Raw genomic sequence first — 57,671 nt, forward strand, 5'->3', positions numbered from 1 at the left:
CCACTTACCCCAAGAGCCTTAGCTCCCATAGTTGAGATTTTCAATGTCAAGGTTTGGCCAGCATTTGCACCAATGTGAATTTTCTTACCTGTAAACTTACCATCTAGTAGGTTTTGAGTATTAAATTCTGTGTTATTTGAAATACGATCAATTTCTGTAGTAAGAGCTGTAACTTCTTTTTGAAGTTCTGTACGGTCAGCATCAGTATTCGTATCACTCGCAGATTGAACTGCTAATTCACGCATACGTTGTAGGATCGAGTGAGTTTCGTTCAATGCACCCTCTGCCGTTTGGATCAAGGAGATACCATCTTGAGAGTTGCGAGTAGCTTGATCCAAACCACGGATCTGGCCGCGCATTTTCTCGGAGATTGCTAGACCTGCTGCGTCATCACCTGCGCGGTTGATGCGAAGACCAGAAGACAATTTCTCGATGTTCTTGCTAGTTGCTGCGGTGTTAACACCCAACTGACGGTGCGTGTTCATAGCTGCGATATTGTGGTTGATAATCATAATTTTTCTTCCTCCTTGAAGTTCATAACCCCACATCCATGTGGTGGTGTAATGTATTAAGTAAGGTCAATTTAGGTCGGCCGCCCTTATCTTCCTCTCTCTAATCTAGATATCGGAATGAACTTGCATAAAGTTAATAGCATTTTTCAAAGTTATTTTTTTTTAAAAAAGTCCCTCAACTTATTTAGATTAGCAGTTGGATTCGAAGCTTCTAGATTGGATTCCTTGAGTGCAACATAAATTTCTTTACGCAAAATCTGCTGTTCTTTGGGCGCAACAACCCCAAGCTTAACTACATCTCCCTCTGTACTAAGTACAATGAGCTCTATTTGATCCCCAATCATAATGGTTTCCCCAGGCTTCCTTGAAAGAACAAGCATCACTTCACTCCCCTTCGTTCTGGCTCGCTGCCACCATCAGATCCAATAACCGATGTTTCGTTCGGTATTCTGTACTGTGTAAAATAATCTGCTTTGCCTGTTTGGAGTTCTTATTGATAATAATCGGCGCTAATAGATTAATTGTTGTCTCTTGTATATGTTCATGTGTCGTCAGAATTGACCAAACCTCCACGTCGGATTGAGATTTAATCTCAAGTTCAATTTGATCAGCCGTATCTATGTGAAACTCATATTCAGCGTGAATATAGAACGGATTTGTAATTACAAAATGCATTCTGCTCTCATCTATCGATTGTAAATAAGCAACAGGATCTTCCTCGCTTGATTTAATAACAAGGTATCTTTGAAGCTTCTCGAAACCTGGGATCCCTTGAGCAAACGTTATAACTTCTTCTTCTTCATAGTTTATTTCTCCTAACATTATTGTGTCTAACAACATATTACAACACCCCTTCTGTAAGTAATAAAAATGAGCTATAGGTGCCTTAAGCAGCTATAGCTTCATTGTAAATTATGTTTAAGTTTTCATATCAATTTGTGGTGGTATAATTTCCACCTTAGGATACTGAAGCATATAAATGTCCAGCTTACCGCGATGATAATCAATTTGGGGACGATTTATCGTAACATTATGTTCCACACGAGCTGGTTGAAATTGAATAGTAAGTTCCCCAGCTTCATACCGTATGTCTATATTATCCACCGAAGCATCACCCATATACATGTACTCAGAGAAATCTATATCCTCTGTACTTTCCTTTGCCAATGCCGCAACTACATTCTCTCCAGTATGAATAGCTGCCAACCGATTGCCATCCTCAACGATCTTCGCGATACCTTGGAGGGCAATACTTCGAGACTGTGAATAGATTCGATTCATCACCTCGAGAAAAGGGCCATGTCCTAATGCATCATGCCATTTACTATTATCAATGAATAGGTGGCCCGGATTAGAATCAATCTCCATAACGGAAGGAGTCGTAATTAGCTCTTGAGTTGCTCTAGGCTGTTGGATCTCCTGTCGACCTAGATCAGCGTCAATGCCAATTTTGCCATACTGCTGACTTATTTGTATTTGCGGGAAAGATAGATTGTTCACCTAGCCTCCTCCTAGCGAAGGAAATCGACAAGAGTTGTACTAATGATTTTGGATCCTACAGATAAGGATGCTTGGTATACATTTTCATCTGTTTTAAGATTGGTAATTACTCCCGAGATATCTGCATCCTCTGTCTTTGATTGCAAAGATTGCAGATTCACACTAATATCCTGTAACCTTGATTTAGCCAACTCTATTCGGTTTGACTTTGCCCCAACGTCCGCTCTAGCTTCCAAGAATTTATCGTTTTGCGTATCAATTCGCCCAATAATTGCACTGACTTGTTTCGTGTTTCCCGCTCCAAGCGCAGAAATCAAATCTTTGAGCACTCTAAAAACATTGTCCTTCGTTCCAGGACTATTGGGATCGTCTGGCTCTCCAAACACACTATTACCGGGTTTATTCGCAGAAATTTTCACGCCTGTTCCAATTTCGAATTTAATTTCACCTTGATCGACTTTATCAGTATCAGCAGTAGCCTCCGTGTAGGGAGCTTTATCTGTTAACTGCCCATTAAACACATATTTCCCATTAAACTCACTATTTCCAATAGAGACCATTTGAGAATAGAGCTGTTGAACCTCACTAGCAATTGAATCCAACGCCGCTTTCGGGTTTGTGTCAGTAGCACCCTGTACAGCCAACTCTCGGACACGTTGAATCACACTGTTAGCTTGTCCTAGAGAAGTATCTGTATAATCTAGCCATGATATAGCTGCATCTACATTACTCTCATATTGTTCATTTTCAGAAACCTCGCTCCGATAACGAAGGGATGAGCTAATTCCCACCGGATCATCCGATGGTTTATTAATCTTCCGTCCCGTTGATAGTTCATTTTGGTGGGTATTAATACGGGTTAGGTTTGTATTAATATTTCTTAACAGTTGGTTATTGAGCATTCCCTGCGTTACTCTTGTCGCCATGTTATCGTCACCTGCTTCATTGTTATGAAGTTATTTATAGCCTAGCGTCCTACTACGCCCATACTATTAATAACTTTATCCAGCGTTTCATCGAAAGTTGTCATTACACGAGCAGCAGCATTGTATGCATGCTGAAATTTAATCATGCTGGCCATCTCTTCGTCTAACGAGACACCGCTTACCGATTGCCTTCTGGAATCAACCTGATCTACAAGAATTTGCTGATTTTTCGCTTGCCGGGTAGCCTCTTGGCTTTGTACGCCCAGCTCCCCGACAATGGATCTAAAAAACTCATCAAAAGTACCACCTGTCAAAATTGGTTTACCTGTAGCTGAAGGATCAAAATTCACTTTAGTATTTCGGACGCTTGCTAGCAAAAGTGCCATGTCATTGTTTCCCTTTACTACCTTTTCAACCCCATCGGTATCTATAAAGGTTCTAGAAGAAGAGGAGATATTAGAAACATCATTAGCAATATCCGGATTTACCGTAATGCTACTGGCATCGAAATCGGTAGCGCCTTGCTTAAGCGTAAAAAATGGAATACCCACTTTAAGCGGACTTGATGAAGCATAACCTAATTCATGAAGCCCATTAAATCCTTTTACTACTACGTTCGTATTAGGTCCCAGAGTCCTTTGGGCTAATGATCCGTTGAATGCTTGCTGCGTGGTTGTACCATCCGGATTCGCTATAGTTAGCGTTGTTCCTGCCGGTACGACCATGCCTTTCGGAAGAGCAACCTGCATATCCCCTTGAACCAATGTTTTAATCATATTATTCAACTGAAACTGGTAATTGGATACGTAATAATCGCGTGACTGAATCATTCCGTACACTTCGCCGCTGTTCAATTCAGTTCCGGCAGCTGCCTCTAACGACGCTCTGGTAAAAGTAGTATTTTGTTCTTTACCAGTAACGAGTTGGATATTACCCATTTTCACATTATAACCAGATGCATCTTCTGTATAGCTGATATTAATGATTTCAGAAAGATCATCCATTAATAGATCGCGTTGATCCCTGAGATCATTAGCGCTATCTCCAAGTCCTTCAATACGATAGATCTCTTCATTCAAATGAGAGATTTGCGATAGATACTGATTCGTTTGCTTAACCTTTACTTCAACGTTTTCCGTTAAATCGCCAGACAGATCGCTTAATTGACGCGATGTTTGATTGAATGCATCTGTCAGCGCTAGCGCCCGCTCTTTAACCAATACGCGAGCTGTAGTATTCTCCGGTGACTTACTTAATTCTTGCCAGGCATTCCAGAATCCTTCGATCGTCTGGCGGATACCCGTATCCGAAGGCTCATTAATAATAGCCTCCAATTTCTCTAGTGTATCCTTACGAACCGTCCAATCCCCTAAATTCTTATTTTCATTATGAAATTGGTTGTCTAAAAAACTCTCACGAACCCGCGTAATACTTTCGAATTCAACACCTTGACCCATTTGGCCCGGAACATTACTTCGCGATAGCCCCGGATATTCGATTGGAATGGACGCCACCATATTGACAACCTGTCTTGAATACCCTTTCGTATTTGCATTCGCAATATTATGACCTGTCGTCGTCAAGGCTGCTTGCTGCGTAAACAAAGAACGCTTAGAAATCTCTATTCCGCTGAAGGTGGAACGCATATATTCTTATCTCCTTTCATATTGGAAGTACTTAAGCCTTTGTATCGAAAACCCCTAATCTTTTCGTACCGTAAGCCTGCTGATGTGGGTGCTGATACAATACATCATCCTCCGGCGCTCCCAATACTAGATCAATTGAATAATTAATAAAAGAAAGAGATTGCTCTATCAACTGCTGATTGATATTGTTTGATGCCTTTAACTCCTTAATCGTTGCCAGTAACTTTTGCTGTGCTTGGGCAAGGGCTTGCTTTTCTTCTGCTTTAAAAATCACCTTGACGAGATCACTAACTGTGATTTTGGGATTAGGATTATACCCTCTGGAAATCAAGTATGCACTAATCAGCTGTAAGCGTTGCTGATCAGTCTCAGCAATTATTCTAATCCATTTGTTTTCTCTATTCACGATCATATTTAACTGATTGATATCGTTGCTAACGAGGACTTGCGTCTTGTCTCGAGCAAGACCGAGCAATGCCTCGTGTGCTTCCAGGAGTATACCCATCGTTTCCAATAATGGCTGAATCGACACGCTCGTTCACCTGCTTTAATTTGTTATGCCTAACTATCCTACTTCAAATAAGGAAGAAGCTTCTCTGCTATCTTACCCGCATCTACATGATAGGTTCCAGAAGCAACTGATTTTTTCAAATCTTCAAGACGAAGAGTTTGCTCCTCCGTAGGAACGCTTCCCTGAGCACCTAGCAGCTCCTTGGCTTCAGCTGAAATCTCGACCTGGTCTTTTGGTTTAGTCTTCTTGCCAGCCAATTGAACGAAATTGGCTTCACCTGATTTTTTATAAGGATTGACAGCGCCTACCCGCTGATTTTCATTAATTTTCATAACTACAACTCTCCTATGTCTCTGACATATAAAAATAAAATGCCGATAATCTTTAGAACTATTATCGGCATCGTACATATGAAACTTTATATCTCTATGGTCCTAATTCAAAATTAGCGCTTATCATTCAGTCGGTCTTGAATATTAAAGGTAATGCCGCCAGATTGCTTCTTACGTTCATCATTACGCCGCTCATCCTCTGCGTTATTCCTAACATCCTTCACCAGCTTGCTCCGGCAAGGTTCGCAAAGCGTGTTATCACGAATCAAAGTTCCACACACTTCACAGGGATAAGACATATTTGGCGCATTCATAATAGAAATTCGGCCTTCACGAATAAACTTGGTGATTTGTTTCATCGTGACATCCGTGGCTTCGCTTAATTCGTTAATCGAAGTTCCTTTATTATCACGTAAGTACTTCACACATTTCTCATATTGCTGATCTATTTCTTTTACACAATTTGGACAGACTTCATTAAAACCTTTAACAAAAATTTTCCCACAGCGCGGACAATTCGCTACATTCATGCTCATTGCACAGCCCTCCTTCTATTATTCCCATATAACGATTTATTAATTCCAGTTTACCGCAGTTCGACACGATTTGCACATTTATATTATTTCTATAGCGTCTCCCCCTTACCTCGCCCAAGTTATGCCGAAGACCTCAGCTTTCAAGCTCTCCTTGAGTACCTTAGCGCATTGATTCATGGTACTCCCAGTTGTATAGACATCATCAATGATATAGATGATTAAATGAGCATTGTTCAGCTGCTTAACCTGCTCCACATGCACAGGGCTTATCTCAAAAACCTGATGCAAATCAGCTAAACGCTCATTTCTCGTTTTGAAGCTCTGTTTATCCGTATGCTTAGAACGAAGAAGAAGCGGCACAACGGCAATGCCCATCCTGCGGCCGAGCTCAGCAGCCATTTGCTCTGCCTGGTTAAATCCTCTTTCCTTTAACCTGCGCTCGCTTACAGGAACATAAGTAATTAACTCATACGCAATACCCATGCGATTTCGTCCTGCATCTGCGCGAAGCAAGCGATAAGCGTGAACGAGCATATGTCCTAAGACCGATTTTAAACGCTCATCTCCGCGGTACTTGTATCTCGCAAGCAACTCTTTCATCGTATCGTCGTACTTTACAGCACTACGATTCCCAGCGAAATAGGTCTCCTTTCGACGCACACAGTCCTGGCAGTTCTCGCCTCGTCCACAGGAAGGACAAAGTACTTCTACAATCCAAGGAATACGTCTAAAACAAGCGCAGCACAGGCCTAGCTCTGAGCTATGTAAGTGGCTTTGTTGTTTGCACAACATACACGTATCTTTCTGTGGGCTGAGAAGTGAAAAAATTGCTTCCGCAATGCGTTCTTTCCATTTTCCAGATTTCTTTTTGTGCTCTTTCATTCATTTCCCCCTTTTAGATAACCTTGTTTCCGTGCAATACGGTTCATTTGTTTAATTTGTCGGATCGCCTCCTTTTGCGACTTTGTCATTTCTTTGGCTGCAAAATATACCATTCCTGCCGGGTCCTCCTTGGACCTCCCTGCACGTCCCGCCATTTGAACGAGCGCAGACTCATCGAATAGCGCAGAATCGGCATCTAAAATGAATACGTCCGATTGTGGAATCGTGACTCCCCGTTCTAGAATTGTAGTCGTAACGAGTACACGAATATCTCGATTCCGAAACCGCTGCACCTTATCCGTTCGATTAGGATCCTTGGAGGACGTTCCCTCCACACATACTGGAGTACCGCCCCCTTCACGCTGGATTGTAGCTCGTAGCAGCTCAACCATGGGCTCAACCAATTGAATGTTGGGTACGAAAACAAACACCTGGGCCCCTCGCTCTATGGAGATCTTAATTCTACTAAGGAGAGATTGTGGAAGCTTCTTAGCAAGGATTAATTTGCGTACAGAAGTGATAATCATCGACCGCGGAACAGGTAAGGGATGCCTGTGAAACCGTACAGGCACTCGAACGTGTGACAAGCTTCCACGCTTAGCGGCCTTTCTCACAGCATGCGGTGGAGTCGCCGATAAAAGGATATTGTTGCCGTTAGGCTTGCATACTTTGCCAGCCGCATAGGCCAACATAGGATTATTGTGATAAGGGAACGCATCAATTTCGTCAATAATAACCAGATCAAAGGCCTCGTGAAAGCGCAGCAGTTGATGCGTCGTCGCAATCGTAATCTGACCCTGTTCCCATCTGTGCTCGCTGCCTCCATATAGCGTAACTACGCTATAATTAGCAAAAGCCCGTCCAATTCGCGGCTGCAGCTCAAGCACAACATCCTTGCGCGGTGTTGCAATAAGTACACGGCCTCCTCTAGCGACGGTGTAGTGGATGAATGGGAATATCATTTCCGTTTTACCTGCGCCTGTAACAGCCCAGATTAAGAACTTTCCTGGTTCTTGAGGATTGTTAACCTTTCCTCTCCTTACCTTTATATTCTCATGCGTGTCTCCAATATATCGAAGCCCTTCCAATGAAGCTGCCGTTTGGGCCTCGCTCAATCCCCACTGATCGGTGTAAAACCGATATCTAGCATATTTGTCCTCATTGCAATGCTCATCATTGTCTACACGTGAAGCTGTTCGTCCTTGCTTTACTTTGCCTAGCTTTTCAACATCCCCTGGCTCTGGAATTCGGGTTCTTCCCACCACCAAATCATCCTTGTCTCCCTGCTTACTAGTTCTCCCAAGAATGAGCAATGAGCAAAACCGCGTCCGTCCCATTGTTAGGCACTCTTCACAGTAGGCGCAGTCCTGACCACAATTTATACAGTTAGCCCTGTACATACGCTCTGAACCGCTTCCGCATCGTTTACAGGTATAGATGACATTTTTAATGAAACCACGCCGCCACTCTCGTCTTTCCGTAATTTGCAATCCATTAGCTACTTCAACATCCCCGTTCAGATCAGCGAGCTGCACATAAGAAAGCCAAGCCTCTGTATGAAGTGCTAAGCCATGATTCTCTAATAATAATTGAAATTCTTCAATGAGCAGCGCTCTGCCACTGCAAGCTTGTACGATTTTCTTATACACACCGGCTTGCAAATCGCTTAATGGATATAAGTTTTGTTTCCACCTATCGTATTGGATAGGCTTCAAAGAGAAAGTTTCGCTCACACCGCTAACAATGCCACAGCTGGCTGCCAATCGCTTGAGTTGTTCAGTAAGTCTAGAGGTTGGTAGTTGCATATTCAACGAGGTAGTTTCGGAGGTTATCTTCTGAAGCATGCGCATAGCTTGCCCTAAAGAAATAAAAGGCTCCAGCACCACAATGCCGGCGTCGGCAGCGTGTTGTTGGAACCAATAATGAATGTCTGTATGCATATGAATCGTTGAATACCATGTCCACTTCGATCCAAGCTGTACTGCATATAGTTGACCCTTCATTCTTCACCTTGCTCTCTATAGTTTTGAAATCAGTTCCTACATAACCATTGGGATTTCTACGAGATCCTCCCGATTGATAAGATTGACGACGATCAAAGGTTCATCTTCATGAAGCAATAAATAGCGATCAATGGATTGATCATCCGTTTGGCTATAAACCTCTAGCCTGTGCGTACGTGATAATCGCTCAATGATATTCATTGTATCATCTGATGAGCTCTGATCGAAGATGATAGCGGTCACCCCCGTACTTTTAACTCGCGAAAAAAAATACAAAGAGCGAATATACCATTCAATCTGATTTTGATTATTTTTTGTAACTAAAAGAACTCTTGAATGCTTCTTGCTTCCACCTCTGCGGGCTCCGAACAAGATATGAAGCACAGCAATGCTGATTCCGTAGCAGCCTACGATCCAGAGCAATCCGATCCACATAGCGGCTCCCTCCCTTTCTGCATTGTATGCCATCGAAGGAGGGGGGGTTCCTATTCACGATTGTTTAGAAATGCCGCGCTTTTTTAACTTCTACTTATAAGGTTACCCAACCGTTCTTAATCGCTATAATAACTGCTTGAGTACGGTCATCAACTTCCATTTTTTGTAGAATACTGCTGACGTGATTCTTCACCGTTTTCTCGCTAATAAAGAGGAATTCCCCAATCAGCTTATTACTCTTGCCTTCCGCCATCAGGCGAAGCACTTCGGCTTCCCGTTTCGTTAGCGGACTATTTGCATTATGTATGTATTTCAAACCTGAATCTTTCACAGCTTGACCAGAACCAACGATACCAACATCATCAAGGTAGGTCATACGTCTCAATTGATTGATCAACTTGCCTGTAACCTTAGGATGTATGTAGGCATGGCCTGCCACGACGGAACGTATCGCGTTGATAAGCGACTCCGCTTCCATATCCTTAAGTAAATAGCCAGAAGCCCCTTTGCGAAGCGTCTCGAAGACATAGCTTTCATCATCATGAATGGATAAAATAATGACTTTCACATCTGGGAAAATGAGCTTCAGCCGCTCAGTAGCCACAACACCGTTCTCAAGGGGCATATTGATATCCATAAGAACGATATCTGGTGTGATCTGATTGCACAGCTCGATGACTTGAATGCCATCACCGCACTCCCCAATGACCTCCATGTCGTCTTCCATATTGATAATTCGTTTTACACCTTCGCGAAAAAGTTGATGATCATCCGCAATCACAATGCGCACATTGCGTTTATGACTCGCCGTGTTGTCCATTCTGATTTTCCTCCTTGTTCTCTGTGCCGCCGATAGGGATCAGCATCGTAATTTTTGTACCCGAATCTTTTTCAGACTCTAGAACCATCGAGCCTTCCAGCAGCTCGACACGCTCACGCATGCCTAGCAAACCGAAATTATTCCCCTTGGCTATTCGCTGCTCTGTCTGTGCCACATCAAAGCCTACCCCATTATCAACCACATAGATTTGCACTTGATCGGGCTCTAATGTCAGCTCAACAGATACGAAAGTGGCTTTCGCATGTTTAATCACATTCGATAGAGCTTCCTGCACCAGTCGGAAAACGGCAATTTCAAGCCCGGATGGAATACGAGATTCCCTACCTACCAGATTGAATTGCGTGCGAATTTTGTTCTTCTCCTCGAAATCCTGCACATATTTGCGCAGCGTAGGTACAATACCTAAATCATCGAGTGCCATTGGGCGGAGATTGAAGATAATCTTGCGAACTTCTTCAAGTCCCCCTCTGACCTGGCCCTTCAAATCTACTAATTCTTCTTTGACTGCTGGAATATCCTGCTTGACGAGCATACGTTGCGCAATTTCTGTGCGAAGCACGACATTGGCCATCGTTTGAGCCATCCCATCGTGAATCTCGCGTGCGATCCGTTTTCTCTCTTCCTCTTGAGCCAAAATAATTTTCAAACCGAGCAGTTGTCTATTTTTGGCGGATTCCAATATACGGGTAACTTGATTCAGATCCCCTGACAAATACTCCAGCACAACATTCATCTGAGAGACAATGGTCTCTGCCCGTTCTACCTGCTTGTCTACATTTTTAACTCGCTTCTGTAAGTCATTGCGACGGGTCTTGAGATGACTCTCTTTTTCCCTAGCAATAGTGAGCTGCAGTTGGAAACCGATGGCGGCTTCATAGGCAGTTTTGATGTCATCTTCACGATATTTGTTGAAATCTCTGCTAACCTCTGTTAACCGAATACGAGACCGCTTGTAGTCCTTCTCCAGCTTGTCCACCAGCTCTATAGTGACACTTGTTTCATCCTTAATATCCTCTAGATCACGAGCTAGCGTCTCTTTCTCTAGACGGGATGTTTCTGCTATTTCAAAAATTTGATACTTACTGCTCTCCATGACGTTAATGGCGTTTTTAATGACACGATCTATAGCGTCCGGTTGCAATGGGAACAAGCTCCTTTTATGAAAACGAAATTAGTCTACCCCATATTGTATCATAATTCTAGTCATTTGAAGTGAACTAATAGCACTATTTATTCGAGGGTAATCCCTTGGTTTTTGGGTTCCCAGCCTACTTTCCAGCCCAATTTCTCAGAAACTAGTCTTAGAGGCACCATCGTTAGATTATTCATAATACTTGGCGCTACCTCAGCTGTTACTCGATCTCCATTTACCAACAGGTCAGGATTATCAATCCACAAATCGATGAGCTTATCACCGCGAATAATCGTTACCTTGCGCTCTTTGTCATCCCATTTAACATCCCCGCCTAATGCCTCTGTTACAAAACGAATCGGAATCATCGTGTTATCCTTAACAATCGTTGGCGCTTGTTCCAAAGTAAGTGACTTATCGTTCAAAAATACTTGCTTCTTATTCACTGTAAGCTTCACCGAATTTTTAGGTAATGTAGGCATTTGTCCCTTATAAATAAAAGAAATATCGTCGATGTTAATTTTCCCTTTAGCCGCTCTTTCATCCTGTCCAATAGCTGGGTTCGCTACATAGACGCTCTTCAATTTTACAGGAAATTTTAAATCTGACATATCCGCGGTAACCTTTTTCCATCCAGTCCAATCTGTACTATCAGTAAAACTTCTCAGCTGTTGTTTGCCATCGGCATCCTCAAATTCAGCACGTACCCAGTTAAAGCTTCCGTCACCGAGTACTTTAGCCGTAATAAATTGCGGTTGACCCTCAATTTGAACACCGTTTGTTCCATCAAATCTGGCATATGCTGCTTTAGTTCCCGTTCCCTTGGTGAAATCATAGGCAATTTCCAAATTTTTGTTACCCGTATTTTCTTGCACGACATTGACACTTGAAATGACTTCCGCAGGATATTTATCTCCTGTCGTCATGACTGCATTTTTATCAAGATCGTACCAAACCTTCTCCTGCCCAACTGGCAAAGTAACCATCGTACTATAACCATCGTATCTCGCAATTACCTGAGCCGCCTGACTGCCTACAGAGCTATCTACGTGCAGAACGCCATCTTTGATCGTGCCTTTAACACCTTTTAGTTCCCATTGCGCTGACGCTGCTGGTAACTCTCTCGATATCCCACTCTTCGTAGTCACGGACAAAGGCAACCTAAAGTCTCCTCCCTCTGTCAGCGAGAACGAGCCTGCACTAAATTTCAAAGAGGAAATTTGGTCTCTTCCTACTACTTCGACATCCATCGTCGCTGAGCCCTTGCCTGATTTAGCAATAACTTGTGTTTTGCCTATCTGGGTTGGCGTGAAAACATTATTTTTAAACGTCCCATTCGCTGTGGAACTGCTCCACTCGGGGACAATAGCATCTACTGCAACTGGATTATCATAATCATCGTAAGCTTTAAATTGATAAGTACTAGATTCATTCATAAATAAAAGCTTTTGACCTTTTAAGATAAGCCCCTTTAACTCGCCCTTAGGCGCAGTCGTGTAAACGCCAACTCCATTAGCAATTGCACGCTGATTGCCGTACTCCGTTTTATTCGTTAATTTCGGATCAAACTCACCTAGTGGTCTGGTGACCATCTGTGTCGAACCACCACCATCTAGAACCATGCCTCTCCAAACACCTGCTTGAATCATAAACTGCTGAAGCTCCGGAAGCGTCATGCCCTTGCTGCTGCCACTATTGTCCGATGTAATTAGATACGCTGTCTTGAAATCCTTGGAGTAGCCCATTGCCGTTCTTGAGCGCGGAGTATTTCCGTCAAATTCGTTAATATTTCGAGTAAAATAACTTGGTTTGGCGTCATCTACAAGCAGGGTATTGCCACCAATCATCATCTTGAAATTTTTCCAATCATACGTCTTGGAAGCGTCGTGAGGGACCATATCATATTGGGTTGTGATCGGATCTCCAACTTTAAGATGATTCACAATGAAATCACGTGCCAAGCCTGAACCTCTTAGAATATAACCATCTTCAGGCGCAATCATCCTGATATTCGTATCTACTGCAATTTCTTTCACTACGCCATTCTGCACAAGCACCTCAGTGGGAACGTTCGTTCCATCAACTGCACGCTGTGTCATCGCCCAAGCCTTCGTATACAAAAATAGACCATCAGCGATCAGGGCCACGCCGTTATCATCCCAATAAAAGGTCTTATTCACGCCACCCAAGTCAAAAGATGTTCCATCTTTTGCTTTTACTGTTCCTTGGAAATCAAAAATATCAATAATGGGTTGGTTATCCTTCGTTATTGCAAATGAATACAATCCAGAAATTTTTGCAGGGGTAGCCATCACTTGTCCATTCGTGATTTGCGCTCCCTCCGGTACACCTTCTGCTTTTGTATTAAAGAAGTCACCATTCACTCCAGCCACGGCTCCCGTGTCCTTAGCCATACCGAGTACACTCTGGTTCTTCGTAAATTGATTTTTGGTTCCAGCCATTGCGTCTATTTTTACATTCGGATTCGTTAAGTCTACTTCAATGACATTCGCATTCACAGAAACATTCTTAGTGCCTCTCGTTGTTGTCCATACATAGTTTTTGAGAATAGCGCCAGATGTAATCGACTCCTGCGAACTCAATGTTAACGTCGGCCCCGCGGCGTAAACCGCCGTTCCGGCTACCAATTGCCATGCTAATGCGCAAGCCAGCGCACCTATACCTATTTGTTTCTGCACCTTCATGTTGCTTCTCCACACTCCTCTTTCAGTCTAAGTCTAGTATTTATCTTAATAGATACCTATATAGACTCTAAAACTATGGAAAAAGTTACGAAAATCATAGTGTGGAAATATGTTGTATTTATACAGCAAAAAAAGGTAACCTTTCGATTACCCCAAAACTTATAAATTCTTATATGTCAAAAAAGGCCGCTCGTCTTAGTGACGAACTGCCTTTTTCTATTCTATAAAATTAAGAGAGTGCTTGCACTTTTAAAGTCGCAGCCTTATCTGTACGCTCCCAAGGAACATCCAGATCGTTACGGCCAAAGTGACCGTATGCAGCTGTTTGACGATAAATCGGACGACGCAAATCAAGCTCTTTAATGATTCCAGCTGGGCGCAAGTCGAAGTTTTTGCTGATCAATTCAACAAGCTTCTCTTCGCTAACAGTACCTGTTCCAAACGTATCAACAGCAATAGATACTGGTCTAGCAACACCGATTGCATAAGCAAGCTGAACTTCACATTTCTCAGCAAGTCCAGCAGCTACGATGTTTTTCGCAACATAACGAGCCGCGTAAGCACCAGAACGGTCAACTTTCGTTGGATCCTTACCGGAGAACGCACCGCCGCCATGACGAGCATAACCACCGTAAGTATCAACGATGATTTTACGACCTGTCAAACCAGCATCCCCTTGAGGCCCGCCGATAACGAAACGGCCAGTTGGGTTGATGAAGTAGTTCGTATTCCCATCCAAAAGATGTGCAGGAACGATTGGATTGATAACATGTTCTTTAATGTCTTTTTGGATTTGCTCCAAAGTAACATCTTCGCTGTGCTGAGTAGATACGACAATTGCATCAACGCGAACAGGCTTGTCGTCGACGTATTCAACAGTAACTTGCGTTTTACCATCTGGGCGTAGGTAAGGAAGCGTTCCATTCTTACGCACTTCGGTCAAACGGCGAGCCAGTTGGTGAGAAATCGAGATCGGCAAAGGCATAAGCTCAGGCGTCTCGTTTACCGCAAATCCAAACATTAGACCTTGGTCGCCTGCTCCGATTGCTTCAATTTCCTCATCTGACATCGTACCTTCTCTTGCTTCGAGCGCTCTGTTAACGCCTTGTGCAATATCAGCCGATTGTTCGTTCAAGGAAACCAGAACTGCACAAGTTTGGGAGTCAAAACCAAATTTCGCGCGCGTGTATCCAATTTCTTTAATGGTTTGTCTGGCAATCGCTTGAATATCTACATATTCAGAGCTGGAAGAAATCTCACCAATTACCAAAACCAAACCAGTTGCTACAGAGACCTCACATGCTACACGAGCATTTGGGTCATTGGCCAAAAACGCATCCAATACCGAGTCAGAAATTTGGTCACAAATTTTATCAGGATGACCTTCTGTCACGGATTCGGATGTAAATAAACGACGTCCACGTACTTGCGCCATATCATCCATCCTCCTAATCAAATCTTAGTATGTTTGAAAAGCTTTTAATCGATGCCTATATGAGAAAACCTCTAGCGAGGTCATTCAAAGATGAGCGACCGCGTTTATGATAGGTTTTATCGCCAATAAGAAAGAAAATTCCAAAAAAAGAAACTTATACTTTCTCGAAAATGGACCAGGCTTTGCATCAGCTTTTCACGCCAAACGGAATCTTCTTCTTTTGCGCTCATGCGCTACAAAAAATACGACTTGTCCGAAATGGTAAAAATAAGTGCATCTCATAACAAAAAAATGAACCTTTCCCGATTGGAAAAGGTTTGAATAAACATTGACCTTCAATAAATTATCTTACTTTATTTGTCCGCTAGTGTCAATGAAACGTATGTTAAGATTTTAGAAATAATGCCAGCCAAATCAGAGAGTAAACAGAACTTCCTCGGCCTTTTGGATCAGCCGTTTAGTAATCGTTCCGCCTACTGCTCCCGCATCTCTCGAAGAGATATGTCCCCAGTAATCTTCCTTAATTGAACTAGAGGGAATTGCCCCTAATTCCGTCGCGAATTCCGTGTCTGCATCGAAGGCAAAGTGCTTACCAACAGGTAATCCAAGCTCTGCCGCGATTTCATACTTAAGGATATCCAGTGCCTTTTTCGACTCGGGAACCACTTTGATGTTATTGCTTCTAGCCATATCATCGCCTCCTCAAATGTGGGTACATCCTTAGTATGGCTGGTTCCTCGAAGTCGAAACGGATAAGATCTTGTCAACATGGGTAAAATTATGGAGTAGTCGTACTTCCATCTGCATTAAGTAGGACGTAACTGCCACGCACCATGACATAAATGTCAGCCGTATTCTTCGGAACTGGCTTAATTCCTCGTCCATCGCGCGGGAAAATCAAAAGATGATTCGTCGCGATCTCCGTACCTGCGGCAATATCCTTGCCACCGGTCACGTCGGGAATCCCGTTTTCGTCAGTGCTCACGGCAATTACCTTGCCAGAGCGAACAATAAATTCAGCGCCAGCGCTCGCGAATAACGTTTGTCCCGCTTTCAGCTGGACAACGGTAATCGCCGCTGGCGAAGAAGTTGAGCCTCCGTTGCTCCCACTATTAGGCTGGCTTCCGCCAGTATTGGCCGTGATCGCGGAGGCAACGATCTCTTTCACCTTGGCTTCGCTTAAGGTGTTCTGGTCGAAGTAACTTTTCGTAATTACCGGGTCCGTTGAGGAGCCGGGGGTTGGGGCTTCGGCTTTCGTTATAGATAGAATCGGAGAAAATAATAGTACGGATCCTAGCAGAACTACTTTGATTAGTTTATTTCTCATCTGTGCACCCCTTAGCTCAAAGTGAAAATCAAAAAAAAGAAAGAGGCACGAATGCCCCTTTCTATTTTCAACACTACATAGTAGCCAATAATTATTGGTTAGTTACGTAAGTTGTTACTTCTTTACCGTTACCAGTAGTTGCTTTAAGTGTGAAGGAAGTTGCTGTTGTTTTTGTCCAGTCGATTGCACCAGTTTGGCTGTTGATCTCAACTTTTGTACCCTCAGGTGCTTCAACAGTGTATCTTACTTGCAGCAATTTGTCATAGTCGTTTAGTTCTGCTTCATTGTACTCAACACCATATTGATCCACAATTTTAAGATCCATGTATTTCCAAGCAAGATCTAAGTGACCAGCTTTTTCATACTTCTCTTTACCAGTAAATTTATCAGCAGTAGGTGAATCCGCCTTAACCTCTACGTTAAACGAAGTTGTTTTGTAGTTGCCTTTAGCATCTTTGTAAGTAACTGTAATATCGGCTTTACCTGCTTTGTAACCAATTACTTTACCAATACCACCATTAGTATTTGTTTCTTTAGCTACTGCAGCAAGGTAAGTAGAGCTGGATACAGATGTAACACGATCTGATGAAATTGCAACATCATCACCAGAGGAATCTTTTGCAGTTACTTTGATGTCTCTAGCTACAGAAGATGTCAAAGCATCTTTTTGGTTTGCAGCAAGCAAGTCGCTATCAATAGCTGCAAATAAGCTAGTTGGCTTATTAAGCGCATATGTCAAGTCAACAATTTTAGGGTCAATGGAAGTGAAATCTCTAGTAGTCGTTGCAACTTCTTTACCAACATCGGAACCACCAACATATTTCAAAAGAGAAACTTTCAATGTTCCTTTTCCATAAACATTTGCAGACGATTTAAAGGTAAATCCATCATTGAAATTAGAGAAGTCACCTTTAGTATTGTAGTAATATACACTCGATACTTTACTTGTCCCTGGCAATTGAGAACCCAAGAATGATTCATTTGAGTCTTGACCAACCACTGAAATTCCTGACAAAACTCCTGCACTATTTGCCTCATTTGTCAATTCAGCATACACACGGTAAGTTACACTCTGTCCATTTTCAATAACAGCAGTTTTGCCATCATATGCTTTACCGAATTGGTCACGAACTTCAATTTTAAAGTCGGATTTTCCACCAAGAACAGCCTTTGTTTTGTTTTTGTCAACAATGTACAAAGAATCAGCATAACGAGCTTTACCAATTTTGATTTGTTTGCTGATATTGCTGTTTACATTTGCTGTCGCGATGTAAGCATTCAGATATGCAATGCTGTCAGCCGGTCCGCTAAATCTAGCAATTTTGATTCGACCTTTGTGTTGGCCACTTTTAACGATTGAAATTGCTGGAGTAGCAGCATCTAGAGAATCAATGTTAGAACCAGACAAATGAATTCTTGCATCTGTTCCTTTATCATCTTTACCCGCATTTTCGTTACTTGCGATGTCATCTTTGGACAATTTATTGCCGCTTGCATCGTAAGCAATTAGATCAATGTATTTATCTGTATCTCCAGTTGAGAAATCTTCAGTAAGATCACCAAACTCAATTTTTGTAGCAAGTTTAGTGGAACCAACAGTGAATTTACCTGTTGCTGTCGAAGAACCAGAATAAACAGTAACTGTGTAGTCTCCAGCTTTATCTACATTGCCCGTCAGGGACAATTTGATTTCGCCAAAACCATCATTGTCAAAGTCACTATAGCTCTCTGCAGTTTTAACTTTCTCTTCATACGGAGCTACCATAACATTTACATTGCTAGTTGTGGAGTTCTTAGCATCATCATAAGCAACAGGGTTTCCATATTGATCGTACTGATTCATAGGGAAAATAACTGTTTCACCAGTTGATGAGAGAGCTTTCTTATCGTTGCTGTATTTAGGTTCGCCAAGTTCAAGTTTGGATACGAAAGGAACAGTACCAAGTTTGAATGTCTTTTGAACGCTGATACGAGTATCGTTTTCATACACATAAACTGGAATCATTGTCATTCCTGGGCTAGTTGTTGTAGTCGATCCAACTGCGTTCAGCGTATCAACTTTAAGAATCAAGTTACCTTCAGTATCTTTAACCAAGTTAGAATCAAAACCAGAAACTACAGCAGTAAAGCTGCTAGCTGACTTGGAAACTGGCTCATCATATTGGTTTTTAGCAGACAATTTAATTTGAGCTTTCTTTGTTTGTGCAATTGTATCGGATGCAGAAGCAAAATCAATTTTCTTAACTACTTCAGCTTCACCTTTGAAGGATGCAGTTGCTGTTCCTAGGGATGCAGCATCAATTCCAGAAAGAGCTACACTGTAGTCGCCATCTGTGATCTTAACTTCTGTCAAAGTCAGAACTACTGATTTCTTGTCATCAGCAAATTTAGCTTCTGTTTTAACATCAACTGAACCTTTTTTCAGGGCAACTTTAGCTTTTTCAATGTCTACTGGTTTGTTGAAAGAAACTGTAACTTTTTTAACGCCAGTAGCTTTCGCTGCAGTTACGGATACTTTACCAACTGGAACGTATTGTTGTTTAGCTTCATAAGCGCCTGTCAAAAGCAAGTCGCGAGTTGCGTTGGATTGACCACCGAATTTGCCATCAGTGCCAGCTGGAAGAAGTTTCAATTCAAGCGCCAAAGCTACATAACCTTGTGCCCAATCGGAAACTGTTGCATCTGTACCAGTTTTAGCTTTAGCATCAGCGTCTTTACCAAGAACGCGAACCAAGAAAGTAGCTAGTTGTTCTTTAGTTACTTTACCTGCTGGGTTGTAAGTGTTTGCGCCGTAACCATCAGTGATTCCAGCTGTTTTCAAAGCTTCGATGAAAGGAAGTGCATAACCGTTAGCTGCATCGTCGGATTTAACGTCGGAGAAGCTGGAAGTTTTCAGGTCTTTGTTTACATCGATAAGAGTAATCAAAGCTGCAACTTTCGCGAATTGTGCACGGTTCATTTCTTCTTTCAGACCAAACGTTGTTTCGCTTGTTCCGTCGAAGATACCAGCGCTAATTAAAGCGTCAAATTTCGCTTTTGTAGCTGCGTCAAGATCTTTAAGATCTGTGAAATCAGCAGATGTTTTACCAAATGCTACGGAAGAAAACATGGATAATGCCATTGCTGTAGAGAGAACTACGGATAAACTTTTTTTCATAACCTTTTTTTCTCCTCCTTGAATATCTTGGGTTTTATTTTTTAGGTTTCTTGAAGCAATATTTGAGCTCGATTCACTCATTGTCCGGTTCACCCCCTTTCCAGAGTTGAGCACAATATATAACTAAGTTCTCTTGCGACACTTTAGTCACATTTGAAACTAGTAAACTAATCCTTGGAAAAAACAGAGAGTCACACCAAGGTATATTATACATTGGTAGAAATCTGTCGTAAAGACTTTTTTTAGAATCTCAAACCAATAATGTTTTAAACACAAACTTTTTATTGTTTACTTGTTTTCAAAGTATTAAACGCAGCGCACAAAAAAAAGTTGCGTTATTCTAAAAAAAGTTTTCAATAATTTTTCCATCCTTGGATATTTCGCATTTTTCAACGCAAAAAAAGAAGACGCACTAGGCGCCTTCCTTTCATTAAATCGATTATTGGTGAGTTACATACGTTGTTACTACTTTACCATTAGCGGACATTGCTTTCAGCGTAAAGCTTGTGGAATCATTCAACGTAATTTGACCAGTCACACTGTTTATTGTCGCTGCAGTACCACCAGCTGGCGTCACCGCATCTTCAAGTGTGTAACGGATTTGAGTAAGTGCATCATAGGCATTAATTTCTGTTGTTGTATACTCAACGCCGTACTGATCTACTACTTTCAGATCCATGTAATCGTATGCGTACGTTTTATTTGTAGTGCTAGTGTAATCCTCATCAGCTGTAAGCTTGTCAACAGTAGGAAGCTCGTCTTTAACCTCTACTTGGAAGTTAGCTGTTTTAAAAGCATCTTTTGCATCCTTGTACATAACGTTTACTGTTGCTGTGCCTTTTTTGTTACCCATAATTTTACCGTTACCACCATTGGCATTGGTTGGCTCTGCAACTACTGCATCGTAACCTGAGCTTGTAATCGATGTAATTCTGTCTTCTGAAATCGCTACGTCATTACCTGCCGAGTCTTTTGCAGTAATCTTCACGTCTCTTGCAAGGGATGAAGTCTGAATGTTAGCCGCTGATTCATCAACGACTGAGCTATCAATCGCTGCATACAAGGTAGCAGGTTTATCAAGACCATAGGTCAGATCTACATTTGCTGGATCAAGTGCTGTAATATCTCTGGACAGGGTTTGAACTTCTTTCCAGTTCGCGCCACCATCTGTGGATTTTTGCAGAACTACTTTCACTGTTCCTTTTCCGTATGAACCTGCTTCTGTTTGGAATTTGAGCCCTTTATTGAAGAGATCAAATTTATCACTAGTAAACGTGTAGTGTTGACCGTTTGTAAGTGTACCCAGAACCGCTGTTGTCTCAGCTTCTTTACCGGTTAAAGTAACTGCTGAGTTAGCGTCAGCTGTGAAGTCAACGTATACAGAGTACGTTACATTGCTGGAACCTTCTGTAATTGTTCCTACAGAATCAATCTTCTTGCCATATTGGTCGCGAGCTTCGATTTTGAACTCAGAATCAGCTCCCAATATTGCTTTTGTTTTGTTCTCATCAACCATTTTCAAGGAATCAGCAAAGCGTGCTTTACCGATTTTGATTTGTTTGCTGATGTTGCTATTTACATTTGAAGTTGCGATATAGGCATTCAAGTATGCAATGCTATCTGCAGGGCCTGTAACTTTAGAAATTTTAATTTGACCTTTGTGTTGGCCATCTTTAGCAATGACTGGTTGTTCTACATTAGAACCAGAAAGTTTGATTCTATCGATGTTTTCCGCGCTCACCATATCATCTTTGGAAAGCTTCACTCCGTTTGCATCATAAGCAATCAGATCGATATATTTATCTGTATCTTGTGTAGCAAAATCTTCTGTCACTTCACCAAACTCAATTTTTGTAGCCAATTTGCTCGAACCGATTGCAAATTTACCAGTAGCGCTTGCTGAGCCAGCGTACACAGTTACGTTGAAATCTCCGCCTTTGTCCACATTGCCTTTCAAAGACACTTTCACTTCTCCGAAGCCACTGTTATCAAAGTCGCCGTATTCAGTCGTAATGTGCTCATCGTACGGGCTTACAATCGTATTGATATTGCTTGCCACATTATTAGCATCATCATAGGAAACAGGGTTTCCGTATTGATCAAACTGATTCAAAGCAAATGTTGCTGTTTCGCCAGTTGTCGTAATCGATTTCTTGTCACCGCTGTATACAGCTTGACCAAGTTCGATTTTCGAAACAAACGGCTGGGAACCTAGTTTAAATGTTTTTTGTGCACTGATACGCGTATCGTTGTTGTACACATAGACAGGAACCATCGTCATACCTGGGCTTGTATCGGATGTAGCGCCAACCATTGTCTTGGTGTTGATTTTAACTACCAGATTACCTTCGCTATCTTTTACAAGGCTGCTGTCAAAACCGGAAACAACGGCTGTGAAGTTGCTTGCAGACATATCAACTAATTCATTGTATTGGTTTTTAGCAGCAAGCTTCACTTGCGCTTTTGTTGTTTGTGCAACTGTATCGGAAGCAGAAACGAAGTCGATTGACTTAACGGACTCAGCTTCACCTTTGAAAGTCGCTGTTGTTTTATCTACAGCAGCTGTATCCAGGCCTGAAAGAGTTACTGTGTAATCTCCTTCCCCTACCTTTACATCAGTCAACGTTAGTACAGCAGACTTCTTATCGTCAGCAAACTTAACCGTCGTTGCTACATCAACTGTACCTTTTTTCAAAGTCATTTTCGCTTTATCAGTTTCTACTGGCTTGTTAAACGTGACTTCTACTTTTTGTACGCCCGTTGCTTTTGCACCTGTTACAGATACTTTACCAGCCGGTACGTACTGTTGTTTAGCCTCATAAGCGCCTGTCAGAAGCAAATCGCGAGTTGCGTTAGCCATGCCGCCAAATGTGCCATCAGTGCCATTGGAGAGCACTTTCAGTTCAAGTGCAAGCGCTACATAACCTTGTGCCCAGCCGGAAACCGTTACGTCTGTGCCTGTTTTCGCTTTTGCATCTGCGTCTTTACCTAGCACACGAACCAAGAATGTAGCTAGTTGTTCTTTAGTTACTTTACCAGCAGGGTTATATGTGTTTTCGCCGTAACCATCCGTTACGCCAACTGTTTTCAAAGCTTCGATGTAAGGAAGTGCATAACCATTTGCTTCGTCGGTTACACTAACGTCAGTGAAGCTCGATGTTTTCAAGTCTTTGTTGATATCCAATCCCATGATCAAAGCCGCTACTTTCGCGAATTGCGCACGGTTCATTTCTTCTTTCAGACCGAACGACGTGTCGCTTACGCCGTCGAAGATACCAGCACTGATCATCGCATCGAATTTCGCTTTCGTTGCTGTATCAAGATCTTTCAGATCGTTGAAATCTGCGGATGTTTTACCGAATGCTACGGATGAGAACATCGAAAGAGCCATTGCGGACGTTAATACGACGGATAAAGTTTTCTTCATAAGGGTTTGTTTCCTCCTAATATTTTTAAAGTTTTTTGTTATAAAAACTTATAACCAACGGGACGACTTTCCTTTTCAAACACTTTAGCTCAGAACAGTCTATCAAATAAGTATGGATTATCGTGTAGACATTCGTATATGAATCGTTCATCACCTCGGCTACAAACTTAGTATACTATCTTCTATACCTGATTTCATTGATAACAATTTTCCAATTGTTTCACACCCAACAAGCACTAACTGAAGCCCTAATAACATTCAAGGGACGTAGTCGCCAGCGATTTATTACACTAGCACCTCTTACTTCTCCCATAGAGCAAGCTTACTACCTATTTATGAACAAACTGAGAATAGAAACTGAGCAGTAACTAAAAGTTAGCTTAAAATAACCTGAAAAAACCGGATTCAAAACTGACGAAATTCGGCTTAGGTCGTGTAAATAGCTATATAACTCATTACAACCGCCTCTATAATGAGTTCATTGTTTTTTTACAATTTCTTCACAAATTACTGATCGCAGTTTGAATGCCCCTTCATTCAACACCACAATATTCAAATATATCTATTAATAAAATAGAGATTCTTTCGGATCTTGAATTATGATTAGCGCTACTTTAGGGGATAGCTGAGATACCCCTCGCTACCCTTTTGCAGGATATAGTTTCATATTTTCAACGCAAAAAAAGGAAGACGCACTAGGCGCCTTCCTTTCATTAAATCGATTATTGATGAGTTACATACGTTGTTACTACTTTACCATTAGCGGACATTGCTTTCAGCGTAAAGCTTGTGGAATCATTCAACGTAATTTGACCAGTCACATTGTTTATTGTCGCTGCAGTACCACCAGCTGGTGTCACCGCATCTTCAAGTGTGTAGCGGATTTGAGTAAGTGTATCATAGGCATTGATTTCTGTTGTTGTATACTCAACGCCGTACTGATCTACTACATTCAGATCCATGTAATCGTATGCGTACGTTTTATTTGTAGCGCTAGTGTAATCCTCATCAGCTGTAAGCTTGTCAACAGTAGGAAGCTCGTCTTTAACCTCTACTTGGAAGTTAGCTGTTTTAAAAGCATCTTTTGCATCCTTGTACATAACGTTTACTGTTGCTGTGCCTTTTTTGTTACCCATGATTTTACCGTTACCACCATTGGCATTCGTAGCCGCTGCAACCACTGCATCGTAACCCGAGCTTGTAATCGAAGTAATTCTGTCTTCTGAAATCGCTACGTCATTACCTGCCGAGTCTTTTGCAGTAATCTTCACGTCTCTTGCAAGGGATGAAGTCTGAATGTTAGCCGCTGATTCATCAACGACTGAGCTATCAATCGCTGCATACAAGGTAGCAGGTTTATCAAGACCATATGTCAGATCTACATTTGCTGGATCAAGTGCTGTAATATCTCTGGACAGGGTTTGAACTTCTTTCCAGTTCGCGCCACCATCTGTGGATTTTTGCAGAACTACTTTCACTGTTCCTTTTCCGTATGAACCTGCTTCTGTTTGGAATTTGAGCCCTTTATTGAAGAGATCAAATTTATCACTAGTAAACGTGTAGTGTTGACCGTTTGTAAGTGTGCCCAGAGCCGCTGTCGTTTCAGCTTCTTTACCTGTTAAAGTAACTGCTGAGTTAGCGTCAGCTGTGAAGTCAACGTATACAGAGTACGTTACATTGCTGGAACCTTCTGTAATTGTTCCTACAGAATCAATCTTTTTGCCATATTGGTCACGAGCTTCGATTTTGAACTCGGAATCAGCTCCCAATATTGCTTTTGTTTTGTTCTCATCAACCATTTTCAAGGAATCAGCAAAGCGTGCTTTACCGATTTTAATTTGTTTGCTAATGTTGCTATTTACATTTGAAGTTGCGATATAGGCATTCAAGTATGCAATGCTATCTGCAGGGCCTGTAACTTTAGAAATTTTAATTTGACCTTTGTGTTGGCCATCTTTAGCAATGACCGGTTGTTCTACATTAGAACCAGAAAGTTTAATTCTATCGATGTTTTCCGCGCTCACCATATCATCTTTGGAAAGCTTCACTCCGTTTGCATCATAAGCAATCAAATCGATATATTTATCTGTATCTTGTGTAGCAAAATCTTCTGTTACTTCACCAAACTCAATTTTTGTAGCCAATTTGCTCGAACCAATTGCAAATTTACCAGTAGCGCTTGCTGAGCCGGCGTATACAGTTACGTTGAAATCTCCGCCTTTGTCCACATTGCCTTTCAAAGACACTTTCACTTCTCCGAAGCCACTGTTATCAAAGTCACCGTATTCAGTCGTAATGTGCTCATCGTACGGGCTTACAATCATATTGATATTGCTTGCTACATTATTAGCATCATCATAGGAAACAGGGTTTCCGTATTGATCAAACTGATTCAAAGCAAATGTTGCTGTTTCGCCAGTTGTCGTAATCGATTTCTTGTCACCGCTGTATACAGCTTGACCAAGTTCGATTTTCGAAACAAACGGCTGGGAGCCTAGTTTGAATGTTTTTTGTGCACTGATACGCGTATCGTTGTTGTACACATAGACAGGAACCATCGTCATACCTGGGCTTGTATCGGATGTAGCGCCAACCATTGTCTTGGTGTTGATTTTAACTACCAAGTTGCCTTCGCTATCTTTTACAAGGCTGCTGTCAAAACCGGAAACAACGGCTGTAAAGTTGCTTGCAGACATATCAACTAATTCATTGTATTGGTTTTTAGCAGCAAGTTTCACTTGCGCTTTTGTTGTTTGTGCAACTGTATCGGAAGCAGAAACGAAGTCGATTGACTTAACGGATTCAGCCTCGCCTTTGAAAGTCGCTGTTGTTTTATCTACAGCCGCTGTATCCAGGCCTGAAAGAGTTACTGTGTAATCTCCTTCCCCTACCTTTACATCAGTCAACGTTAGTACAGCAGACTTCTTATCGTCAGCAAACTTAACCGTCGTTGCTACATCAACTGTAGCTTTTTTCAAAGTCATTTTCGCTTTATCAGTTTCTACTGGCTTGTTAAACGTGACTTCTACTTTTTGTACGCCCGTTGCTTTTGCACCTGTTACAGATACTTTACCAGCCGGTACGTACTGTTGTTTAGCCTCATAAGCGCCTGTCAGAAGCAAATCGCGAGTTGCGTTAGCCATGCCGCCAAATGTGCCGTCAGTGCCATTGGAGAGCACTTTCAGTTCAAGTGCAAGCGCTACATAACCTTGTGCCCAGCCGGAAACCGTTACGTCTGTACCTGTTTTCGCTTTTGCATCTGCGTCTTTACCTAGCACACGAACCAAGAATGTAGCTAGTTGCTCTTTAGTTACTTTACCAGCAGGGTTGTATGTGTTTTCGCCGTAACCATCCGTTACACCAACTGTTTTCAAAGCTTCGATGTAAGGAAGTGCATAACCATTTGCTTCGTCGGTTACACTAACGTCAGTGAAGCTCGATGTTTTCAAGTCTTTGTTGATATCCAATCCCATGATCAAAGCCGCTACTTTCGCGAATTGCGCACGGTTCATTTCTTCTTTCAGACCAAACGACGTGTCGCTTACGCCGTCGAAGATACCAGCACTGATCATCGCATCGAATTTCGCTTTCGTTGCTGTATCAAGATCTTTTAGATCATTGAAGTCTGCCGATGTTTTACCGAATGCTACAGATGAGAACATCGAAAGAGCCATTGCGGACGTTAATACGACGGATAAAGTTTTCTTCATAAAGGTTTGTTTCCTCCTAATATTTTTAAAGTTTTTTGTTATAAAAACTTATAACCAACGGGACGACTTCTAAAACCTTTAAGCCAATAAATAATAATTTCTATCAATTTCGTGTAGCTTATCGTATATCATATTCGCTACAAATTAAGTATACTATCTTCTATACTTGATTTCATTGATAACAATTTTCCAAACACAAAAAAGACCGCCCCTTTAACTAAAGGAGGCGGTCCTTATGGACATCAATCGCTTATTTAGGAATGATGCTTTGTTGTTTTAATACACGAACAGCTACGGCTGCGGCTTGCGCACGCGTGAAAGTTTCACGAGCATCATAACGGTAAGTTTTTTTCTTTTGCCCTTCGAGTAACGCATTTTCAATTCCTTCAATTAGCTTGGCCTTGTTTACAGCCTCGACAGCTGGCGCTGCGTAAAGTTCCATATGTTCAACGTCGGCATCTGTAAAGGTTTTTTTCAAGCTTGCCATTGATTTGGTTTCATCACTGGTCAACTTTAGATCAGCAGCTCGAGCGATCATAACAGCTGCATCTTGACGAGACAGCGAGTTATTAGGAAGGAACAATCCATTCGCGTTACCACGAATAATCCCTGCTCTTGCAGCAGCTTCAATATGTTGATAGTCAAAGAGTCTGCCATTATTGCTGCCTGGTAGGCTATAACCCTTTTGAACATCTAGGAATGTGCCAGTTTGATTTTGGAATTGTGAACCCTCTTCAATATCTGCATTGCGCAATGGAACATTAAAAATATCTACAAGCATCGTAACGAACTCGCCACGTGAAATTGCATCGTTAGGCATGAATAGTCCGTCTGTTTTGCCATCCATATACCCTTTGGAATATAGAATGTCCAAATCATTTCTTGCCCATGGGTGATTGGTTACATCATTGAAGCTGTTATCCATGTACATAACCTGGAAATAACCAAATGAATCTACAGGTACAGTAATTGTGCTCTTACTAGGATCTACTTTACCACCAACGTTCTTCCATTTAGGCAAATAAAGTCCTGATCCATTCGGATCTTCAAATGGTGTGTATTGATATACGGTTAAGTATCTCCATGCATCATTAACAATGTTACTATCGTATTTTAGCGTCAATGAACCTGTCTTTGTTGGTACAACAACATCTCTATAATCCCTCAGGTTAAATGCAGGGCGCGATGTTCCGCCATTAATAAGATTCGGCAAATATCCGCTTCCCATATAAGCATCTTGTAGGGATGAGTTAGAACCATTGGCATTCGGTTTAATAATACCCGCATCTACCCAATAACGTTTACTTGCTGGTCTAAATCTTCCTGTCAGTTCAGCAAGAGTAACCATTCCATTTCTATTCTCAACAGCGTCTGCACCATCTGTTCGATCAACTCGACCATCTTCATTACTTGCGATTCCAAATAGTATTTGGCGATCAGTGCTTACATACTGGGTGGAATCGTTACGATCATAGCGCATCAACTTCGTATCTTTCGGGAAGGTAAACTGAACATCTCCATCAAAGACTTTTATTGAATTGCCTAATGGAGCTTTGATCTGAGCGCCTACCATCGTAACATTAGTATTAAACAATACAATACTTCCGTTTAACTTAGATGTTCCACGATTAACAGTAAACTTAACCTCATTGGCACCAATCTTTAAATTCTTAACTTCGTAGAAGAAGTGTTTAGTTACTTTATCGTAAATCGCTTCTTCTTTTCCAAAAACTACAGAATCTGCTTGAGCAGCCTCAAGCTCGATCATATAGTAATTTTGATTAATGTTCGCCTGATCGAGATTCTTAGCATTTTTTATGATTTGCTTGCTCGTAGGATGTACAAACGTATATGGAGCAGGCTCACGAGTAATCGTTAATATTTTGTTAGCCGTAGTGCCTGAAATTGCATTAGTAGAAACAATTTCAAACACATACTGCCCAAATTCTTTTAACTGAAAATAGCTTCCTGTGTCAAAACTATCCGTTCCTGTCAAAGGAATACGTTCATTAGCCGAAATCGCAAAAGGAGCTTTACGGACATATAAGGCCGTACCCGGAGTAGGCGGAGTTTGAACAGTCGAGTTTACAACTTTACCTATAATCCTAACTCCAAGCGCTTTTGTTACATACGTATCAGGCAAAGACTTATCTTTAATGAATTCAGGGTTTAAAGTGTCCGCTTCGAAAGGTTGTAAACTATCTACAGAAGGAACATTATCTGATAAAACAAAAATTTCCATTGTTGTTGTTGTTACCAGTTGACCAGAAACTTTCAGTTCAATGGTAAGTGTGTATTTCCCATCTTTCACAAAAACACTAGCAAGATTGTCTAGCTTAAAGATTCCACCGTTTCCTTTCGGCGAAGTAGAAACCGGAACTGCATTTCCGTTTATTTTATAAACAATGGCATCGTAATCAGCGTCAGCAGCAATATTCACGATACGCCCGGAAATACAAGGTGCTGTACCACCACTTGCACAAGTTAACATGGTTGCGGCTTTAACAACGATGCCGTTATAAAGTTGATTTATAATAACATAGGGTGCACTTGTTATCACCAAGTTATATTGCTTTGCTCCTGCTGCGTAAGTGTTAGCGGATGTGGTTTTGTAAGGAGTCACGGTTAAAACAACAGGACCATCTGTAATACCCTGCAAGTTTAAGGTTGCCGATTTAGCTCCAGGCCCACCAGTTACAGCATATTCTCCATTCGTAATGGATGCAGTTTCATTGTATGGAATCCCATTAATTTTGATAATAACGCCTGTTGCCTGGTCATTCGTATAAACTTTCAATGCAGCAGGGAAATTTGTAATCTGAGTGCTGCCACCTTCACTAATAGTGGTTTCGTATGTAGCTCCGCCACCAGGCGTTGAACGTACGGAATTCAGCTTACTTACATAAGGTTGATCTTTATCTACATAAGAAAACACATATTTAGATGTACTGGTTGCACCATTCATATCAGTGAACACAAAGAACAACTCTTGTGTTGACTTTTGTTTATTTACAGGCAACTGACCTGCTTTAACATTAAAAGTACGATATGGCTCAGTTAATGTAGAACCATGCTTGAGTGTTACGTTCAGGTTGCTCCCCAAACTTGGAGTAGCAGGCGTATTGTCACTAAGCGTAGGAACCTTCTGCGTGTTGCTATCAAAATCGTAGTGATAGTTATTACCCGCACTTGTAAAAATGTCCATATAGACATATCTACTAACTGTATCATGCACTTTGATATCTGTTTCAAAGTCAATATCAGCAACAGGTGCAGCAGCTACTGTTTCAAAAGTTGGATTATCGACTAACTTACTGAAAGTTGCGCCGCCCTTGAGTTTAGCAACGGTATTATATGCAAAAGCTTTCCCGTTATCGTATGCAAATGTACGCGGCATTGTAAAGAAGTTAGATTGATTTCTTGCAGCAAATGTAACCTTGTTATCTCCTGGATTGAATTCCATATCTGTAGTTCTTCCAGTATTCGTTACGAATGTGAATATTCCACTTGCAAATGCGGAACGTTGATAAACAGCACCGCCTAAGTTAGCTTCAATATCTACCGCGTTATTCGCAGTACCCGTAATATTGATCCCTGTGTAAGGTCCATGAGAAGGATATGTGCCGCCATCAACAAAGGAATCATCATTAAATTTAAGTGCAGCAATGTTCGAAACTGGCGTGTAGTAAACATAAGCTGGGTTGGAAATGACTCCTCCAGTTTGGCCATACTTTATGGTAATTTTGTTCTTACCTTCTGTTAAATTAACACCATTAAAATATATTTCGCTCTTATTGCTTGGGTTTCGAACTGCCTTGTTTGTCGTATTTGACGTGATTTGTCCTGTATTTTCATTAACAACCTCGTAGTAAATACTATTGATCTGATCGTCAGTGATTCCGTTAATTGTAACATTAACAGGCGTCGTACCTTGCGTTACTCGATCAACAAGTGAATCATCATAAACACTAGGTGGATTAACCGTATAGAGGTTAGTAATCGTTATTGTCCCAGCTGCGCTTGCAGTCATCGTTGGCAGTGCGCTAATAAGCAGAGTCATGATCAACATGAGGCTTGCCCATTTTTTATTGAAAATTTTCAAAGCTATTTCCTCCTTATGTATAGTATGTTAGATTTCATCTTGACATCTTTCAATCTTTTTCGACAATCCCTCCTAATTACTCCCAACATTCTACAATATTAGACGCGGATATGAGTCAAAAGTTCTTGTTACTTTCTTATCGGTAAAAGCAGTAAAAATGTTTAGAGCCGAGCAAAAAATTCATAAAAAGCAAGAAAACCCCAACCATTGTGGTTGAGGTTTAAATTTAAAACAAGATGCCCTTATTTACCCAAGCGATCACTCTGCACTGGCTTTCCAAGCAAACGTTGGAAAAAGTTAAGAATAGGCTTCCGGCTTTTGCTGATAATACCAATGGCCTCGGCACCAACCAACATCACCAAAAATAAAGCTACAATAATCATCACCAATCCCCAAGTAAGGTCCTGAGAGATAAATACCGAGCAAACCACGGCGCTACCGCCAAATACAAGCGCAATACCATAAATAATTAGCACACTCGTGCGATGACTAAACCCCAATTGCAGCAGACAATGATGCAAGTGACTCTTATCTGGCGCGGATATCGGTAATTTGTTCACATAACGACGCATGATTGCGAAGAAGGTATCGGATAATGGCACACCTAGAATCATAATCGGAATTAATAGAGATACAACAGCGGCTTGCTTGAAACCGAGTATAGATAAGGTAGCAAGAGCGAAGCCGAGGAACAAGGCACCTGAGTCCCCCATAAATATTTTGGCCGGGTGAAAATTGTAGAACATAAAGCCGATGATACTTCCAAGTAAAATCACGCTCAAGAGAATTACAGTTACGTTCCCCATCATTAAAGCAAGGACAAGGATCGTAGTTGTTGCAATTCCAGAAACACCTGCCGACAAGCCGTCGAGGCCGTCAATCAGGTTGATCGCGTTGGACACGCCAACGATCCATAATATAGTGATCGGAATGCTTAACCAACCAATGTTAAAGTTAGTCGTCCCGAAAGGGATGTTCACGAGATCAATTTTAAGACCAAAAGCAACAACGATACAAGCAGCAATAAGCTGTCCGAGCAGCTTCCATTTAGGCGAAAGTTGGAAACGGTCATCCAACGCCCCTGTGACAACAATTACGAACCCGCCGAGCAGCAAACCAAATGCCGCATCTGAGTTAACCGCATCAAGTGCTGGAGAAATAACGAAGTAGGCACCGACGAACGCAAGGAATATCGCTAATCCTCCGAGACGCGGCATAATTCGCGTATGTACCTTACGATGGTTGGGAGCATCAACAGCTCCTACCCAGAAGGCAAATTTTTTGACTAGGGGTGTCAGCAGCAGCGCCATTAAGCACGAAGCGATAAACCCAATCACATATAATCCATACATTTTATTCTTCACAGCTCCTCTTGTCGTGGGTGGCAGGTCATCCGCCGAAATGAATTATACTCCGATTTGTCCACAAATACCACTGCTAAATTTGTCTGAAATGACCGTTTTCAGGTGATTTTCATGAAATTTTTCATGATTTCGTGACTTTCTCTTTGTCCCGCATTACTTTCAATGCAAATTTCGGAAGCAGCAGCATTCTCTTATAGCGCCAAGGCTCCTGCAGAAGGCGATAAAACCACTCTAGACGAAGTTTCTGAAAAATAACAGGCGCTCGCTTTAGCTTGCCCGAAAGAACGTCAAAGCTTCCTCCAACACCCATCATAACTGGAATGTTGATTTGCTCTTTGTACTTACCAATCCACGGCTCTTGATTAGCAGCCGATCTTCCTACAAATAGGAGGTCTGGCGCGGCTTGAACGATATCAGCGATAACCTCGGCATCCTGTTCAGCCCCGAAGTAGCCATCACGAATCCCTACAAGCTCGATGCTTGGGTAATCAGCCCGTAATCGATCAGCGGCTGCATGTATGACTTCGGAAGATGCCCCTAGCAGGTACACTTTCCACTTCCTTGCCTCTCCGACTTTCATTAACTCATGAAGTAAGTCATATCCAGGGACCCGTTCTACGACAGGCTCACCCACATAATTAGCTGCCCAGACAACGCCGGTCCCATCAGGAACGATTAATTCAGCCTGCTGCATCATCTCTAAATAAGCTGGATCTTCCTGCGCGGCCATAACCATGATTGGGTTCGCCGTAATGATCTGATGAGGATTTCTCTGTTCGATAGCTTCTGCTAAATAAGCGACTGTTTGCTTCATGCCCATCTTAGAGATAGGCACACCGTAAATACGTACTTTAGGTATAGCGGCAGCAGAAGCCACCGCAGGATTTGTAGTTGTTGTTAGGCTCATGAATCTCTCATCCTTTATGACGTTAGAATCAGACATTTGGTTGCTTGTAAAAATTGACGATTTGCTGCGCAGGTCGCTGCGCCTGCGCTTTCAGCTCTTCGATAGCGGCGCTGCGGGACGCCGCCCACTGCTCTCGCCCGTCGAGGAGTCTTAACGACTCGGCGGTAAGGGCTTCTGCATCGAAGCTAGCTGTCGATGCCGCGGCTTGCATACCGAGCCTATGAAGGAATTGGTCGATCTTCGGATCGTACGAAATCCCAACCATAGGCACGTACTGCGAAGCTGCATATATGAGAGAATGCAGCCTCATTCCGATCAGCAGATCGCACTCTGCAACCAGCTCAAGCATATCCTGCGGATGCGCGATGCCACTCGCCATCTCCACACGACTGCCGTGATCACCAAGGCGATCGATCACGAACTGCGAGGCCACCTCATCCGAAGGGAGGTGGAAGGGCAAGAACCGCAGCCGCACATCCGTGCGGGCCACGAGCAGTTGCCCTAAGGACCGCGAGAGAGCCTCCAGCTCCGAGCGGTCCTGGTTCCAGAAGCGGACGGATACTCCAACCGTTCGTCCTGCACTCACGGGCGCGACATCAGTCGCGCTCGCAGTCCCCAGCCCCAGCGTGGCCTCAGGCACGCTGCGTATCCGCAACGGGAGGCCCATCACTGGGTCAGGTACAATTTCAATGCGCTCCCGCTTGAGGTGCATTGAAACCAACAAGTCTGCGGACTCCATATCGCGGACAGACACATACTTACAGCGCTTGAATACGCCGCGTATCCAACCGTCAAACATCCGGCGGTTCACCGGCCCGATGCCCTGTGAATAAATAAAGGTCGGCTTGCCAAGCCACTGGGCTAATTTCAAAACAGCCAAGTAATAAGGGATTGTCTTAGAGCTTGTCGCATCCTGCAGCAAGCTTCCTCCCCCACTGATAAGGCCATCCGCTTCGCGTAGTGCGCGAAGCAAAGGGCCTGGTCTCATCCGGTGATACGCCTTAACGCCATACATCTGAGAGGTCTTCTCCGGATTAGCCGACAATACGATGGGTTCGATCTGAATGCCTTTAGCTCGACCCTGCTCTTGCAGAGCGAACAAAATGGATTGCAGCACCGCTTCATCCCCACTGTTATCGAAACCGTAGTAGCCGGATAAGGCTATTTTAACCGAGGCACCCATCGTTTCCAACTCCTTGTGGCAATTTCCCAAGATGCAATTAAAATCAGGCCGATTAAGGCACCGAATACAACACCATACGTAATCCGAATGAGCGAAATATGAAGAGGGGTATGCACATGTGCAAAAGTATCTACGATGGAAAGCTGTCCAATAACCCCAATGAACATTAGATATACGGCGTGTCTATAACGAACCGCTAAGTAGGCTCCGAATAAAAAGACAGGGTGAGCGAACAAGAATTCTTTGGTTCGCGGACGAACCCCCAATGTATTTTCTAAGAACGACCGGAATAGCTTCTCCACTGTAGAGGCCTGTCCTTCGTTGCCTGTGCGTGATAAGTAGTAGTAAACCGCCGCAAGTGCGATTCCTGCCGTTACAATCCACAGTACGCTGATGTAAGAAGAAAGAATTTGGCGAACTTTCCCCAATTTCTCCGCGTAGGTATTGTTTTCACTAAAGAAAAGAAGAAACAAGCCAGCAATAGCAATTGGAAGTAAATGAAGCGCACTAACGCCTCTGAATTGCTGAAGAACAAGAGAGTACGTAATGTGATTCAGAAGCGCCACTTCATACACAACCCCGATTAGCGAAATCAAGGAAGTTCTGAGAAGCATCCACAATCCAAAGCCCAGTCCAGACCTCCACTTGGCTGCAGCACCAGAACGTACAGAGCGAATCGCGAGCATCATAGCTACACTCGGTGCGCAGATGGCTGTCGCCAACGCAAGACCCTGCGCGTATAAATTCGCTGACAACGTATGCAGAGCAACGGCGCCAAGCAAGCCCACGAAGAAGAGAAATAAAGCCGCCTCAGGTACAAAGAAAGTAACTGTAAGAACAATCAAGCTGACACCACCCACGAGCATGAAAACACGGGCAGCTTTTTGCCAAGCTGTCGTTTCCACTGTAAATGGCTCTGCGGGTCCTAACGTAAAGCCAACGTTCTCAATTCTTGGAATTGCCCCATCTTTGCCTTGCAAGCTCTCATAATAGGCTGCTAAGGGATCGGAGAGCTTACCTTTATCCAAGCTTTTCACTGGCTTCGCGTTTATGAAGACCATGCGAATATTACGATCTTTCACAGCTAATACAAACCGATCCGCAACGCCTTGAATCCGATCTTCAAGCTCCGCCTTTTTCAATGGCTCTGTCAGCTTTTCTCCGTCCTTCTCAGTAAAGGAATGCAGCCTAACGACATTATAGTTTGTTTCTTTCGCTAAGGTATTGAATCCTTTTTGCGGTTCCTTTAGCATTTCAATCGCGGCTAAACCAATACCATTTTTATGAAGGAGCTCTGCCATCTTGTTGAGATGTAGCTCCGTATTCTCTTCGGTATAACCTGGAACTTCATTCCCATCCACAATGATTCGTTTCACACCGAAATCATGCAGTTGTTTAAGTAAGCGATCCATTTCATTAGTCACAAAAGGTCTGCGATTCGAGAGACGAACCACGATTTGAAAACCTTTGTCTTTCAACATTTGAAGCGTTATTGGATCTGGGTCCATCGTCTTAATAGATGCATCATCTATGCTCATCTGAATAATGAGCCCGCTTCTGTTTTTGAAGCTCCACGGTTTCGTTGCGACTTTCAGATCGCCGAATGTTTTTTGAATCAACGGCTCAAGCTTTTGCTGAGTCGCGTTATCAGAGAACAAAACATACGTATAATTCTCATTGGGCTCCCCAAAAGTTTGAGTCATTGCCATAGCATCACGAGAATTAAACATTTCAATGCGACGACTTTCTCTAAATTCCGAAAGCGTACTCTCATAGACAGCCATTGAGCCTATGCCTGCTGCCTTCATGTTATTGAGCTGATCCGCAGCAAAGCTTTGGGGATTGGTTTGAATATCAGCGATATCTAGCAAATCGCGATAGTCAAAAACAAATTCCACTTGATTTGCGGAAGTCTCCGTCTGATGACGTGTGAAGGCTAGCGGTAACGAGCCCAGCATTCCAATAATAACAAGCCACCATAATACATTTTTAAGCGGATTATTCCATGTTTTATACCACTGCGTCAAGTTGTTCACTCCTTAGAGCTTTCCAAAAGAAAGCTTTCTTCGTAAGTATTTGCTGTATCTTTTCCCTTTACATTCGAAAACCTCTCCAGATCATCAAGTCTGGATATCGATCATCTGAATGCGGAATTATTTCCAACTATTCATTAGACGATCTACACCCGACTTAGGTTCTGAAGAGGTTCATTACATCTTATTTCGTTATCCGTCTACACGGCTAAGTACATATTGTATAATGCCATTCAATTGCTGCGAAGCCTCTGAAGCGGTAGATCCTTGTACAGCAAAATAAAACTTAATTTTTGGCTCTGTTCCTGATGGTCTCAGACAAAACCATGAACCGTCCGCTAGTTTGAATTTAAGAACATTTTCGCGGGGCAAGCCTTGAATACCTTGCTCGTAATCCTCAACTTCCGTTACGCTGACGCCTTGGATCTCACTAGGCGGATTGGTTCTCCAAGCTTCCATGATGCGGCCAATCTGTTCCACGCCGTCTTTCCCTTTAAGCGTCCTTGACTCAAGCTTCTCCAAAAAATACCCAAAGGATGCGTACAACTCCTGTAAGACATCATATAAGGTTTTACCCTGCTTTTTGTAGTAAGCAGCCGCCTCACAAATCAACATCGCTGCAATAACCGCATCTTTATCTCTTGCATAGTCACCCGCTAAGTAACCATAGCTCTCTTCATAACCAAACAAGAACGTGTGATCGCCACTCTGCTCGAATTGCGACATTTTTTCCCCAATATATTTAAATCCGGTTAACGTATTTAATGTAGGAACGCCATAATGATTAGCAATGACTGCTCCCATTTCGCTAGTTACAATTGTCTTAATCACAACGCCATTCGCAGGAAGAGCTCCACGTTCTTTCAAGCTTGAGAGTAAGTAGTTAACGATTATGGCGCCAGATTGGTTCCCCGTTAATACGAAGTATTCACCTGCCGCATCCTTCACAACTGCACCCATACGGTCTGCATCAGGATCTGTTCCGATAATAATATCGGCATTCCAAGCTTTCGCTTGCGCGATGGCCAGGTTAAAAGCATCCTTTTCCTCCGGGTTTGGCGACTTAACGGTCGAAAATTGCGAATCGGGGAGCTCTTGCTCAGCCACAACACGCACTTGTCCAAAACCCACGGCCTTCAACACTTCGCGAACCGGCATATTTCCCGTTCCGTGCAGTGGTGTAAAAACGATACGGAAATCATCACTGATTTCTCGGATAACTTCTGGATTCTGACTGACAGCGGAAACGACTTCTATGTACTTGTTATCAATTTCTTCACCTAGCCACTGGAGGAGTCCCTGAGACTCAGCTTCCACCTGCGTGAGTTTCTTCACTTTGGCAAATGTATCAACACTCTGCACATGAGCGATAACTTGCTCCGCAAACTCGGGCACAAGTTGCCCGCCATCTGCACCATACACTTTATAACCATTGTACTCCGGCGGATTATGACTTGCTGTAATAACAACACCTGCGGTAGCCCCTAAGTATCGAACAGCAAAAGAAAGCTGTGGGGTTGGGCGAAGCGCTTCGAATACATAGGCCTTAACTCCGTTTCCTGCGAATACAAGAGCGGCTTCTAAAGCAAACTCCGGCGACATATGACGCGAATCATAAGCAATGACAATGGAAGGAGCAATTGCACCTGTTCCACGCACATACTGGGCTAAACCTTGGCTTGCACGACCAACTGTATAAAGGTTAATTCGGTTCGTTCCCGCGCCTATTACACCACGGAGCCCACCTGTACCAAACTCCAAATCTTTATAGAAACGATCCTCGATTTCCTTTTCATCTTCACCAATTGATTGAAGTTCTTCCTTCGTTCCGGCATCAATTGCCGGATCCTCGAGCCATAATTGATATTGAGTTTGTACACGCGTCATAGTTGTCAGGTTCATCTCCTTTAGTCTATGGTTTATTTATTAGCAAGGGCAAACATTAGCTCGCCTTCGACTACAACTTTATCGCCAACTTTGGCCACAGCTTGACCTTTAACAATAATACCTTTCACTCGTGTAATGGTCATCTCAAGTATGAGGGTATCTCCAGGGACTACCTGTTCGCGCCAACGAATGCCATCAGCACCTGCGAATAAGCCTATTTTTCCTTTATATTGCGGCATTGAAAGAACAGCTACCGCACCTACTTGGGCTAAGGCTTCAACAATGAGTACTCCAGGCATAACCGGATAACCGGGAAAATGCCCTGCGAAGAATGGCTCATTGATTGTTACATTTTTTATTCCTACAGCTCTAACACCCACTTCTAACTCCAAAATACGATCGACCAGGAGAAATGGCGGGCGATGAGGAATAATTTCTTGAATTTGATTAATATCTAGCATAACAATGATGCTCTCCTTTCAAAATGCCTGCATAAAATGCAAGGCAATCACTTACAATAGTGTTGTCCCTTCACCAACTGCAGAAGTGAAGGTTCATATAAGGGAGCTTATGTATAGGTCTGCGACACAGGCCGATACATAGGCTCTTTTTTCTTAAATTCAAGTTTGCTTTGTCTTGACTTTGCGATTTAATAAGAGGAATTGAATAATATAAATAATGGAAGTCACGAAAGAGACAAGAATGACAAACCATAAGTACGTGATCGCGAAGGTTAGTTGAAAAACAATAAATAGTATAGCAAAATAATAAAGTACCGTTGTTAATTTGCCCATCATATTAGCCGGCACGGTAAGCTTGCCTCTAAAATGAAAGAAGGCCGATCCCATAATCATTCCCAAATCTCGAAGAAATATCGCTCCTGCCGCTTGCCACGGAATCATACCAGAAATGAGTAAAGATAAGATAACAGTTATCATCATGCACTTGTCTGCAAGTGGGTCTAACATGACTCCAAGTGGTGTAATTAGCCCCCTAGTTCGAGCTAAATATCCATCAAGAATGTCTGTAAGTCCAGCGACAAGCAGGATGAGAAAGGCAATTTTGATATAGTCATTGAAGAAGAACATGAGGTAGACAGGGATCAGGATAAACCTGCTTATCGTGAGCATGTTCGGTATGTTCAAGGTAACCCTCCCGTGCCTTCAATCTGTTAAGACAATGCTAAACCTTCATTTATTATACCGTTCATTTCCAAAAAATAAAACTCCCGCGAGGGAGTTCGGTTAACTTGCAAACACCAGATCGTATAAATGCTTCCATGTGCTTAAATGGAAAATTTCCGAAGCTGGCTGATGGCCAAGCTTCGTATAACCCACCCAAAGGCCAATAAATATAGCCAGCACAGCTAGAACAGGAATACGGATAATTCTGATGATCAACAGTATGATTTCGAGCCATTTCGGCTGCGTTTTCGTTTTCTTTGGAGTAGGCTTATCCGACATCTAGCCCTATCCCTCCTTTTCCTCTATCAGGAACGCAAATTGTTCGCTACGTTCATCATCTGATCTGCAGATGTAATGGCTCGGGAGTTGAGCTGAAGAACTCGCTGCACCATGACCAGGTCTGTCATTTCATCCGATAACTTAACGTTGGATTGCTCCAGATAGCCTTGCATCAACGTGACACGTTCTGCTGGGTTTTCTTCAGTACCATTCACCGTTTGCAAAATGTTGGCCTGCTCTTCAGCTGTTATTCCAGCTGGCAAACCGTACAGATTATCTCCAACGTCATGAAGAAGCTGCGGACGCACAACGCGGACTAGCTTAATTTCACCCAAATTCAGAGGGGTAGCACTTGGATCTTGTTGACTGTATCCTTTAACGGAGCCATCCGGTTCAACGACAGGACGGTAACCATTCGGGATGCGAATTGGATTGCCATCTGAGCCTGTTACGAAGTGACCTTCTTTAGTCGTTAGCACCGTGTTCCCATTCGCTCCTAGACTTAGATTAAACGCACCGTTGCGCGTCCAAGCAGGCTGAAATACTTGATTTCCGTTAGCGTCAAGCTTACTAACAGACACTTCAAACAGCCCGTCACCCTGAATCGCAAAGTCCGTTGGGTTGCCAGTCGACTGAATAGGTCCTTGCGATAGATTCGTTTGGATCTGTACGAGCCTAGAGCCCCATCCTTGGTTAAAGCCTAGCGGTGAGAATCTTCCTTGCTGACGGAAGCCTTCCGGCTGACCCTTCACATTGGTCAAAACGTCTTCAAAAGAAGCTTCCTTCTTCTTAAATCCGTTCGTGTTTACATTCGCGATATTGTTCGATAGAATATCCAGCTTTTGTTGTAAGCTTTGCATGGATACCGATGAGTTAATCATGGAATTGTTCATGGCTGGCTCCTTCGCAAGCTAGATTAGACGCGTCCTACTTCGTTAGCGGCTTTCTCCATACTTTTATCATAAGATTGAATAACTTTCTGGTTGGCTTCATAGGCGCGCAACGCCGACATCATGTCAACCATCGATTGTGAAGTGTTTACATTAGATCTCTCCACGAACCCTTGGCGAACCTCAACCTGATCACCCGCTGCGACCTGTGTTACCGTAGCCTCATCACCTGGATTAATCCGGTACAAGCCATTCCCTTCACGCAACAATAAGTTCGGATTCTCTGCACGTGAGAGCATAAGACCAATCGGTCCACCTGCAGCATTGGTTAGGGGAAACCCATTATTACCCAGGAATTCACCTTTATCTGTTACCTTGAACGTATGAATGGGCTGGCCCGTTCCATCTATAAGTCGAATAGGTTGTCCATCACGACCAACCACAGGATTACCATTTGAGTTGACTAGTTGTCCCGTAGTATCAACAGTAAATTTCCCGTTCAGGGAATATCTCTGCTCGCCATCCGCATTGAGTACCGTGAACAAAGCTTGCGGTTGGAATGTCCGCTCACCATCTGCGTTCACATACTTGCCTGCTGCATCGAACGTCATGCCCGGAAGTTGAATGTTGGAAACAAGCGCAAAATCAAATGGATTCTGTGTTTCCTGCAGATCACCCTGTGCATGAAGTGAAATATTCTCCTCAGAGAAAACACCTGTATTTAACTTTCCAAGCGGAGCTGTTGAGGCACCTTGTCCACCGCGAATCGTGGATATGAGCATCTCCGGAAACGAACGGGAAAGGGCATTCCCCTGTTTAAAACCTGGCGAGTTAATGTTGGCAATATTATTCGTGATCGTATCGTGTCTACGCTGCTCGGAGATCATTCCTGATGCCGCGGTATACAGTCCTCTTAGCATGTTTTCACCTCTTAGGTAGTGTTCCTATCTGTTAAACAAATTTCCGTTTAGTTACTTTATCTAAGTTGTCGAGCATAATACCTGTCCCTTTAACGACGCAGGACATTGGGTCTTCTGCAATTAACACAGGTACTTTAAGCTCGTCTGCAAGAAGCTGATCTAGGCCATGCAACAAAGCCCCGCCGCCTGTCAGAATAACACCTCTGTCAATAATATCCGCTGAAAGCTCCGGAGGCGTGCGCTCCAATACACTTTTCGCTGCGGTAACGATCGAAGAAACCGGATCCCACAGTGCTTCTTGCACTTCGCTTGAGTGAATCGTAATCGTCAGAGGCAGACCAGAGACCATATCTCTTCCGCGAATATCCATCTCTTCATCTCTTCCGTGTGGATATACCGTTCCGATTTTAAGCTTAATATCTTCGCTGGTCCGTTCACCGATAAGCAGCTTGTACTTATTTTTAATAAATTTAGTGATTGCTGTATCGAACTTATCGCCTGCAATCTTAATAGAGGAGGAGGTGACGATGTCACCCATGGATAACACAGCTACATCCGTCGTTCCTCCACCGATATCTACAACCATATTGCCGTAAGGCTGGAAGATGTCCATACCGGCGCCAATTGCCGCTGCCTTCGGCTCTTCTTCCATGAATACCTCTCGAGCACCGCTGCGTTCAGCCGCTTCACGTATCGCTTTCTGCTCGACCGAGGTGATGTTGGTAGGAGCACAAATCAGAATTCTCGGATGAGAATACCAATTCTTGCCCCCCACCTTAGCAATAAAATGCTTCAACATCATTTCCGTAATATCAAAGTCTGCGATAACCCCGTCTCTTAAAGGACGAATCGCTATAATGTTGCCCGGCGTTCTACCGACCATCCGGAAAGCTTCCTCGCCTACGGCAAGCACCCGCTTCGTATCGCTTTCAATGGCAACTACAGAAGGCTCATCAAGCACGACGCCGCGGCCTTTCACATGGATTAGCACATTTGCCGTGCCAAGATCTATTCCAATATCCTTGCTTAACATTTCAAGTTAATCCTCCCTAAACCAACCGTCCATCCCGTGAAGAATCGGCGCTCTTGTATATAGTTCTAATTATAAGCTAAATTCGCTATAAATGCATGAATTCCTCTTTTTTTGTGAAATTTCGACAAAACCATTAACAGGAAGGTTTCACGGATGTTGGAACCGTCAAGACTTGACGGTGACTAGGTTATCGGAAGGCTTCGGGTTTCGAGTTTTACGGTACTTGATTTTCGTTGCTTCTCCTCCCCTGAGATGCCTAATGGATTTGTGATACTCCAGAATGTGCTTCACCTGATTGGCCAGGTCCGGGTTTATTTCCGGCAGCCGTTCTGTTAGATCCTTATGCACCGTGCTTTTGGAAACGCCAAATTCCTTAGCAATAGTGCGAACCGTGTTCTTGGTCTCGACGATACAGGTACCAATCTTAATGGTTCGCTCTTTGATGTAATCGTGCACTCCCCTCGCCTCCCTACTCGAGATAGTTTGGTAAAGTATATGAGGGGCATGACTAGATATTCTACGTAGCCAAGCCTTAGCAGCTCATTTCTCACATTTATTTTCTAAAAAATGCAAAAAAGCAGCAGGATAAACCCGCTGCTCCCCCCTATTTAAGGCTTATTGCTGTTTTTCGTTCAAAATCGTCTCTGGATTTACCGCTGCGCCATCAATACCCTGACGGACTTCGAAGTGCAGGTGAACACCATCTTCTTTTTCAAAATCGTTGCGTCCGGCTTTGGCAATGACATCACCTTTTTTTACGTCAGCGCCTTTGATGACTTTCACGTCAGCCAAGCTTTGATAGACCGTTACCAGTCCGTTGGTGTGCGTAATTTCAACGAGACTGCCCACGACCGGGCTTTGATCGACGGCAGTCACTTTACCACTCAACGCAGCCAGTACATCAAAAGCAGCACCATCCTTCGTTTTTAGATCAACGGCAGTGTGAGGCGTTAATTGATCGTTGTATTGAATCATAGCCGCCTGCTTCACTTCATTCGTTGCGCTGGTGTCATAGAAGGGGATCGAAACGGTAACTTGGGTCTTGTCTTTCACAGGCCATTGCATGGTTTCGGCATGAGCGGATACCGCCATCGAGTTGTCCGGTGCTTTGGATGAGTCTGTACCTTTTTCATTGCTGCTAACCTTAATCCCCAGTTCATCTTGGCTGACTATTTTCTTCCCGGTGTCCTGGTACACCCACATTAAGGTTAAGATAATTGCCGCTGCTGCCATATACGTCGCTGGGAACACCCATTTTTTAGCAAGCAACCTCTTCCATGGAGATGTTACGCCTTGTGCTCCTTGCGCAGTTTTAGGAGCTTCTTCTTTCTGAAAACCTTTGTTTTGATCATTCATGGTTATCACCTCATCAACCATTCTTGACACATTTAAAGGTTTTATACTTGAAGAAACATATTTTTATAGAAACGGTAAATGTCTAAGTTTTGTTGATATAAGGGGTAGCTTTTTCGATAGAGACACCCGTGTAATAGTAGGTTACAATTTCTTCTGCGCGCTTGCCTTCCTTAGCCATACCATTGGCTCCCCACTGGCTGAGGCCTACACCATGTCCATATCCGTAGGTGGTAAACACAATCTGCTGCGATCCCTTCCACTTCCATATAAATTGAGAGGAGGCTAGCCCTAGTTTCTCTCTTACTTCACGACCGGAAAAGGTTTTCCCGCCAATCGTCATACTTTTGATGCGATGACCTGTGGACCACTCTAGTACTTTCATTCCCTTCGAGCTTGTGCTTATTGTCGCAATATTGGCCACGCCTAGCTTCTGCAGCACACTTGTATAGCTAAGTTCGATTGTTTCCTCATATCGAGGAGAAAGCTTCACATCCCACGGACTTGGCACACTGCGCAAATAGGGGATTTTGAAAGGCCAATAATCCTCTGAGTTCTCTGTATATCCATTGCTCGTAGAGAAAAAAGTAGCATTAATCGGCTGATGCTGATAAGTAAGAATCTCATCCTTTGTTTCGTTTACTGCCTTGCTGATCTTGGCCATGTTCGTCTCGTATACACGCTTGTCCCACTTCTCCCTTAGCTCTTGTTCGTTAAGATAGGCTTGATGCGCAGTCGTATCTGTCACCAATGCGTCACGGACTGGCATATTGCTATAATCCTGCTCCAGCGCCCTACGCACCACGTAGGTACGCGCAGCCATGGCCTGCGCCTTCAAGGCCTCGAGCTCGAAGTCGATGGGCATTTCGGCGGCAAGCACGCCTTTTACATATTGCTCAAGGGGGACGGTTTCAATTACATCCTTCTTGGACAGGTACACAGGAACCATAAAACCTTGCTCTGTGGGCTGAACAGGCAGTTCCTTCGTGCCGCCAGAAGGATCAGAGATTCCGTATGGAATCTTTTTGACTAGTAATCCGGGTACAATGATAGTGACACACAGCATAGTGGACAAGCAAACAGCCATCCAAAGGATGACCCTATGATTCCAAACACGTCTCTTCTTGTGCATCGTCTAGTGCCTCCATAAGCGCGTTCGCTAGTAAGTAGTTTATATAAATTAAATGGTTATTCACCTTAGCTTATGAGACAAAATACTAGAATAGAACAAGAAGAAGCTGGTTCCCTTAGGAACCAGCTCCGGTTTGTCGAACACGTTACATCTTTTAAGCAAGTGTTGGCTGAATATTAAAAAAGCCCATATCGATAGCTTCTTGCTCGATTTCTTGATTCACTTCTTGCGGCACTATTCTTTGAATATCCGCTCCCAGATCACGAAGCACATCGGTAATATCGACATATCCGCGATCAATGTGATGAACCCCGGATATCTCGGTCTCACCGTCGGCTACTAGCGCCGCTAGAATAAGGGCAGCCCCTGCACGCAGGTCGGTAGCACATACTTTTGCGCCCTGCAGCTTAGCATTACCGCTAACGATGGCTGTGCGACCATCGACTTTGATCTGTGCATTCATGTTCGCGAATTGTTCCACGTGCATGAAGCGATTTTCGAACACAGTCTCCGTAACGAGACTCGTGCCGTCCGCTACCATAAGCAGTGCCATCATCTGAGACTGCATATCGGTCGGGAAGCCTGGGTAAGGCAATGTTTTCACATCTACTGCACGAAGAGGACCGGAAGCGCTGACGCGTATGCCATTTTCATCTTCGGTGATAACAACACCCATCTCTTGCATTTTGGATATTACAGGACGAAGGTGGTCTCCGATTGCACCTTCCATATATAATTCGCTTCCCGTAATGGCCGCAGCAATCATATATGTACCCGCTTCAACCCGATCGGGTATGACCGTATGTACGACTCCGCGAAGTTTTTCGACGCCTTCTATACGAATAACGCCTGTTCCCGCGCCGCGAATGACAGCACCCATGGCATTTAAGTAATTAGCCAAATCGACAATCTCTGGCTCTTTCGCTGCATTTTCAATAACCGTTGTGCCTTCTGCAAGCGTTGCCGCCATCATAATATTTTCGGTTGCGCCTACACTGGCTACATCCAAATAAATTTTGGCGCCTTTGAGACGACCTTTAATTTTCGCTTCAATGTAACCTTGCCCCAGTTCTATTTCAGCACCCATAGCTTCGAAGCCTTTGAGATGCTGATCGATAGGTCTTGTACCGATGGCACAACCGCCTGGAAGGGAAATTCTCGCTTGACCTAATCTTGCTAAGAGTGGGCCCATCACGAGGAAAGAAGCTCTCATTTTGCGGACAAGATCATAAGAAGCTTCGCAGGTAGTGATTTGCTGAGCGCGAACTCGAATGACCTGTTGATTGTACTCCACTTCGATTCCTAAACTTTGTAAAACTTTATTAATGACTAGTACATCGTCAAGGGGAGGCGCATCATGGATGACGCTTTCACCTTCCGACCCCAGAATGGAAGCCGCAATAATCGGTAGAACCGCATTTTTCGCTCCGTTGATTTTCACATTGCCAGCTAACTTTCGGCCACCGCGGACGATAATTTTGCTCATCATGGTCCCTCCGCGAACTTATTTTGAATTTACGCAGTGTTTATAACACATTTCACATTTCCTAAGTTTATCATTTCACCCTATAATGGACAACTGTGTTCTTTTGGCATTCTAACTGCCATCCATAGAGTTCGGATGAGGTTTCTCTTTTCGATCCGTTCTATTATCCATTGTTGACAAGAAAACTGCTCATTATTCGAAAATATTTGCTTTTCGAGCCCTACAAATAGGCTATTCACCTAAAAAAGCTTCATTATGTGTAAATGTTTGCTTTGCTGTTAAAATAATTTACTGAAGCCCATGGAGAAACCAAGATATTGAATAAAAAAGCTGGCAACGAGATGACCTAAGCCAATGGACAGCAAAATCTGCAGCATAATCGCTTGAGCACCTTTAGGCCTTCTGAGTAAGACATCAAAGCGAAACGACTGCAACGCCCACCAAGAGAGGCCTATACACACTATATAAACAGCAATATCGACCACATTCATAAGTGAGGCGTATTTTGCCGCCTCACTCCATTTATCTGTATCTGCCATGCGCGACTCCCTTCCGCATTACCGATTTAGAACTTTCGCCAGCATTGTTGCGAATTCAGCACGGGATGCTTGCGCATCTGGATGAAACGTACCATCCGGATACCCGCCAATCCAGCCGTCAGCCGACATTTGCTTGAGTATGCCAACACCCCAATAGGATTCACTAACATCACTAAATGGAGAATTGCCCCTTCTTTTCCCGGTCATATTCATACTGCGAGCAAGCATCTGTGTCATTTCCATCCGCGTCAACGTCCGGTCCGGTCCAAAAGTTCCATCCGGGTAGCCATCTACAAGATCAGCCTGCACGGCTTTGGCTATATAATCGTATGCCCAGTGCGAAGCGCTCAGGTCATTGAAAAGTAGTTTTTTCTGCTTCGTCAGTCTCAAAGCTCGCGCCAAGACGGTGGCCGCCTCTGCACGGGTAATGGGTTGATTGGGAGCAAATCGGTAATTACCGTAGCCGCTAATCACCTCTTGTTGGGTAAGCTTGGTTATCGCATCCACTGCCCAGTGGCCATCGATATCGATAAATCCGCTTATTAGCGGATATCCCGCTACTTTTAACCGGTACATCTGGCTTAATAACGCTTTGTTCGCTTGCAGTTTAATATAATAGGTGCCTTGATCCAGAACCTTATGTAAGAATAGGGTTTCCTTTCCGTATTCGCTTTTGTATGTGCCCTGCTCTTTTAAAGAACTGTCGTACAAGGTAGCATAAACAAGGCGCGTTTTGGGGATATTCGTCAAACTGATTTGAGCAAGACCATCCTTACCCATACGGAATTCGAACCAATCCACATCATCGTCTTTGTCAAATAGGCCCTCGTATTCCGAAAGCATAGCAGCAAAAGTTGCTTGGTAGGGTTTATCATTAGGTTCATTCGGATCAATTAGCTTCGGCGTATACTCAATCTCCAGCGTATACTCCCCCGTGATCGGTTCCGAATAGTCCTTGATGTTACTTACACGAATATAGTATTGGCCGGGTAATAACTCCATCTGAGAGCTAATCTCTATTGCCCCATCGCCGGCCTGATCAATGATAAATCCCTTTTCCCCTTCCTTCTGGAAGAAAATCGCCGGGTCAATCCGACCGGTATCGACAGATACCTTCACGCGCATCGTACCTGACTTCTCAAGGGGGAGAGCAAACCAATCCAAATCACCCTTTTTGTGAAAAGTTCCGCGTATTGTCTGACTCCGGGGAGGAAGAACGAACGCTTTGTACTGCTTATCGTTATTCTCAAACGGATCCTGATAGATACGGAAATCAGTACGCAAGGAATAGCTCAACGAAGTTTTGCGCGCACGATCAACCGTCTGAAGCTGAACATAGGTGCGCCCTTTAGTTACTTGGAACGTAAACGATTGGTTAGCGGCATCTCCACTGTTAGTGGTAAAAACCTCTCCAGAATCAATACTTGCACGGATAGCTGTACCGTCGCCACTGCGAAGCGTCAGCTCGATGGAGCCATCGTATGGCGCATCAATTGCAAACCAGTCTTGATCTTGCGCAGAGCTTAACGTCGCTTGAATGGATGCGTGAACAGGAAGCATGGTTGCTTGGTCCTGACGATTATTCGGCTCGAAGCGATCCTCGCTGTAAGACTGTGTGAGCGCTTGATCGACGCGCAGCATGCCATAACCCGTATGATCATCCCAACCTTGTGTGTCTAGATCTTCCGCGGATTGTTCGAGTAAATCCCGAACTTCGTAAGCCCGAAGCCCTGGATATTTCCCCCAGACGAGCGCGGCTGCGGCGGCTACTTGCGGGGCAGCCATCGAGCTGCCGTCCTGGTATTGGTAGCCACCCCCAAGCGCTGTCGTGTAGACGTCCCATGGAGCCACAATATCTAGCTCGGGTCCGAAATTGGAGTGGGCATCTGCGTGTTTATCTGCCGTAACTCCGCCAACAGCGAGTACCGTCGGATACGCCGCTGGGTATTTGACACTGGTGCCTTCGTTGCCGACTGCAGCTACTAACAGCACATTACGATCTTCCGCATACTGTACAATATCCGCTAAATAATCAGAGTATTTGTTCAGTCCGAGCGAAAGCACGACAATCTTCGCACCGTGATCAACTGCGTATCGTATCCCTTCGCCAAGCTTCGCTTCACCACCTGTACCATCAGCCTCCAGCGCTTTTATAGGCATGATTTTGGCGTTTGGCGCAATGCCTGCAATCCCTTTATCGTTATTAAGCGTGGCTGCGATGATACCAGCTACGTTAGTTCCATGTCCGTTATCATCATTAGGCTTATTCCCCTGCTGGAAGAGGTTCATACCTTCCACAAAGTTGCCTATTAGGTCAGGATGCGAAAGATCAACGCCCGTATCTACAACAGCTACAACAATTGAGTTCTTCGTATCTCCTGTTGCCGCCCAAGCCTCATTCATATGAATCATATCCAAATAGGCTTGTTTCACCCTCATTGGGTCTGTCGATAGCGGATAGGCCGCATCTGCTTTTGGTAGGATCCCTGCAAGCTCTATAACCAACATCATTATTGCAATAAGTAGAAGGTGTTGAGTCAGTTTCATGAAATCACAGGCTTTCTTATTTATAATAGTCTTCTACACATTATCTATCTATACCACATTCGCAGTCTTCATGATACCTTTAACGGTTTTTCGTCGCAAAAAGTTCAGATCTAAGCGATATTTTTATTATGTATTTTCTGGATTAGACGTAAAAAGAGCCTTCTCCCACTTTTTACGTGGAAAAAGACTCTTTTAGAAGGTCCTTTACATAATCAGAAAATCTTTCGTCAAGCTGAAGATCGATTCAATCCCTTTCAGTACGACCTGGGGAACAAAACCCAACGCCAACCCGATTAAGGCACACAACCAGACGGTGATGCCAAGGGGTACAGAAACTTTAACCTCCGAAGGTTCATAATCACTGCGCATGAACATTTGGCGAACAACACCGAAGTAATAGTACAAAGAGACGACGCTGGTGGCGATCATTAGGGCACCGAGCCAATACTGATGCGTCTGCATCGTTCCTAAGATGATGTAGAACTTCCCGAAGAATCCACCCGATACAGGAATACCGGCTAATGAGAGCACAATCAACACCATGGCTACAGCTGTTAACGGTGCTCGGTAGTATAAGCCACCGAAACCTTTCAACTCCGTATGCCCTTCCGCTTGCTCTATAATCATTAAGACGGCGAATGCTCCCATATTCATGAACAAGTAAGCAATCAGATAGAAAATAAATTCAGAGAAGTTACTATAATGCGTACCTGAGAAATAAGTCCCTATCGGTACCAGCAAATAACCGGCGTTGGCTACTCCTGAATAAGCAAGGAGCCTCTTCATGTTTGTTTGTTTCAACGCAATGAAATTACCCGCTACCATGGCAATAGCCGCCATCACCGATATAGCTAGAAATACATCAGATTGGATCGCGCTTCCCTCAAATCTGCTGAACCCAAACAGGGCATAAAACACACGAAACAAGATGGCGAAGCCTGCCGCCTTGGATACAACCGCTAAGAAGGCCGCAATCGGTGTTGGAGCACCTTGATACACATCAGGTGCCCAGCTGTGGAACGGGGCAGCGGCAATCTTGAAACCGAAACCTGCCAGCAGCAAGAAGAAAGACACGTAAATCAGAGCTTCATAGGATGGAATGAGTGACGGCAAGGCCGCACCAATTTGCGATAAATTTGTCGATCCGGCCATCCCGTATAGAAATGACATCCCATACAAAATGATCGCAGATGATATCCCACCCATCACTAAGTACTTGAATGCACCTTCGTTGGACTGATGATTGTTTTTCTTCATCGCCACGAGCAAGTAGGATGTAATACTAAGTAGCTCGAGCCCAACATACAGCGTAATTAAATCTCCGGAAGAAGACATAATCATCCCGCCTAATGCAGCTGGAAGCAAAAAGTAGTAATACTCGCCGATATGTGGAATGTCTATTTTTTTGACGAAACCCAGACTCATCAGAACAACAAAACCTGTCCCCGTCAGTACGAATAGCTTCAGGAGGTTAGAGAAATCATCTATCCGATAGCTATGGTTGAGCAGTTGAATGGCCTCAGTCGGATTCAACTGCAAAAGTACAAATACCCCAGAAACAACAATGCCGATTAGAGTGAGCCATCCAATGATGGAGCGGCTAACTTTCTCTGGCATAATCAAATCCAATAGCGAGAGGATGATCGCGGTGGCGATCAGCGAGAGCTCAGGGAGCAGATGCGATAAATCGGCGACATGGAGTCGAAGCTGTTCCACCGGACTAACCTCCTATCTTCCCGGCTACGCTTTGGATCAATTGATCAAAGCTGCCTATCGTTTGTTGCAGCGGCTGACTTAGAACGCTTGGGAATATGCCCAGCAAGAGAATAAAGGCTACCAAGGTAATCATCGGTATCGCTTCAATTAACCTTGCGTCGCGCATACCCTGCGCTTGTAAACGCTGATCCAGCGGTCCGAAAGTAATATTCAACACCCCTCGAAGCACGTAGACTGCTGCTAATATAATCCCGAGCGTGCCAACAATCGCATACACCTTGTGCGTTTCGAAGAGCCCAAGAAACGCTAAGAACTCACTTATGAACCCTGATAAACCTGGTAATCCGAGTGATGCCATACCAGCGATAAGTAGGATTCCGCTGATGAAAGGTACTGCGGTAGCAAGACCTCCCAGCCGATCCAATATGGTCGTCTCGGTACGTTCGAAGATAATACCGACGAGCAAGAACATCAGCGCAGAAATAAGTCCATGCGAAATGAGCTGGAACACTGCCCCTTGTAAGCCAGTTATGTTAAAAGCCGCAAGTCCTAATAGGACGATGCCCATATGACTGATACTAGAATAGGCCAGCACCAGCTTGAAATCCTTCTGTACGATAGCGAGAATCGCGCCGTACACAATATTGATGACGCCAAGCAGCGCCAGCATCCAAGCCCATTGCTTGGCTTCCGCCGGGAAGAACAAAATACCGAATCGAATGAGGCCGTAAGCCCCCATTTTCAGCAAAATACCCGAATGAATCATGACTACAGAAGGAGGAGCTTCTGTATGCACTTTAAGCATCCATGTATGGAACGGGAAAATCGGTAGCTTGATGCCAAAAGCAACTAGCAGCATAATAAATACCGTCCATCTCATCGTTCCGCTCATAAAGAACGGCGTTCCTTCCTGATTCACATAAGCACTGGGATTCTGAAGCAAATTATGCGCAATCGTATGAATGTCTCCGCTGTAATAGACAATAGCTTCCGTTTGCGATTGCACTTGGCTGAACCCTGCCGTACTAACCAAAATCAAGAAAGCAATGAGCATAATAGCTGACCCAAGTCCATTATAAATCAGGAAGCGATTAGCCGCTTGCTCACGGTTCATGTATCCCCAAATGCCAATGAGGAAGAACATTGGAATGAGCGTAATCTCGAAGAACAGGAAGAAGAGAAAAAGGTCCTGTGACATGAAAACACCGAACATCCCCGTCTCAAGCAGAAGAAACAGAATATAGAACGTTTTCCATCGTTTTTTAATATAAACCGAGGCCAGTGCAGCCATCGTAGACACAAGCGCCGTCAGAAAGACAAGCGGCAACGAAAGGCCGTCCACGGCCAGTGAATATTTAAATTCAAAGAAATAGGAGGTCAACTGCTGAATACCCTCGTGATTTAGAGGCACTTTGATCCAACTAAGTTGTTCCTTGTACTGCAGCGGATCTCCTTGATAGTTGTAATCCACATACAACCAAGCCGCCAAAATCAAGGGGATCAGCGTCGTGGCGATACCAATGGTTTTGACCAAATTTCCCCTTTCGCCACGAACGAAGAGTAAGATCAGAACACCAAGCAAAGGTGAAAAGGCAATAAGACTTAAGATCGGTAGGTTATTCAGCATGGATGAATCTCCTTCCCGCAATGGCGAGTGCCAGAATCAGCATGCCTAGTATCATAATAACTCCATAGGCTTGCATTTGGCCGTTTTGGAGGCGGGAGCCTAAACGTCCTAGACTTACTACTGTGAAAGCAACCAAACGCACCAAACCGTCGATGATATACACATCAATGAATTCAAGAATGAAACCTATACCTCGTAGCGGCTTAACAATAATGCCGTCATAAATCTCATCGATGAAATACTTGCGGTTTAACAGTGTATACAGCCAAGGCACTTTGCCCGAAATGACATCACGCGGTATGGAGCGTTTCAGATACATGAGGTAGCCCAAACCGATACCGAGCAAGCCCGCAAGGGTAGATAAAATAATAACGGTCCAGTTCGCGGAAGATGCATGATTCTCCCCAGTTAACCAATGGCTGAGCCATTCATTTAGCGGTGTATTTACGAAGCCTGCAACAACCGCCAATACGGCCAAAATGATTAATGGAGCCGTCATAGATGCTGGAGATTCATGCGGTTCCTGCTTGGCATGTGCATGATCACCATGGTTATCATGATCAACAGCAGCCGTGGCCTTTCCTCTTGGAGTTCCCATGAACACTAGGAAGAACAAACGGGACATGTAGAACGCTGTGAAAAACGCAGCAATGACTCCAACCCAGAATAGAAGCTGATTATGTTCGTACGCCTCTGTTAGAATTAAATCTTTTGACCAGAAGCCTGCGAATGGAAAAATACCAGCTAACGCCAGTGTGCCAATTGCGAACGTCCATGTCGTAATTTTCATTTTGCGGGACAGCCCGCCCATTTCGTTAATGTCCTGCGTATGTACCGCGTGAATTACGCTGCCCGCACCCAAGAAGAGAAGTGCTTTGAAGAACGCATGTGTAAACAAATGGAACATCCCGGAGGCAAAAGAAACGCCAATGCCCAGCGCCATCATCATATAACCGAGCTGACTTACCGTAGAGAATGCCAAGATTCGCTTGATATCGTTCTGTGCAATACCAATGGTTGCAGCGAAAATTGCGGTAAATCCCCCTACATAAGCAACAACAAGCAAGGCATCTGGGGATGCTTGGAAAATATCGAAGGTACGCGATACCAAGTAGACCCCTGCTGCCACCATTGTTGCAGCATGGATAAGCGCACTTATTGGCGTAGGACCCTCCATTGCGTCTGGCAGCCATGTGTGGAGCGGAAACTGACCGGACTTGCCGATCGCTCCAATGAAGATCAGAATCGCAATCCATGTGACGATGGTGGGATCGATTTTACCAGATGAAAAAGCATTATGGATCGAACTAAAATCCAGTGCGTGCCCCGGCATATACCAAAATAGCAGAAGAATCCCAATGAAAAGACCAACGTCGCCGATTCGGGTGACGATAAACGCTTTCTTAGCCGCAGCTTTTGCCTCTGGCTTAAAGTACCAAAATCCAACTAGTAAGAAGGAACAAACCCCCACAAGTTCCCAAAAAATATAGAGTTCCAACATATTTTCTGAAATAACAAGGCCTAACATTGAGAAAGAAAACAGCGCAATATAGCTAAAAAACACATGGATGCGCTCGTCACCCTTCATGTAGCCTTTTGAGTAAATATTGACAAGCAAACTGACCAGCGTCACAATAACGAGCATTAAAGCATTGAGATTATTGACCTCAAAGCCCATGTTCAAAGTGAAGTCACCGATTTGGAGCCAATGTAGCTTATCCCAAGTATAATCCTCGACTTTTCCGCCCAGTCTTTCCACGAATATCAACAGGGCAACAATAAATGAAGCCAACATCGCGAAAATACTAAGGTAAATACCAAAATCCTTTAATTGACGTCCCATAGCCGTAAGCGCTAGAAAAGCAAGCAGCGGAAACAACGGAATGAGCCATGCGTATTGCGAATAGTCCGATACCATGTCCTTCTCAGCCTCCTAGCGCTTCATAGAATCCATTTCATTGACGTCCGATGTTCCTTTATTCCGATATATTGTGATTAGAATCGCAATTCCTACAGCTGCCTCAGCAGCAGCTATCGTAATATTAAAGAGGGAGAAAATTTGACCCGTTAGCGCTGGATGGTCACCTAGCTTCGAGAAAGCGATCAAATTCAAATTGACCGCATTGAGCATCAGCTCGATCGACAGAAGGACGATAACCCCATTTTTCTTCGTTAACGCGCCATACAAGCCAATACAGAATAGGATTGCCGCCAGCGTGAGATAAGGAGTAACAATTGTGCCCACAGCTCTAATCCTCCTCTCTCTTCGCGATGACAATAGCACCAATGAAAGCTACCGTCAGCAGGACGGACATAATTTCAAAAGGAATAACATGCTCGTTATAAAGCAGCTTCCCTATTTCCAATGTGTTATCTTTACCCGCATCGAATGTTTTTGTGGCAACGAAGTTCGTCTTCTGAATCGCATAAAATAAAACACCGAACAATCCCAAAGAACCTAAGATCGCTAAACCTTCATGCCATGGACGTCTAGGCTCCGTTTCCTCCCCTTGTCTGTGCTTGGTCATCATGATCCCGAAAATCATGAGGATAGAGATGGCACCTGCGTAAATTAACACTTGTACGAAAGCAACAAACTCAGCTTCCAGAATAATATAGAGTCCCGCTAAACTAATAAACGTCAAGGCAACAGAAACGACCATATGAACGACCTTGGTGAAAGAAATCATAAATATAGCGCCGCCGATAGCTAGCAGAGCGAAGATGAAGAACGCCCAGCTTGATCCGCTCGATAAAAAGTCACCAATACCGCTAAACATCCTTTTTAGCGCCCCCCTTCGGCATAGCCGAATTGTTCTCTTGGCGAATGTTCGTATTGTTTTCATTGAGCCATTGCATGTTTTTGAACAAATCGTCCCGACTGTACGTACTCAGCTCAAAATTATTCGTCATGACGATCGCTTCTGTCGGACAAACCTCAGTGCAAAGATCACATAGGATGCAAATTTCGAAATTAATGTCATACGTATCGATAACCTTTCCCTTTTTTTCAGGATCCGGGTTCGCTTTGCCTGTTAAAGTAATACACTCTGTCGGACAAATCCGTGCGCATTGATTACAAACAATACATTTCTCTGGATCAAAATATTGAATACCACGAAAGCGATCCGGCATTTTAAGCGGGACGTCAGGGTACGCGTAAGTCACTTTTTTCTGGGTCATGCTTTTTAACGTTACGCCTAAGCCTTTCATTATGCCCTTCATCGGTTTATCCCTCCTTCTCCTTAACGTGCAACTTAAGCAAAATATGCTTCAAAAATCTATGTTCCTGAGCATTCTCTCAGCCTTATACACCAACACACTTGGCTTTCCAATCGGCTGCTGCTTACGAAATTATGCTGTAAAGCTCATAATAATCGCGGTGAGCAGCATATTGACGAGCGCTAGTGGGAGCAGTACCTTCCAACCGAAGCCCATCAGTTGATCGATTCGTACTCGTGGCAGCGTTGCACGCAGCCAGAACAAGAAAAATACGATAAATGAGAATTTAAGCAGGAACCAGATGATACCTGGAATGAAATCAAGGAATGCGAATGGCGCATGCCATCCACCTAGAAAGATTAGGCTTGTTAGCGAAGCAATCACAAATACATACACATACTCCGACAACATGAAAAAAGCGAAGCGGAATCCGCTGTACTCCACGTGATAACCTGCAACAAGCTCTGATTCTGCTTCTGGCAAATCGAAAGGCGTACGATTCAGCTCGGAAACGCCAGCAATAACGAAAATTACAAAACCGAGAATTTGTGGAATGAAATTCCAGTGCCAGAAGCCGCCTGATTGGTGATCAACAATGTTATGCAAGTTCAAACTGCCTGTCATCATAATGACGCCAATAACGGAAATGACAAGCGGGACTTCATAACTAATCATTTGGGCAGCAGAGCGCATGCCCCCGAGCAACGCGTACTTATTATTGGACGCCCACCCACCTAAAATAATACCAATGGTGGATATCCCCGTTAAGGCTACGTAAAAGAGAAGGCCCACGTTCAAGTTCGCGTTAAACAATTTATCTGAAAAGGGAATCGTCGCAATAATCGTGAACGACGGAATGAAGGTAATGATCGGTGCCAAAATAAAAAGTTCTCGCTCTGCTTTTTTGGGAATTGTATCTTCTTTAATCAACAATTTAAACACGTCCGCAACGCTCTGAAGGAGTCCAAATGGTCCTGTACGATTAGGCCCAATACGCAGCTGCATCCAACCAATTACCTTACGCTCGAAGTAGATTGCATAGGTTACGAAGCCTAATACGAGCATGAGCATCACGATGCCCCAGAATAGGAAGATGAAGAAGTTCGTCCAGCTTAGACTCTCCTCCAATAAATTCATCATTAGGCATCCACCTCCCCAACGACAATGTCGATCCCGCCCAAAATAGTAATCAAATTCGTCATCGTTTCACCGACGAGCAGCTTGGGCAATATTTGTAGATTAACGAAAGA

At 43.6% G+C, this 57,671-nt stretch carries 47 protein-coding genes (1 of these 47 cut by a window edge); all 47 read right to left on the minus strand.

The genetic code is table 11. From position 1 onward, the window contains the following. Window positions 1-512: flagellin N-terminal helical domain-containing protein (locus GK047_RS29840; protein WP_481856040.1), on the minus strand; the 512-nt coding region annotated here is incomplete at its 3' end. Window positions 513-664: 152 nt separating this feature from the next. Continuing rightward, entirely contained in the window at window positions 665-892 is a 228-nt protein-coding gene (gene csrA, locus GK047_RS22905) for a carbon storage regulator CsrA (protein ID WP_163952133.1), read from the minus strand. 4 nt (window positions 893-896) lie between these two features. Beyond that, entirely contained in the window at window positions 897-1,334 is a 438-nt protein-coding gene (fliW, locus tag GK047_RS22910; RefSeq protein WP_163952135.1) for a flagellar assembly protein FliW, read from the minus strand. Window positions 1,335-1,430: 96 nt separating this feature from the next. Then, window positions 1,431-2,012 (minus strand): DUF6470 family protein, encoded by a 582-nt coding sequence (locus GK047_RS22915; RefSeq protein WP_163952138.1) that lies wholly within the window; start codon window positions 2,010-2,012, stop codon window positions 1,431-1,433. Window positions 2,013-2,023: 11 nt separating this feature from the next. Next, window positions 2,024-2,938 carry a flagellar hook-associated protein FlgL gene (gene flgL / locus GK047_RS22920; RefSeq protein WP_163952139.1) on the minus strand — a complete coding sequence of 305 codons (915 nt, stop codon included), beginning with the start codon at window positions 2,936-2,938 and terminating at the stop codon, window positions 2,024-2,026. A gap of 41 nt (window positions 2,939-2,979) precedes the next feature. Then, the gene (gene flgK, locus GK047_RS22925; protein WP_163952141.1) at window positions 2,980-4,584 is read right to left on the minus strand and encodes a flagellar hook-associated protein FlgK; all 1,605 of its coding nucleotides are present in this window, start codon (window positions 4,582-4,584) and stop codon (window positions 2,980-2,982) included. Between the two features lie 31 nt (window positions 4,585-4,615). Then, window positions 4,616-5,116: a flagellar export chaperone FlgN gene (locus GK047_RS22930; RefSeq protein ID WP_163952143.1), complete on the minus strand. Its 501-nt coding sequence runs from the start codon at window positions 5,114-5,116 to the stop codon at window positions 4,616-4,618. Window positions 5,117-5,154: 38 nt separating this feature from the next. Continuing rightward, window positions 5,155-5,427, minus strand: coding sequence for a flagellar biosynthesis anti-sigma factor FlgM (gene flgM / locus GK047_RS22935; protein WP_163952145.1), 273 nt, complete (start codon window positions 5,425-5,427; stop codon window positions 5,155-5,157). Window positions 5,428-5,540: 113 nt separating this feature from the next. Next, a complete protein-coding gene (locus tag GK047_RS22940) occupies window positions 5,541-5,957 on the minus strand; it encodes a TIGR03826 family flagellar region protein (RefSeq protein WP_163952274.1) in 417 nt (138 codons plus the stop codon). A gap of 111 nt (window positions 5,958-6,068) precedes the next feature. Continuing rightward, window positions 6,069-6,845 carry a ComF family protein gene (locus GK047_RS22945; protein WP_163952147.1) on the minus strand — a complete coding sequence of 259 codons (777 nt, stop codon included), beginning with the start codon at window positions 6,843-6,845 and terminating at the stop codon, window positions 6,069-6,071. Then, window positions 6,842-8,848 (minus strand): ATP-dependent helicase ComFA, encoded by a 2,007-nt coding sequence (locus tag GK047_RS22950; protein WP_240344116.1) that lies wholly within the window; start codon window positions 8,846-8,848, stop codon window positions 6,842-6,844. Before GK047_RS22950 ends, GK047_RS22945 begins: the two co-directional genes overlap by 4 nt. Window positions 8,849-8,884: 36 nt before the next feature. Continuing rightward, on the minus strand, window positions 8,885-9,283 hold the full coding sequence (locus GK047_RS22955) for a hypothetical protein (protein WP_163952149.1): 399 nt from the start codon (window positions 9,281-9,283) through the stop codon (window positions 8,885-8,887). Window positions 9,284-9,377: 94 nt separating this feature from the next. Further along, on the minus strand, window positions 9,378-10,103 hold the full coding sequence (locus tag GK047_RS22960) for a response regulator (RefSeq protein ID WP_163952151.1): 726 nt from the start codon (window positions 10,101-10,103) through the stop codon (window positions 9,378-9,380). Next, a complete protein-coding gene (locus tag GK047_RS22965; protein WP_163952153.1) occupies window positions 10,081-11,265 on the minus strand; it encodes a sensor histidine kinase in 1,185 nt (394 codons plus the stop codon). The genes GK047_RS22960 and GK047_RS22965 overlap by 23 nt, the downstream gene beginning before the upstream one ends. A gap of 89 nt (window positions 11,266-11,354) precedes the next feature. Next, on the minus strand, window positions 11,355-13,961 hold the full coding sequence (locus GK047_RS22970) for a stalk domain-containing protein (protein ID WP_163952155.1): 2,607 nt from the start codon (window positions 13,959-13,961) through the stop codon (window positions 11,355-11,357). 229 nt (window positions 13,962-14,190) lie between these two features. Further along, window positions 14,191-15,396 carry a methionine adenosyltransferase gene (metK, locus tag GK047_RS22975; RefSeq protein ID WP_163952157.1) on the minus strand — a complete coding sequence of 402 codons (1,206 nt, stop codon included), beginning with the start codon at window positions 15,394-15,396 and terminating at the stop codon, window positions 14,191-14,193. A gap of 414 nt (window positions 15,397-15,810) precedes the next feature. Beyond that, window positions 15,811-16,086: an alpha/beta-type small acid-soluble spore protein gene (locus GK047_RS22980; protein WP_163952159.1), complete on the minus strand. Its 276-nt coding sequence runs from the start codon at window positions 16,084-16,086 to the stop codon at window positions 15,811-15,813. 88 nt (window positions 16,087-16,174) lie between these two features. Next, window positions 16,175-16,723 carry a hypothetical protein gene (locus GK047_RS22985; protein ID WP_163952160.1) on the minus strand — a complete coding sequence of 183 codons (549 nt, stop codon included), beginning with the start codon at window positions 16,721-16,723 and terminating at the stop codon, window positions 16,175-16,177. Window positions 16,724-16,814: 91 nt separating this feature from the next. After that, window positions 16,815-19,961: an S-layer homology domain-containing protein gene (locus GK047_RS22990; protein WP_163952162.1), complete on the minus strand. Its 3,147-nt coding sequence runs from the start codon at window positions 19,959-19,961 to the stop codon at window positions 16,815-16,817. A 358-nt stretch (window positions 19,962-20,319) separates the two neighbouring features. Beyond that, window positions 20,320-23,307, minus strand: coding sequence for an S-layer homology domain-containing protein (locus tag GK047_RS22995; protein WP_163952164.1), 2,988 nt, complete (start codon window positions 23,305-23,307; stop codon window positions 20,320-20,322). 722 nt (window positions 23,308-24,029) lie between these two features. Then, window positions 24,030-27,017 (minus strand): S-layer homology domain-containing protein, encoded by a 2,988-nt coding sequence (locus GK047_RS23000; RefSeq protein ID WP_163952166.1) that lies wholly within the window; start codon window positions 27,015-27,017, stop codon window positions 24,030-24,032. 250 nt (window positions 27,018-27,267) lie between these two features. Further along, window positions 27,268-31,119 carry an S-layer homology domain-containing protein gene (locus tag GK047_RS23005; protein ID WP_163952168.1) on the minus strand — a complete coding sequence of 1,284 codons (3,852 nt, stop codon included), beginning with the start codon at window positions 31,117-31,119 and terminating at the stop codon, window positions 27,268-27,270. 242 nt (window positions 31,120-31,361) lie between these two features. Further along, window positions 31,362-32,471 (minus strand): MraY family glycosyltransferase, encoded by a 1,110-nt coding sequence (locus GK047_RS23010; RefSeq protein ID WP_163952277.1) that lies wholly within the window; start codon window positions 32,469-32,471, stop codon window positions 31,362-31,364. Window positions 32,472-32,604: 133 nt separating this feature from the next. Beyond that, entirely contained in the window at window positions 32,605-33,390 is a 786-nt protein-coding gene (locus GK047_RS23015) for a WecB/TagA/CpsF family glycosyltransferase (RefSeq protein ID WP_163952170.1), read from the minus strand. Between the two features lie 28 nt (window positions 33,391-33,418). Next, on the minus strand, window positions 33,419-34,573 hold the full coding sequence (gene csaB, locus GK047_RS23020; RefSeq protein ID WP_163952172.1) for a polysaccharide pyruvyl transferase CsaB: 1,155 nt from the start codon (window positions 34,571-34,573) through the stop codon (window positions 33,419-33,421). After that, window positions 34,552-36,600: a DUF5693 family protein gene (locus GK047_RS23025; protein ID WP_163952174.1), complete on the minus strand. Its 2,049-nt coding sequence runs from the start codon at window positions 36,598-36,600 to the stop codon at window positions 34,552-34,554. Before GK047_RS23025 ends, csaB begins: the two co-directional genes overlap by 22 nt. A gap of 198 nt (window positions 36,601-36,798) precedes the next feature. Next, the gene (locus GK047_RS23030) at window positions 36,799-38,493 is read right to left on the minus strand and encodes a phospho-sugar mutase (protein WP_163952176.1); all 1,695 of its coding nucleotides are present in this window, start codon (window positions 38,491-38,493) and stop codon (window positions 36,799-36,801) included. Window positions 38,494-38,525: 32 nt separating this feature from the next. Then, on the minus strand, window positions 38,526-38,954 hold the full coding sequence (gene fabZ / locus GK047_RS23035; RefSeq protein ID WP_163952177.1) for a 3-hydroxyacyl-ACP dehydratase FabZ: 429 nt from the start codon (window positions 38,952-38,954) through the stop codon (window positions 38,526-38,528). A 159-nt stretch (window positions 38,955-39,113) separates the two neighbouring features. Continuing rightward, a complete protein-coding gene (locus GK047_RS23040) occupies window positions 39,114-39,638 on the minus strand; it encodes a CDP-alcohol phosphatidyltransferase family protein (protein ID WP_240344118.1) in 525 nt (174 codons plus the stop codon). Between the two features lie 99 nt (window positions 39,639-39,737). After that, on the minus strand, window positions 39,738-39,956 hold the full coding sequence (locus GK047_RS23045; protein WP_163952179.1) for a DNA-directed RNA polymerase subunit beta: 219 nt from the start codon (window positions 39,954-39,956) through the stop codon (window positions 39,738-39,740). 26 nt (window positions 39,957-39,982) lie between these two features. Further along, on the minus strand, window positions 39,983-40,849 hold the full coding sequence (locus tag GK047_RS23050) for a flagellar hook-basal body protein (RefSeq protein ID WP_163952181.1): 867 nt from the start codon (window positions 40,847-40,849) through the stop codon (window positions 39,983-39,985). A gap of 23 nt (window positions 40,850-40,872) precedes the next feature. Then, entirely contained in the window at window positions 40,873-41,766 is an 894-nt protein-coding gene (locus GK047_RS23055) for a flagellar hook-basal body protein (RefSeq protein ID WP_163952183.1), read from the minus strand. Window positions 41,767-41,797: 31 nt separating this feature from the next. Beyond that, on the minus strand, window positions 41,798-42,799 hold the full coding sequence (mreB, locus tag GK047_RS23060) for a rod shape-determining protein (RefSeq protein ID WP_163952185.1): 1,002 nt from the start codon (window positions 42,797-42,799) through the stop codon (window positions 41,798-41,800). 165 nt (window positions 42,800-42,964) lie between these two features. After that, a complete protein-coding gene (gene spoIIID / locus GK047_RS23065; RefSeq protein ID WP_163952187.1) occupies window positions 42,965-43,255 on the minus strand; it encodes a sporulation transcriptional regulator SpoIIID in 291 nt (96 codons plus the stop codon). 159 nt (window positions 43,256-43,414) lie between these two features. Then, window positions 43,415-44,155 (minus strand): M23 family metallopeptidase, encoded by a 741-nt coding sequence (locus GK047_RS23070; protein ID WP_163952189.1) that lies wholly within the window; start codon window positions 44,153-44,155, stop codon window positions 43,415-43,417. A gap of 82 nt (window positions 44,156-44,237) precedes the next feature. Beyond that, a complete protein-coding gene (spoIID, locus tag GK047_RS23075) occupies window positions 44,238-45,284 on the minus strand; it encodes a stage II sporulation protein D (RefSeq protein ID WP_163952191.1) in 1,047 nt (348 codons plus the stop codon). A gap of 154 nt (window positions 45,285-45,438) precedes the next feature. Continuing rightward, a complete protein-coding gene (gene murA, locus GK047_RS23080) occupies window positions 45,439-46,770 on the minus strand; it encodes a UDP-N-acetylglucosamine 1-carboxyvinyltransferase (protein WP_163952281.1) in 1,332 nt (443 codons plus the stop codon). 278 nt (window positions 46,771-47,048) lie between these two features. Next, window positions 47,049-47,309 carry a DUF1146 domain-containing protein gene (locus tag GK047_RS23085; RefSeq protein ID WP_240344125.1) on the minus strand — a complete coding sequence of 87 codons (261 nt, stop codon included), beginning with the start codon at window positions 47,307-47,309 and terminating at the stop codon, window positions 47,049-47,051. A gap of 18 nt (window positions 47,310-47,327) precedes the next feature. Then, entirely contained in the window at window positions 47,328-49,856 is a 2,529-nt protein-coding gene (locus GK047_RS23090) for a S8 family serine peptidase (RefSeq protein WP_240344126.1), read from the minus strand. A 204-nt stretch (window positions 49,857-50,060) separates the two neighbouring features. After that, the gene (locus GK047_RS23095; RefSeq protein ID WP_163952193.1) at window positions 50,061-51,572 is read right to left on the minus strand and encodes an NADH-quinone oxidoreductase subunit NuoN; all 1,512 of its coding nucleotides are present in this window, start codon (window positions 51,570-51,572) and stop codon (window positions 50,061-50,063) included. Window positions 51,573-51,576: 4 nt separating this feature from the next. Continuing rightward, window positions 51,577-53,199, minus strand: coding sequence for a complex I subunit 4 family protein (locus tag GK047_RS23100; protein WP_163952195.1), 1,623 nt, complete (start codon window positions 53,197-53,199; stop codon window positions 51,577-51,579). After that, window positions 53,189-55,117, minus strand: coding sequence for an NADH-quinone oxidoreductase subunit L (gene nuoL / locus GK047_RS23105; protein ID WP_163952196.1), 1,929 nt, complete (start codon window positions 55,115-55,117; stop codon window positions 53,189-53,191). Before nuoL ends, GK047_RS23100 begins: the two co-directional genes overlap by 11 nt. 15 nt (window positions 55,118-55,132) lie before the next feature. Further along, window positions 55,133-55,444: an NADH-quinone oxidoreductase subunit NuoK gene (gene nuoK / locus GK047_RS23110; RefSeq protein ID WP_163952198.1), complete on the minus strand. Its 312-nt coding sequence runs from the start codon at window positions 55,442-55,444 to the stop codon at window positions 55,133-55,135. 4 nt (window positions 55,445-55,448) lie between these two features. Then, the gene (locus GK047_RS23115; RefSeq protein WP_163952200.1) at window positions 55,449-55,979 is read right to left on the minus strand and encodes an NADH-quinone oxidoreductase subunit J; all 531 of its coding nucleotides are present in this window, start codon (window positions 55,977-55,979) and stop codon (window positions 55,449-55,451) included. Further along, on the minus strand, window positions 55,972-56,424 hold the full coding sequence (gene nuoI, locus GK047_RS23120) for an NADH-quinone oxidoreductase subunit NuoI (RefSeq protein ID WP_163952202.1): 453 nt from the start codon (window positions 56,422-56,424) through the stop codon (window positions 55,972-55,974). The genes GK047_RS23115 and nuoI overlap by 8 nt, the downstream gene beginning before the upstream one ends. A 129-nt stretch (window positions 56,425-56,553) precedes the next feature. Continuing rightward, on the minus strand, window positions 56,554-57,561 hold the full coding sequence (gene nuoH / locus GK047_RS23125; protein WP_163952204.1) for an NADH-quinone oxidoreductase subunit NuoH: 1,008 nt from the start codon (window positions 57,559-57,561) through the stop codon (window positions 56,554-56,556). Beyond that, window positions 57,561-57,671: the 3' portion of an NADH-quinone oxidoreductase subunit D gene (locus tag GK047_RS23130; RefSeq protein WP_163952206.1), read on the minus strand. 990 nt of this gene lie beyond the right edge of the window; the window shows 111 of its 1,101 coding nt (coding positions 991-1,101); the start codon falls outside the window, past its right edge; the stop codon is at window positions 57,561-57,563. The genes nuoH and GK047_RS23130 overlap by 1 nt, the downstream gene beginning before the upstream one ends.

Source organism: Paenibacillus sp. SYP-B3998, assembly GCF_010820665.1.
GTDB lineage: Bacteria > Bacillota > Bacilli > Paenibacillales > NBRC-103111 > Paenibacillus_E.

Coding starts and splice junctions, on each gene's coding strand:
- csrA (WP_163952133.1), bottom strand. CDS start 892: ATGCTTGTTCTTTCAAGGAAGCCTGGGGAAACCATTATGATTGGGGAT.
- fliW (WP_163952135.1), bottom strand. CDS start 1,334: ATGTTAGGAGAAATAAACTATGAAGAAGAAGAAGTTATAACGTTTGCT.
- flgL (WP_163952139.1), bottom strand. CDS start 2,938: ATGGCGACAAGAGTAACGCAGGGAATGCTCAATAACCAACTGTTAAGA.
- flgK (WP_163952141.1), bottom strand. CDS start 4,584: ATGCGTTCCACCTTCAGCGGAATAGAGATTTCTAAGCGTTCTTTGTTT.
- flgM (WP_163952145.1), bottom strand. CDS start 5,427: ATGAAAATTAATGAAAATCAGCGGGTAGGCGCTGTCAATCCTTATAAA.
- GK047_RS22940 (WP_163952274.1), bottom strand. CDS start 5,957: ATGAATGTAGCGAATTGTCCGCGCTGTGGGAAAATTTTTGTTAAAGGT.
- GK047_RS22945 (WP_163952147.1), bottom strand. CDS start 6,845: ATGAAAGAGCACAAAAAGAAATCTGGAAAATGGAAAGAACGCATTGCG.
- GK047_RS22950 (WP_240344116.1), bottom strand. CDS start 8,848: ATGAAGGGTCAACTATATGCAGTACAGCTTGGATCGAAGTGGACATGG.
- GK047_RS22955 (WP_163952149.1), bottom strand. CDS start 9,283: ATGTGGATCGGATTGCTCTGGATCGTAGGCTGCTACGGAATCAGCATT.
- GK047_RS22960 (WP_163952151.1), bottom strand. CDS start 10,103: ATGGACAACACGGCGAGTCATAAACGCAATGTGCGCATTGTGATTGCG.
- GK047_RS22970 (WP_163952155.1), bottom strand. CDS start 13,961: ATGAAGGTGCAGAAACAAATAGGTATAGGTGCGCTGGCTTGCGCATTA.
- metK (WP_163952157.1), bottom strand. CDS start 15,396: ATGGCGCAAGTACGTGGACGTCGTTTATTTACATCCGAATCCGTGACA.
- GK047_RS22980 (WP_163952159.1), bottom strand. CDS start 16,086: ATGGCTAGAAGCAATAACATCAAAGTGGTTCCCGAGTCGAAAAAGGCA.
- GK047_RS22985 (WP_163952160.1), bottom strand. CDS start 16,723: ATGAGAAATAAACTAATCAAAGTAGTTCTGCTAGGATCCGTACTATTA.
- GK047_RS22990 (WP_163952162.1), bottom strand. CDS start 19,961: ATGAGTGAATCGAGCTCAAATATTGCTTCAAGAAACCTAAAAAATAAA.
- GK047_RS22995 (WP_163952164.1), bottom strand. CDS start 23,307: ATGAAGAAAACTTTATCCGTCGTATTAACGTCCGCAATGGCTCTTTCG.
- GK047_RS23000 (WP_163952166.1), bottom strand. CDS start 27,017: ATGAAGAAAACTTTATCCGTCGTATTAACGTCCGCAATGGCTCTTTCG.
- GK047_RS23010 (WP_163952277.1), bottom strand. CDS start 32,471: ATGTATGGATTATATGTGATTGGGTTTATCGCTTCGTGCTTAATGGCG.
- GK047_RS23015 (WP_163952170.1), bottom strand. CDS start 33,390: ATGAGCCTAACAACAACTACAAATCCTGCGGTGGCTTCTGCTGCCGCT.
- csaB (WP_163952172.1), bottom strand. CDS start 34,573: ATGGGTGCCTCGGTTAAAATAGCCTTATCCGGCTACTACGGTTTCGAT.
- GK047_RS23030 (WP_163952176.1), bottom strand. CDS start 38,493: ATGACGCGTGTACAAACTCAATATCAATTATGGCTCGAGGATCCGGCA.
- fabZ (WP_163952177.1), bottom strand. CDS start 38,954: ATGCTAGATATTAATCAAATTCAAGAAATTATTCCTCATCGCCCGCCA.
- GK047_RS23045 (WP_163952179.1), bottom strand. CDS start 39,956: ATGTCGGATAAGCCTACTCCAAAGAAAACGAAAACGCAGCCGAAATGG.
- GK047_RS23050 (WP_163952181.1), bottom strand. CDS start 40,849: ATGAACAATTCCATGATTAACTCATCGGTATCCATGCAAAGCTTACAA.
- GK047_RS23055 (WP_163952183.1), bottom strand. CDS start 41,766: ATGCTAAGAGGACTGTATACCGCGGCATCAGGAATGATCTCCGAGCAG.
- mreB (WP_163952185.1), bottom strand. CDS start 42,799: ATGTTAAGCAAGGATATTGGAATAGATCTTGGCACGGCAAATGTGCTA.
- GK047_RS23070 (WP_163952189.1), bottom strand. CDS start 44,155: ATGAATGATCAAAACAAAGGTTTTCAGAAAGAAGAAGCTCCTAAAACT.
- spoIID (WP_163952191.1), bottom strand. CDS start 45,284: ATGCACAAGAAGAGACGTGTTTGGAATCATAGGGTCATCCTTTGGATG.
- murA (WP_163952281.1), bottom strand. CDS start 46,770: ATGAGCAAAATTATCGTCCGCGGTGGCCGAAAGTTAGCTGGCAATGTG.
- GK047_RS23085 (WP_240344125.1), bottom strand. CDS start 47,309: ATGGCAGATACAGATAAATGGAGTGAGGCGGCAAAATACGCCTCACTT.
- GK047_RS23090 (WP_240344126.1), bottom strand. CDS start 49,856: ATGAAACTGACTCAACACCTTCTACTTATTGCAATAATGATGTTGGTT.
- GK047_RS23100 (WP_163952195.1), bottom strand. CDS start 53,199: ATGCTGAATAACCTACCGATCTTAAGTCTTATTGCCTTTTCACCTTTG.
- nuoL (WP_163952196.1), bottom strand. CDS start 55,117: ATGGTATCGGACTATTCGCAATACGCATGGCTCATTCCGTTGTTTCCG.
- GK047_RS23115 (WP_163952200.1), bottom strand. CDS start 55,979: ATGTTTAGCGGTATTGGTGACTTTTTATCGAGCGGATCAAGCTGGGCG.
- nuoI (WP_163952202.1), bottom strand. CDS start 56,424: ATGAAGGGCATAATGAAAGGCTTAGGCGTAACGTTAAAAAGCATGACC.
- nuoH (WP_163952204.1), bottom strand. CDS start 57,561: ATGATGAATTTATTGGAGGAGAGTCTAAGCTGGACGAACTTCTTCATC.